Annotated in this window: 56 protein-coding genes (1 of these 56 running past the window's edge); 43 read left to right on the forward strand and 13 right to left on the reverse strand. The window is 44.2% G+C overall.

Annotated elements, in window-relative coordinates; translation table 11 throughout:
* Positions 1-61: 61 nt before the first annotated feature.
* On the reverse strand, positions 62-532 hold the full coding sequence (locus K6Y31_RS14385; RefSeq protein WP_233053656.1) for a CBS domain-containing protein: 471 nt from the start codon (positions 530-532) through the stop codon (positions 62-64).
* A gap of 371 nt (positions 533-903) precedes the next feature.
* Here K6Y31_RS14385 and K6Y31_RS14390 point away from each other — a divergent pair, with 371 nt between their 5' ends.
* The 10 genes from K6Y31_RS14390 (at position 904) to K6Y31_RS14435 (ending at position 8,557) form a co-directional block, all read left to right on the forward strand.
* The gene (locus tag K6Y31_RS14390) at positions 904-1,254 is read left to right on the forward strand and encodes a DUF4870 domain-containing protein (RefSeq protein ID WP_233053657.1); all 351 of its coding nucleotides are present in this window, start codon (positions 904-906) and stop codon (positions 1,252-1,254) included.
* A gap of 64 nt (positions 1,255-1,318) precedes the next feature.
* Positions 1,319-1,678 carry a VOC family protein gene (locus K6Y31_RS14395; protein ID WP_233053658.1) on the forward strand — a complete coding sequence of 120 codons (360 nt, stop codon included), beginning with the start codon at positions 1,319-1,321 and terminating at the stop codon, positions 1,676-1,678.
* Between the two features lie 108 nt (positions 1,679-1,786).
* Positions 1,787-2,824, forward strand: a complete 1,038-nt coding sequence (locus K6Y31_RS14400) for an NADP-dependent oxidoreductase (RefSeq protein ID WP_233053659.1) — start codon at positions 1,787-1,789, stop codon at positions 2,822-2,824.
* Between the two features lie 193 nt (positions 2,825-3,017).
* Complete coding sequence (locus tag K6Y31_RS14405; RefSeq protein ID WP_233053660.1) at positions 3,018-4,478, forward strand: HDOD domain-containing protein; 1,461 nt, start codon at positions 3,018-3,020, stop codon at positions 4,476-4,478.
* A 46-nt stretch (positions 4,479-4,524) separates the two neighbouring features.
* Entirely contained in the window at positions 4,525-5,097 is a 573-nt protein-coding gene (locus K6Y31_RS14410; protein WP_233053661.1) for a sugar O-acetyltransferase, read from the forward strand.
* A 6-nt stretch (positions 5,098-5,103) separates the two neighbouring features.
* Positions 5,104-5,661 carry a YceB family lipoprotein gene (locus tag K6Y31_RS14415; protein ID WP_233053662.1) on the forward strand — a complete coding sequence of 186 codons (558 nt, stop codon included), beginning with the start codon at positions 5,104-5,106 and terminating at the stop codon, positions 5,659-5,661.
* Between the two features lie 248 nt (positions 5,662-5,909).
* Positions 5,910-6,296: a metalloregulator ArsR/SmtB family transcription factor gene (locus K6Y31_RS14420; RefSeq protein WP_233053663.1), complete on the forward strand. Its 387-nt coding sequence runs from the start codon at positions 5,910-5,912 to the stop codon at positions 6,294-6,296.
* A 1-nt stretch (position 6,297) separates the two neighbouring features.
* Positions 6,298-7,320 (forward strand): ACR3 family arsenite efflux transporter, encoded by a 1,023-nt coding sequence (gene arsB / locus K6Y31_RS14425; protein WP_233053664.1) that lies wholly within the window; start codon positions 6,298-6,300, stop codon positions 7,318-7,320.
* The gene (locus tag K6Y31_RS14430; protein ID WP_233053665.1) at positions 7,320-8,315 is read left to right on the forward strand and encodes a permease; all 996 of its coding nucleotides are present in this window, start codon (positions 7,320-7,322) and stop codon (positions 8,313-8,315) included. Before arsB ends, K6Y31_RS14430 begins: the two co-directional genes overlap by 1 nt.
* Positions 8,316-8,323: 8 nt before the next feature.
* Positions 8,324-8,557, forward strand: a complete 234-nt coding sequence (locus K6Y31_RS14435) for a thioredoxin family protein (RefSeq protein ID WP_233053666.1) — start codon at positions 8,324-8,326, stop codon at positions 8,555-8,557.
* Positions 8,558-8,617: 60 nt separating this feature from the next.
* Here the strand turns inward: K6Y31_RS14435 and K6Y31_RS14440 are convergent, their stop codons facing one another.
* Positions 8,618-9,499 carry a coiled-coil domain-containing protein gene (locus tag K6Y31_RS14440; protein ID WP_233053667.1) on the reverse strand — a complete coding sequence of 294 codons (882 nt, stop codon included), beginning with the start codon at positions 9,497-9,499 and terminating at the stop codon, positions 8,618-8,620.
* Positions 9,500-9,602: 103 nt separating this feature from the next.
* On the opposite strand from K6Y31_RS14440, the gene K6Y31_RS14445 reads away from it, so the two are divergent.
* The 3 genes from K6Y31_RS14445 to K6Y31_RS14455 all read left to right on the forward strand — a co-directional run bounded on the left by K6Y31_RS14445 (position 9,603) and on the right by K6Y31_RS14455 (position 11,545).
* Entirely contained in the window at positions 9,603-10,079 is a 477-nt protein-coding gene (locus K6Y31_RS14445) for a chemotaxis protein CheX (protein WP_233053668.1), read from the forward strand.
* Positions 10,076-10,990 (forward strand): response regulator, encoded by a 915-nt coding sequence (locus K6Y31_RS14450; protein ID WP_233053669.1) that lies wholly within the window; start codon positions 10,076-10,078, stop codon positions 10,988-10,990. Before K6Y31_RS14445 ends, K6Y31_RS14450 begins: the two co-directional genes overlap by 4 nt.
* A gap of 318 nt (positions 10,991-11,308) precedes the next feature.
* Positions 11,309-11,545, forward strand: a complete 237-nt coding sequence (locus K6Y31_RS14455) for a (2Fe-2S)-binding protein (protein WP_232799989.1) — start codon at positions 11,309-11,311, stop codon at positions 11,543-11,545.
* A gap of 66 nt (positions 11,546-11,611) precedes the next feature.
* Here the strand turns inward: K6Y31_RS14455 and K6Y31_RS14460 are convergent, their stop codons facing one another.
* From K6Y31_RS14460 to K6Y31_RS14480, 5 genes are all read right to left on the reverse strand, one after another.
* Positions 11,612-13,276: a carbohydrate-binding protein gene (locus tag K6Y31_RS14460; RefSeq protein WP_233053670.1), complete on the reverse strand. Its 1,665-nt coding sequence runs from the start codon at positions 13,274-13,276 to the stop codon at positions 11,612-11,614.
* Between the two features lie 516 nt (positions 13,277-13,792).
* Positions 13,793-13,969, reverse strand: coding sequence for a hypothetical protein (locus K6Y31_RS14465; RefSeq protein ID WP_233053671.1), 177 nt, complete (start codon positions 13,967-13,969; stop codon positions 13,793-13,795).
* Positions 13,970-14,043: 74 nt separating this feature from the next.
* Positions 14,044-14,733, reverse strand: a complete 690-nt coding sequence (locus K6Y31_RS14470; RefSeq protein ID WP_233053672.1) for a flagellin — start codon at positions 14,731-14,733, stop codon at positions 14,044-14,046.
* A gap of 113 nt (positions 14,734-14,846) precedes the next feature.
* The gene (locus K6Y31_RS14475; RefSeq protein WP_233053673.1) at positions 14,847-16,379 is read right to left on the reverse strand and encodes a hypothetical protein; all 1,533 of its coding nucleotides are present in this window, start codon (positions 16,377-16,379) and stop codon (positions 14,847-14,849) included.
* Positions 16,380-16,570: 191 nt separating this feature from the next.
* Positions 16,571-17,575, reverse strand: coding sequence for an alpha/beta fold hydrolase (locus K6Y31_RS14480; RefSeq protein ID WP_233053674.1), 1,005 nt, complete (start codon positions 17,573-17,575; stop codon positions 16,571-16,573).
* Between the two features lie 136 nt (positions 17,576-17,711).
* On the opposite strand from K6Y31_RS14480, the gene K6Y31_RS14485 reads away from it, so the two are divergent.
* The 6 genes from K6Y31_RS14485 (at position 17,712) to K6Y31_RS14510 (ending at position 24,277) form a co-directional block, all read left to right on the forward strand.
* Entirely contained in the window at positions 17,712-18,596 is an 885-nt protein-coding gene (locus K6Y31_RS14485) for a DMT family transporter (RefSeq protein ID WP_233053675.1), read from the forward strand.
* Positions 18,597-18,663: 67 nt separating this feature from the next.
* Positions 18,664-19,287, forward strand: a complete 624-nt coding sequence (gene rhtB / locus K6Y31_RS14490) for a homoserine/homoserine lactone efflux protein (protein ID WP_233053676.1) — start codon at positions 18,664-18,666, stop codon at positions 19,285-19,287.
* Between the two features lie 89 nt (positions 19,288-19,376).
* A complete protein-coding gene (locus K6Y31_RS14495) occupies positions 19,377-20,282 on the forward strand; it encodes an AAA family ATPase (protein ID WP_233053677.1) in 906 nt (301 codons plus the stop codon).
* Between the two features lie 10 nt (positions 20,283-20,292).
* A complete protein-coding gene (locus K6Y31_RS14500) occupies positions 20,293-21,258 on the forward strand; it encodes a DUF58 domain-containing protein (protein ID WP_233053678.1) in 966 nt (321 codons plus the stop codon).
* Positions 21,258-23,237, forward strand: coding sequence for a transglutaminase TgpA family protein (locus K6Y31_RS14505; RefSeq protein WP_233053679.1), 1,980 nt, complete (start codon positions 21,258-21,260; stop codon positions 23,235-23,237). Before K6Y31_RS14500 ends, K6Y31_RS14505 begins: the two co-directional genes overlap by 1 nt.
* 77 nt (positions 23,238-23,314) lie before the next feature.
* The gene (locus K6Y31_RS14510; RefSeq protein WP_233053680.1) at positions 23,315-24,277 is read left to right on the forward strand and encodes a KpsF/GutQ family sugar-phosphate isomerase; all 963 of its coding nucleotides are present in this window, start codon (positions 23,315-23,317) and stop codon (positions 24,275-24,277) included.
* A gap of 4 nt (positions 24,278-24,281) precedes the next feature.
* On the opposite strand, the gene K6Y31_RS14515 is transcribed toward K6Y31_RS14510, so the two are convergent.
* Together K6Y31_RS14515 and K6Y31_RS14520 are read right to left on the reverse strand one after the other, a co-directional pair.
* Positions 24,282-26,117: a methyl-accepting chemotaxis protein gene (locus tag K6Y31_RS14515; RefSeq protein ID WP_233053681.1), complete on the reverse strand. Its 1,836-nt coding sequence runs from the start codon at positions 26,115-26,117 to the stop codon at positions 24,282-24,284.
* Between the two features lie 105 nt (positions 26,118-26,222).
* The gene (locus K6Y31_RS14520) at positions 26,223-28,058 is read right to left on the reverse strand and encodes a methyl-accepting chemotaxis protein (protein ID WP_233053682.1); all 1,836 of its coding nucleotides are present in this window, start codon (positions 28,056-28,058) and stop codon (positions 26,223-26,225) included.
* Between the two features lie 265 nt (positions 28,059-28,323).
* On the opposite strand from K6Y31_RS14520, the gene K6Y31_RS22340 reads away from it, so the two are divergent.
* Positions 28,324-28,455, forward strand: a complete 132-nt coding sequence (locus K6Y31_RS22340; RefSeq protein WP_282560185.1) for a hypothetical protein — start codon at positions 28,324-28,326, stop codon at positions 28,453-28,455.
* Positions 28,456-28,488: 33 nt separating this feature from the next.
* Here the strand turns inward: K6Y31_RS22340 and K6Y31_RS14525 are convergent, their stop codons facing one another.
* Together K6Y31_RS14525 and K6Y31_RS14530 are read right to left on the reverse strand one after the other, a co-directional pair.
* Positions 28,489-29,577, reverse strand: a complete 1,089-nt coding sequence (locus tag K6Y31_RS14525; protein WP_233053683.1) for a rhomboid family intramembrane serine protease — start codon at positions 29,575-29,577, stop codon at positions 28,489-28,491.
* 11 nt (positions 29,578-29,588) lie between these two features.
* Positions 29,589-30,182, reverse strand: a complete 594-nt coding sequence (locus K6Y31_RS14530) for a hypothetical protein (RefSeq protein WP_233053684.1) — start codon at positions 30,180-30,182, stop codon at positions 29,589-29,591.
* 170 nt (positions 30,183-30,352) lie between these two features.
* Here K6Y31_RS14530 and K6Y31_RS14535 point away from each other — a divergent pair, with 170 nt between their 5' ends.
* From K6Y31_RS14535 to K6Y31_RS14550, 4 genes are all read left to right on the forward strand, one after another.
* Positions 30,353-32,263 carry an intermembrane phospholipid transport protein YdbH family protein gene (locus K6Y31_RS14535; RefSeq protein WP_233053685.1) on the forward strand — a complete coding sequence of 637 codons (1,911 nt, stop codon included), beginning with the start codon at positions 30,353-30,355 and terminating at the stop codon, positions 32,261-32,263.
* The gene (locus K6Y31_RS14540) at positions 32,260-32,445 is read left to right on the forward strand and encodes a YnbE family lipoprotein (RefSeq protein ID WP_233053686.1); all 186 of its coding nucleotides are present in this window, start codon (positions 32,260-32,262) and stop codon (positions 32,443-32,445) included. Before K6Y31_RS14535 ends, K6Y31_RS14540 begins: the two co-directional genes overlap by 4 nt.
* 10 nt (positions 32,446-32,455) lie before the next feature.
* Entirely contained in the window at positions 32,456-32,770 is a 315-nt protein-coding gene (locus K6Y31_RS14545; RefSeq protein WP_233053687.1) for a YdbL family probable chaperone protein, read from the forward strand.
* A 93-nt stretch (positions 32,771-32,863) separates the two neighbouring features.
* Positions 32,864-34,939 (forward strand): S9 family peptidase, encoded by a 2,076-nt coding sequence (locus tag K6Y31_RS14550; protein WP_233053688.1) that lies wholly within the window; start codon positions 32,864-32,866, stop codon positions 34,937-34,939.
* On the opposite strand, the gene K6Y31_RS14555 is transcribed toward K6Y31_RS14550, so the two are convergent.
* Entirely contained in the window at positions 34,936-35,253 is a 318-nt protein-coding gene (locus K6Y31_RS14555) for a hypothetical protein (RefSeq protein WP_233053689.1), read from the reverse strand. The genes K6Y31_RS14550 and K6Y31_RS14555 overlap by 4 nt on opposite strands.
* A 67-nt stretch (positions 35,254-35,320) precedes the next feature.
* Complete coding sequence (locus tag K6Y31_RS14560; RefSeq protein ID WP_233053690.1) at positions 35,321-35,509, reverse strand: hypothetical protein; 189 nt, start codon at positions 35,507-35,509, stop codon at positions 35,321-35,323.
* A gap of 1,009 nt (positions 35,510-36,518) precedes the next feature.
* On the opposite strand from K6Y31_RS14560, the gene K6Y31_RS14565 reads away from it, so the two are divergent.
* The 19 genes from K6Y31_RS14565 to K6Y31_RS14655 form a co-directional block, all read left to right on the forward strand.
* On the forward strand, positions 36,519-38,426 hold the full coding sequence (locus K6Y31_RS14565) for an EAL domain-containing protein (protein WP_233053691.1): 1,908 nt from the start codon (positions 36,519-36,521) through the stop codon (positions 38,424-38,426).
* Positions 38,427-38,648: 222 nt separating this feature from the next.
* A complete protein-coding gene (locus K6Y31_RS14570) occupies positions 38,649-39,554 on the forward strand; it encodes a type IV pilus biogenesis protein PilM (RefSeq protein ID WP_233053692.1) in 906 nt (301 codons plus the stop codon).
* Positions 39,551-40,153, forward strand: coding sequence for a PilN domain-containing protein (locus K6Y31_RS14575; RefSeq protein WP_233053693.1), 603 nt, complete (start codon positions 39,551-39,553; stop codon positions 40,151-40,153). The genes K6Y31_RS14570 and K6Y31_RS14575 overlap by 4 nt, the downstream gene beginning before the upstream one ends.
* Positions 40,150-40,809, forward strand: coding sequence for a hypothetical protein (locus tag K6Y31_RS14580; RefSeq protein ID WP_233053694.1), 660 nt, complete (start codon positions 40,150-40,152; stop codon positions 40,807-40,809). The genes K6Y31_RS14575 and K6Y31_RS14580 overlap by 4 nt, the downstream gene beginning before the upstream one ends.
* On the forward strand, positions 40,802-41,134 hold the full coding sequence (locus K6Y31_RS14585; protein WP_233053695.1) for an MSHA biogenesis protein MshK: 333 nt from the start codon (positions 40,802-40,804) through the stop codon (positions 41,132-41,134). The genes K6Y31_RS14580 and K6Y31_RS14585 overlap by 8 nt, the downstream gene beginning before the upstream one ends.
* Positions 41,135-41,165: 31 nt before the next feature.
* Positions 41,166-42,830, forward strand: coding sequence for a pilus (MSHA type) biogenesis protein MshL (mshL, locus tag K6Y31_RS14590; protein ID WP_233053696.1), 1,665 nt, complete (start codon positions 41,166-41,168; stop codon positions 42,828-42,830).
* A 1-nt stretch (position 42,831) separates the two neighbouring features.
* The gene (locus tag K6Y31_RS14595) at positions 42,832-43,737 is read left to right on the forward strand and encodes an ExeA family protein (protein WP_233053697.1); all 906 of its coding nucleotides are present in this window, start codon (positions 42,832-42,834) and stop codon (positions 43,735-43,737) included.
* Between the two features lie 144 nt (positions 43,738-43,881).
* On the forward strand, positions 43,882-45,357 hold the full coding sequence (locus K6Y31_RS14600; RefSeq protein WP_233053698.1) for a tetratricopeptide repeat protein: 1,476 nt from the start codon (positions 43,882-43,884) through the stop codon (positions 45,355-45,357).
* A 35-nt stretch (positions 45,358-45,392) separates the two neighbouring features.
* The gene (locus K6Y31_RS14605; RefSeq protein WP_233053699.1) at positions 45,393-47,123 is read left to right on the forward strand and encodes a GspE/PulE family protein; all 1,731 of its coding nucleotides are present in this window, start codon (positions 45,393-45,395) and stop codon (positions 47,121-47,123) included.
* A gap of 112 nt (positions 47,124-47,235) precedes the next feature.
* The gene (locus K6Y31_RS14610) at positions 47,236-48,453 is read left to right on the forward strand and encodes a type II secretion system F family protein (RefSeq protein WP_233053700.1); all 1,218 of its coding nucleotides are present in this window, start codon (positions 47,236-47,238) and stop codon (positions 48,451-48,453) included.
* Between the two features lie 75 nt (positions 48,454-48,528).
* Complete coding sequence (locus tag K6Y31_RS14615) at positions 48,529-49,020, forward strand: hypothetical protein (RefSeq protein ID WP_233053701.1); 492 nt, start codon at positions 48,529-48,531, stop codon at positions 49,018-49,020.
* Between the two features lie 56 nt (positions 49,021-49,076).
* Entirely contained in the window at positions 49,077-49,694 is a 618-nt protein-coding gene (locus tag K6Y31_RS14620) for a prepilin-type N-terminal cleavage/methylation domain-containing protein (protein WP_233053702.1), read from the forward strand.
* Positions 49,695-49,721: 27 nt separating this feature from the next.
* Positions 49,722-50,201 carry a pilus assembly FimT family protein gene (locus K6Y31_RS22345; RefSeq protein WP_282560186.1) on the forward strand — a complete coding sequence of 160 codons (480 nt, stop codon included), beginning with the start codon at positions 49,722-49,724 and terminating at the stop codon, positions 50,199-50,201.
* Between the two features lie 11 nt (positions 50,202-50,212).
* The gene (locus K6Y31_RS22350; RefSeq protein ID WP_282560187.1) at positions 50,213-50,764 is read left to right on the forward strand and encodes a type IV pilin protein; all 552 of its coding nucleotides are present in this window, start codon (positions 50,213-50,215) and stop codon (positions 50,762-50,764) included.
* Positions 50,754-51,401, forward strand: coding sequence for a type IV pilus modification PilV family protein (locus tag K6Y31_RS14635; protein ID WP_233053703.1), 648 nt, complete (start codon positions 50,754-50,756; stop codon positions 51,399-51,401). The genes K6Y31_RS22350 and K6Y31_RS14635 overlap by 11 nt, the downstream gene beginning before the upstream one ends.
* Entirely contained in the window at positions 51,401-52,237 is an 837-nt protein-coding gene (locus K6Y31_RS14640; RefSeq protein WP_233053704.1) for a PilW family protein, read from the forward strand. Before K6Y31_RS14635 ends, K6Y31_RS14640 begins: the two co-directional genes overlap by 1 nt.
* A complete protein-coding gene (locus tag K6Y31_RS14645) occupies positions 52,209-52,661 on the forward strand; it encodes a hypothetical protein (protein WP_233053705.1) in 453 nt (150 codons plus the stop codon). The genes K6Y31_RS14640 and K6Y31_RS14645 overlap by 29 nt, the downstream gene beginning before the upstream one ends.
* Positions 52,662-57,314, forward strand: a complete 4,653-nt coding sequence (locus tag K6Y31_RS14650; protein ID WP_233053706.1) for an H-type lectin domain-containing protein — start codon at positions 52,662-52,664, stop codon at positions 57,312-57,314.
* Between the two features lie 214 nt (positions 57,315-57,528).
* Positions 57,529-57,671 carry the beginning of a rod shape-determining protein gene (locus tag K6Y31_RS14655; protein ID WP_232799954.1) on the forward strand. Its footprint extends 904 nt past the window's final position, so the window shows 143 of its 1,047 coding nt (coding positions 1-143); its start codon is at positions 57,529-57,531; its stop codon lies beyond the right edge, outside the window.

Here is a 57,671-nt window from a genome sequence, read left to right on the forward strand (position 1 = left end):
CTAGAGGTTATGAGGCGGCCTGATTACGAGGTCAGTACGCAAGAACTACTAGCTGCGGGCATTATTTTTGCCCAACAGCTGAGAAAATATGGCTGTGCGCTGGGGGATTTATGAGGGGATCCTTCAGGGTGTAGCAGCTGCTTAGATGTTGATCGACCGCGTTAAGAATATCACGGCGCGCAATGATGCCAATGAGTTTGCCGTCTTCTACCACTGGGTAGGTCTTCGGTTTTTGCCCGAGCATTTTATTGGCTAAATCTAACACGTTATCTTGCGGAGACACGCTCAGTACTTGATCGTTTTTAATGTCGCCAACTAGTGCCGTTTCGTCACAGTGATAACTGGACTTGAGCATTTTGTCTAAGCAGTCTTGTTCTGAGATCCAACCTATCACTTGTTTATGTTCATTGATGACAGGGGCGCCAATTTGATGCGACTGCAGTAAGCTATGCACGGCCACTGCAATCGACGTTTCATTGGTAAAACTGACTACTTTTTTGTTCATGAAATCTTTTACTAAGAGTGCAGGCATATAGCCTCCTGATATCACTTGTTGATCGAATTGATTAAGTTAACCCGAACCTTGGATAAGCGAAATAGTATGCTTTCCTGAAAAAACGCTGTGAATATTTCCCTATACGCTTTGCGTTTTCATCCCTGAAAACGAAATTTTGCCGTAAAACATACTTTATCTTTCTGCGATAGGCTTAAACACAGCCGAGGTTAAGTTAACTTGAGTGTACGCTTTACGTTGATTAGGTAAATTGGGTTGTGTCTACTGGTTTAATAGGTTTAGGCTATTGAAATGAGCGCTGCTTTTAAATCCAGTATCACAGAAGTTATGGTGCGCTTCATGTATGATTTTGCTACTTTATTTATATAAATCATTTAAGGAAAAAATTAATGAGTAACGAAGTGACTCAAGGCATGACTGAAATTAGTCAAGACTCAAAAAATATGGCATTGATTGGCTGGATAGCGACGATCTTTTTCGGTTTTATTCCTTGTTTAATATTGTATTTGGTAAAAACCGATGATGCTTACATTAAAGATCAATCTAAAGAGGCGTTAAATTGGTCTATTACGGTGGCTCTTGCTTATGTAGTGGCATTTATTTTAAGTATTATTGTTATTGGTGCTTTATTGATTCCTGTGATTGCTATTTGTAACCTTATTTTTTGTATTATGGGGGCGGTTGCCGCCTCAAAAGGCGAGCAATTTCGAGTGCCATTTACGTTACGTTTTTTAAAGTAATAAGCGCTAATCAAACTGAGTGTATTGGCGTGAATTTCACGCCATTTTTATTGGGAGAGCGATAATGAACAAACATGAAAAGTTGAACTATGTTGAATTCCCAGCCAAAGATTTAGCTTTGACTAAAGCCTTTTTTAGTCAGGTGTTTGGTTGGGAATTTACGGATTTTGGCCCTGAATATACGGCTTTCTCTGGTCAAGGGCTAGATGGTGGGTTTTATCAAGCTGAGTTGGCTGGCCATTCTGAACACGGTGGCGCGTTATTGGTTTTTTACAGTGATGATATTAATGAAACGTTAGCAAAAGTTGAGCTGGCGGGCGGGGTGGTTAATCGGCCTATTTTTGGTTTTCCCGGTGGCTATCGTTTTCATTTTACTGAGCCAAGTGGCAATGAATTTGCGGTTTGGTCTGAGTCGCAAGACTGATCGTCCAAGGTTTTCATAACGTAGACACCGCGTTGTTAGCATGCGATATTGCATCTCCACAGTGTCACTTGCAATGGCAGGTTGTTTTTATTGATTAAGGAAAATCATATGAGCCAAGCACATTCTTATAATCGTCAGATTTTATTGAACTCTCGTCCTGTTGGCGCGCCAACGCCAGACAACTTTATTGTTAATGAAACGCAAATCCCTGAGCCGAAAGCCGGTGAAATTCTACTGCGTACTATCTACCTTTCCCTTGACCCTTACATGCGCGGACGTATGAATGACACCGAATCTTATGCGCCGCCAGTGGGCTTAAAAGAAGTGATGGTGGGCGCGACCATGTCGCAAGTGGTTCGCACTAACAATGATAAATTCGAGTTAGGCGACTGGGTGTTATCTTACAGTGGTTGGCAGGACTATGCGGTGTCCAATGGTGAAGGTTTGTTTAATTTGGGCAAAAATCCTGCTCACCCATCTTATGCGCTGGGCATTTTAGGTATGCCTGGTTTTACGGCTTATATGGGCTTGATGGACATAGGTAAACCCAAAGCTGGTGATACCTTAGTGGTGGCGGCTGCAACTGGGCCTGTAGGTGCAACCGTTGGTCAGATTGCTAAGTTGCAAGGCTGTAAAGTGGTTGGTATTGCTGGCGGCGCTGAAAAATGTGCTCACGCTAAAGATGAATTAGGTTTTGATGCGTGTATTGATCACAACGCGGAAAATTTTGCTGACCAGCTCAATAAAGCGTGTGATAAAGGTATCGATATTTATTTTGAGAATGTCGGCGGTAAGGTGTTTGATGCTGTGTTGCCGTTACTGAATACGGGCGCTCGCGTGCCTGTGTGTGGTTTAGTTTCACAATATAACGCTACTGAGTTACCTGCTGGTCCTGATCGCTTATCTCAGCTAATGGGCACGATTCTAGTCAAACGACTAACTGTCAAAGGTTTCATTATTTTTGATGATTACGGTCACTGCTACGATGGTTTTGTACCCGTAATGGATCAATGGTTGAAGTCAGGGCAGGTGAAATATAAAGAGCACCTTCATGAAGGATTAGAGTCTGTGGTACCTGCTTTTATTGGCATGCTGCAAGGTGATAATTTTGGTAAGGTCGTGGTGCAGTTAAACTCGGCGGTATAATCCTATCGCTCAACAGGAAAGGTTTAATCACTTGCCTGATGTTGAAATTGTATGAATGTCACATAAGCCTCAAAAAAGAGGCTTTTTTTTCGCTTTATTTCACAGCTCATCTTCCTTATTCCCCATTCATCGCAAACTTTTCCTACACTTTGACTTATTACTAAATCGTACCTGTATGGACTGACATTTAAACATGAGTTGTAAAGGATTATTCGGACAAGAAGCTTGGATTCGCTATATTAGCGAAAATGAAATGCCAGTATTGCGAGATACGGTGGCTAAATTAGAGCAAATCGCCAAGGACGACACCGCTTCATTATCACAGCTCGGGCAAGCTATTTTACACGATCATGGTTTAACCGCTCGGATCTTAAGGATCGCAAATAGCGCGTGTTATAACCGTGGCCGTCAGCAGGTTACTACTGTGAGTCGTGCGGTGGTGATGTTGGGCTTTAAAGCTATTAAGCAAATTTGTATTACGGCGCAAATGCTCGATACATTACTGGCTGATCAACGTATGGATCCAAACGTCTACCAGCGTTTGGTGTTACTTATCGCCCGCTCTTTATTGGCAGGGATGCTAGTGAAAAAGCTACTGCATAAGAGTGATGCTGATACACAAGAAGAGTATTTTTTAGCGGCATTAATGCGACGTTTAGGCGAAGCGGCATTTTGGCGCAGTAACAGTGATGTGGCCATTTTTTTAGATGAGAAGTTACGCTTTGCCGAACAACATCATAAATCAACTGAGTATCAACACAGTCTCATTCGAGATTTATTAGGAACCTCCTTTGAGCGCATGAGCCAAGGGTTGGCTGCGAGTTGGCACCTTGGCTCTACCGTTGAAGCATCTCTCGCTGATGACCCTGAAAATAACTATTTGATGCGGGCGCTGCTATTGGCCGATGGCTTGAGTGCTGAGTTAATATCCATGCATCCCAATGGCAAAAAAAAACAGCAATATGAAGCCAAAATAGGCCAGCTGTTAGGTGTTGGCCCCCAGACGGTGGAGAAGGAAATACAATCCTGTCAGCAAGGCACGATTGAACTGATGCATGCCTACGGGGCGGGACGTTTAGTCAAATACCTTAATGTGAAAGATGTGGTGTTGCCTGCTGAAGCTGATAGTTCGGTAAGCAATGAAGCGCTGCAATTAAAAATTTTGCATGAGTTAACCAATATGGCGGTAGAGAAGGTTGATATCAACATGGTGATGCATTCAGCCCTTGAAGGTATCTATCGCGGTATCGGCATGGATACCGTATTGATATTTATGCTGACACGCGATCGACGCGGCCTGAAACCTCGCTTCGTATCAGGCAAAGATTCTGTGCATCTTAAAGATGATTTTGAGGTAGCTATAGGGCGAGAGCAGAATCTGTTTACCCACTGTCTGCAATCTTTTGAGCCTATTTGGTGCCGTTCGCACCACGATAAGTGGCAGCGTTTTATTAGTGCTAAGCTGCTTAAGCTAACCCCCGAGAGCGGTTTTTTCATTGCTCCTTTGGCGGTGGAAAAACGCAGTATTGGCTTAGTATATGCGGATAGAAAGCTGGGTCACATTGAACTAGAAGAAACTTCGTTTGTGGCTTTTCAACATTTTGTTCAGCAAACTAATTTATGCTTAACCAAAATGATGCACCCAAATGGATAAGTTTCAGTTATGATTTGCCAACTTATTGGTGGTGCTAAGGTGAGAAATGACCGAACTAGAAAAAATGCAGCTGGGTGTAGAATTCGATCCAGATGCCAACGAGATTCAAGTGTTACGCCATCAAACGTTTACATTAATACAGCAGTTTAATCGCACCTTTGCCCCGAAAGGGCGCGCCTTAGCTAAGAAAATTTTTGCCAAGGTTGGTTCTCAAACTATTATTACCCCGCCTTTTTTATGCGAGTTTGGCAAGACGATTAGCATCGGCGACCGTTGTTTTATCAATATGGGCGTGACCATGTTAGATAATGCACCAATCACCATAGGTAATAATGTATTAATCGGCCCTTCAAGCCAGCTCTATACTGCATCTCATCCTCTTGATTTTAAAAAACGTAGGCAATGGGAATGTTGTAATTTACCGATAGTGGTTGAGGATGATGTTTGGATTGGCGGTAATGTGGTTATTTGCCAGGGGGTTACAATCGGGGCGCGCTCAGTTGTTGCCGCCGGCGCGGTAGTCACCAAAGATGTTGCGCCAGACACCTTAGTGGCAGGAGTGCCTGCAAAGATGATTAAGCATATTGAATCAGAACATGACAATAATATTGGAGAATAAACATTAATGGCTTGGATTAACGTGAAAAAAGGCATGGTTGTAGGCCTAGCTCTATTAGCCAGTGCGTGCAGTCAAACTTATTCGGTGTCAGAGCAAGAGGTGGCAAGCTATATTAATGAACAGGTTAGCTTTAAACATGAAGACGGTATTCCCGGTATTCTTTATGTTAAAGCTGAATTGGGCAAGGTTGCCGTTAAATTCGGCCGAGAGCAGGCCGATGCACTGCAAGTGTCAGGCACTTCTAGCTTAGAGCTACAAAATCCGCTACGCCCCTTTAAAGGCTCAGTGACCGTCGACTTTAGTGCTAAGCCTTGGTACAACAAAAAAGAAGGTGCGGTGTATTTAAAGGATGTGAAGTTAACCAATGTTTCATCTGATCCAGCTGATTTGGGGAACGAGGTGGCGAAGTTAGTCCCTCGGGTCTCTCAAGCGTTACAACTATTTTTACAGACTCAGCCTATTTATGTTTTAGATGAACAAGACATGAATCAAGCCATGATTAAGAAAGTGGGCAAAGAGATAGTGATTAAGCCCGGTAAAATTGAATTTGTAATGGGGTTATAGTTGTTTGCCTTAGCCCAACGGTTTTGTTGGGCTCATTTCCTTGATGTTTCTTGCCTACATTGCTGAAAAAGCTGCTACTGATATTAAACCAAACTAAAAAGTTATCTCTACCGACAAATTTTTGCCCCATGCTGATTTTTTATTTCAAAATATATACGTTATTTCATATATATTTTTTTTCATATGTACTAAATTAATTAGTGAGCGTGTGCGTATTTTTTACCCGTTGAATAAGAGTTGAGAGTGTTATGTCACCCATTCGGTTTTATAAATGCCTTGCTGACGAAACAAGGTTGAGATGTTTGTTGCTTATCCAGTCGGAGCAAGAGTTGTGTGTGTGTGAGCTGATGGAGGCGCTAAATGAAAGTCAGCCGAAGATCTCGCGCCACCTTGCCCAGTTACGAAATGCCGGTTTGCTGGCAGACCGTCGCCAAGGGCAATGGGTTTTTTATCGTATTAATCAGACGCTACCACTATGGATGCAGCAGGTGTTGTATGAAACGTTAAATAACAATCAGGCATACATTTTTGAGCATCAACAGCGATTGCAACAGATGGGGGGCCGACCCGAGCGGGCAAAGTCATGTTGTGAAAAGTGGTCAAGCCCTATTTCAGCATTAACCAAGGAGTATTAAGATGGGCGCTTTTGAGCGATATCTATCCGTTTGGGTTGGCTTTTGCATTGTTACTGGCGTGACGCTGGGTAACCTATTCCCAAGCTTGTTTCAGTTAGTGGCTGGGCTTGAGTATGCTCATGTGAACCTTGTTGTCGCAGTACTGATTTGGGTGATGATCTACCCCATGATGGTGCAAATTGATTTTTCTGCCATTAAAGACGTGGGGAAAAAGCCAAAGGGATTAGTACTGACATTGGTGATTAATTGGCTAATAAAGCCTTTTACCATGGCCTTTTTAGGCTGGCTATTTTTTAAAGTCTTCTTTGCCTCTATAGTTGCCCCAGAGAGTGCTAACGAATACATTGCCGGGATGATCTTACTTGGCGTGGCACCTTGCACCGCCATGGTATTTGTTTGGAGCCAGTTAACCAAAGGCGACCCCAACTATACCCTTGTTCAAGTTTCGGTAAACGATATCATCATGGTGTTTGCCTTTGCTCCATTGGCGGCATTGTTATTGGGGATAAGCGACATCGTTGTCCCTTGGCAAACCTTATTATTGTCTGTTGTGCTTTATGTCTTACTGCCACTTATTGCTGGCGTGCTCACGCGGCGTTATCTACATAAACATCATAGTGATGCCAGAGTTGATGCGTTTTTAGTGCAAGCTAAACCTTGGTCTATTGTCGGCCTACTCAGTACCGTCATTTTATTATTTGGTTTTCAAGCGCAAACCATTTTGGCTCAGCCACAAACAATCGTGCTAATCGCTATTCCGCTGCTAATTCAAACCTATGGCATTTTTGCAATTGCTTATGGCGCAGCGAAGTTTATCAAACTGCCCCACAATATCGCCGCACCAGCTTGTATGATCGGTACCTCTAACTTTTTTGAGCTGGCGGTAGCCGTTGCTATTTCGCTATTTGGTCTTCACTCTGGAGCCGCCTTAGCCACCGTGGTTGGGGTGCTTGTTGAAGTGCCTGTGATGCTGAGTTTAGTGTGGTTTGCCAATCGTACTCGTCATTGGTTTGGAGCAGTCTGATGTTTGAGGTCTTCACGCTACTGGCTGATTGGCTGACTTACTCGATATTTCAGATAGCACCAGATGCTAAGCTCGGTGATGCGGTGCACTTCTTTATTGAGGACGTCAGTAAAATTTACGTGTTATTGGCGGTGATGATTTACGCTATCGCGCTAGTGCGAGCTTCGTTAAATGTTGAGCGAGTTAGAGATTTTCTTGCCGGAAAACGCCGCGGCGTAGGTTATGTGCTTGGGGCTGGATTTGGTGCCATTACCCCTTTCTGCTCATGTTCAAGTATCCCTATTTTTCTCGGATTTACTTCAGCAGGGATCCCTGTGGGGATGACGATGGCCTTTCTATTAACATCTCCTTTGATTAACGAAGTTGCAGTGCTATTGCTAATGAGCTTACTCGGCTGGAAGTTTACGTTGATATACGTGGTGATAGGGATGACAGTGGGCATCCTTGGCGGTCTGTTTCTTGATGCAATAAAAGCAGAGCGTTGGTTGCAATCGTTTGCCGCCAAGGCTTTAGATAATGGTCGTAAGCAAGGTGGTGAGGTGGTCGCTGAGAGCGAGTCAGTGGTGATGACTTTTTCTGATCGGCACCGCTTTGCAAAGTCAGAAACCATCGACATTTTTAGCCGCGTCTGGAAGTGGGTAATTATTGGTGTTGGCTTAGGTGCCGCCTTACATGGCTTTGTGCCTGATGGTTGGATTGAACTACATTTGGGGGATGGCCAATGGTGGTCAGTACCTGCTGCCGTACTGCTCGGGATCCCTCTCTATTCAAATGCGACTGGCGTTATTCCGATAATGGAAAGCTTGATTATAAATGGGCTCCCCATCGGTACCACTTTGGCGTTTTGCATGAGTACAGTTGCGGTGAGTTTTCCTGAGTTTATTTTACTCAAACAGGTTATGCAGTGGCGTTTGCTGGTTACGGTATTCTTGATGCTGCTAGTGTCATTTACCTTGGTTGGATGGTTGTTTAATTGTCTTTCTTCTTTTATATGAGGTCATTTATGAAACAAATTAAAGTGTTAGGTAGTGGTTGTACTAAATGTGTAAAAACGGCTGAGTTGATTGAACAGGTGGCAAATGAACAGGGGGTGGCGGTGTCAGTCATTAAAGAAACAGATCCACAAACGATGCTGGCTTATGGCGTGATGAGTACTCCCGCTGTAGTGATTGACGAAAAGTTGGTTCATGCTGGCTCGATGCCGCAAGCGGTGCAGATTAAAGAGTGGCTAAAATAGCTGGTTATATATCTTGTCTGAACTAGTACAACTAATACACATGGTTAAATAGTTACGCGCTTAATTAGGGTCGTTTCGTTGTGATTCAGCCTCGATAAATTTTTGCTCTAGCAGGGCGTATTCATTTTTCGCTCGGGTGAGCTCTGCGGCTAAATCGGTGGAGTCTTCAGCGCTATCAAGTAGCTCTAAAAATTGCTTTTCAATAAAATCTTTTTCTCGTACGATGCGACTTAGCTCTGCCTGCCCTTCGGCGAGTTGTTTTTTCAGGGTTGTTGTTTCATCTTTTTGGCTACTTTGCTGAAGTCTCGCTAACTCTTGCTCTAGTGAGTCGACACTCATTTTGTATTGGGTGATATCTTGCTCGGCCGCGCTTAGTTTTTCGGTGAGTTGTTGGCATTCAATGCCGACGGCTTCGGCGTGAGCTTCCATTTGCGCTTGCTCTTCGGCGCTGGTAGTGGATTTGTTGACCGCTTCATCTAATAATTTTTTTAATTTATCTTCTTGTTCATTTGCTTCTTTACTGAAGTTATCAAACTTTAAGTAACTCTCGTTTAGTGCCGCTGTCATTTCATCGATTATTTCACCTGATTCCGTGGCTTGTTGTTTCAAGAGGGTGATGTGCTCAGTGATATTTTGGTAGGTACCTTTCGTTTCAGCAGGCAGCTCTGAAATGTCGGCGATTTGCTTTATTAGCTTTATTTGCGCTTGGTAAATTTGATTGAGCTTGTCGATTTTTAATTGGCTTTGTTTTAACGCATTCAATAATTCTTGTGATTCCGGGGCATTGCTTTTTTCTTTTAGCGCTTGAGAGAGCTTGGCGATAGTTAGTTGGGCCTGCGCTAGCTGTTCTTGTAATAGCTTTTTACCTTGCTTTTGCCAATAGAATAGCCCTCCTAACACAATGAGAAAAAACAGCGCCATTTCAATTACAAAAATGGTCATAAAGTGGTCATCATGCATTGTGCTACTCTTGAATAATGAGAAATATTTACCTTACTTAGCATAATGCAAAAATCGAACTTTGGCCGATTTGGAGCGTTTCAATATGCAACAAGCTGATTTTGATCAGACAGTAAGCGCTCTTTGGCAGCATTTCTGTCCGGTCGTGTTGGCTCGTTTTGAGCTCGCTAAGCATCAAAAATATTTAAATCATTTTGATCAGTTTGTCAGTGTCACGTTCCAGCCTAGTCAGCAAGCTGTGCTCTTAGCGGCTGGTCAGCAAGCGACACAGTCCTTAGCAGACGCGATGTTTGATTTGGCTGGTGAGCCTGCCAGTCAAGTTCAGCTTGATGACGCCTTAGGTGAGATGGTTAATATTATCGCTGGGCATCTGAAAACAGCACTGGCGCTAAATGATGAAATGACGTTGCCAAATAAAATATGGCCACCAATGAATGTTGCTGAACTGATTATGCAAAGGGGCTCACTTGGCTGTTTGTTATTCATTGGTAATACGCCCGTTTATGTGATGCTAGTAAAGGACGCTAGAGCGCTTCGCTCAGCTGCAGGAGATATTGAATGAAAATACTGATTGTAGATGACAGTAAGGCAATGCAAGCCATTGTTAAGCGCTCATTGAAGGCTTGCGGTTACGGCGGTTGTGATACTCAGTTAGCGTCAGATGGTGCTGAGGCGTTAACAATTATTAAGCAGTGGCAACCTGATATTGTGTTATCTGATTGGTATATGCCAAAAATGACGGGACTTGAGCTGCTTCAGGCCGTGAAAGAGCAGGGAATTAAGGTCAAAATAGGCTTTGTTACTTCTGAAACTGCTAAGGTGAAATTAAAGCAAGCCCTTGCCGCTGGTGCGGAGTTTGTTTTAAGCAAACCGTTTGAAGATGAAGCCTTGCATCAAGCCATGTTACCGCTGCTGGATGAAAATGATGACGGCGATACAGAGGTGGTTAAAGCTAGCGCTTCGGCTTGTTTATCTCAAGAAATTCAAGATCGGATCCTATTACCGAGAGTGAACGCTATCGACACTGTTTTTAATGCTTTTTCGGTGAAAGAGTTGTTATTAGAGGCGGTGCCGGGCAGTGCATTTCACGGGCGCTGGTTACCCTGTTTTTTGGCTATGTTTGTTGATGGCGCAAAAAAGGTGCGCGCCGTAGCGGTCATTGACTTTGCGGGTTTAGTGATTCTTGGTGCCGGTATGGATGGTTTAGAGGATGCTCAAACCCACGAAATTATAAAGAAAAAATCGGTGCCTAAAGCCATGATGGCTAATGTAAACCAAGTCTTTAAGGTGTTAGGTGCGAGTATGGTTGAGCAAAAAACAGGATGCTGCCTGACCTTACAAAGTGTTAATTTTGCCGCGAAATCTATGCCTAAATTGGAAAAAATGTTCAATAAACCCAACTCGGAACGGGTGGATGTGGAGCTAGCCGTACTTGGCTATGGGCAAGGTTATTTAACCTTGGTTTGTTCTTAGATGTGGTAATACTTAACCTCAGTTTTGCTTATCCAAAGCTCGGGTTACTTAACTGCAAAAACGATCCCGCCATTGATAAAAAGGAGGAGTATTCTGGCCATGGCGCCTTAGAAATTGCGACAGGTGAAAATCTTAAAGGTCAATTTAAAGTCAATTCACCTTTTTATAAGTTCACTTTTTTTAATAAGTTATACCGTTTTCTACTTCTATGTATGGTCAAATTTATTGTGTTAATATACATTGTTATTGTTAATCATTCTTATTTTGATTTATAATTTGTTTAATTTCTCAGCAAGTTTGATAAGTAGGGCTCTCATCGTGTATATCTGCATTTGTAAAGGGATCACAGATAAAACCATTCGCGAGGCGGTTGCCACGGGAAAGAGCTTTAGCGCTCTCAAACGCGAGCTAGGTTTATCTGCACAATGTGGCGTTTGCGTGGCGGATGCCATTTCTTTGATTAAAAAAGAACAATTGCAATATCAAGGTCAGGCTTATGCTGCTAATGTTCGCGCTGCCCACGATCAAAGTATTGCGATTAAGCAGGTAGCATAAAAACGAGCGCAAGGCTCGTTTTTAAGATGCATTCATCGCAGTATTACTGATTCACTTTACGACCTCTTAATAGACGCCCGAAGAACAAAATGCGATGAACTCCCAATCACCCCAAGCGCCTGACTTTATTGGATCTGAGGCTTGTGTCCACCATTTTGCGCGGTATTTCCCCGCTTGTGAGATAACAATATCGCCACGTTTATATACCTTCTCAACATCCCAAACAGCTGCCCCGGCACAGTTTCCTGATGCATCCGATGATGATGAAAGCCAACTTGTGGTCATTTCTGGCCAATTCCCTAGCGATGCGACACTTTCATGGGGTGGCAGAACATTATCTTTTTCTTGCTCTGTCCAGTGTCTAGACTGTGCTTGATGGCAAGCTTGGCAAGTAATCGTGTCAGGTCCCCATTTATGCTCTTTCGATAAGAAGTTTACTGGGTCATCATCTGGGTTTGCGTTGGAATAAAGCTCAGACATTTCATTCATATTGCTCATTCGGTAGTCCCAAGCTTCCTGCCCCAAATCCCAAAAGTCGTAACTTAAGAAAGGGGCATACTTCCAAGCAAGAAACATATTGGCAGTATCAAAGTCACCTAGTTTAATGAGGTAATCAACAGCCCCTAAAGTAAACCCTATTTGGTTGAAAGATATTCTGGGCCGATCAGGGCAAGAGCGCAAGCCTGCCACTTCTTGGCAATGAGTGAAACCCGAGAACCAAGCTTGCCAGCCCTCTAATAAATGTTCCGGCTCATCAAAGAACATCAAGCCAACACTAAGGCTGTGGAAAGCGGCATTATGCTCCAACCATAGATCGTGTTCTTCATCGAGGGTCGCAATGGCTTGTTCATCACCATGTAATTTCGCTATCCAGCGCCGTGCAGGAATTGACCAGCCGCCTAAAATGGAAGCCAACCGTAGTCGCTCATTATTGTCTGGATCTATTTCCCAACGCTGCTCTAAGTCTTCAGCCATTAACAGCGATAGACTTGCAAAGTAACTACTAAAAACAAAGCCTTGAAGAATCACAGGATCATCATAATTGGCTTCGCCGCCAATCCAAATATTTGCCGCGGTTAAATAAGCTACCGTCATTGCATTATTGGGTGATTCGATAAAGTCAGCAAAGAGAGCATCAATGGCTTGATAGCGATTTGATTCGACGTAGTTAAAGCTGTTGATGAAGTCATCGTGAGAGGGTGATGATTCGGTTGTAATATCACCAGACTCAATTATTAGGTGGTGTAATTTCTCTGCGATGATTGAACGCGCTTTTTCTGCCCAGAGCACTTTCTGATCGGATAATTCAATCACACGAGATAGATAATATTGAGCTAATATATTTCGTTTCACTGCCTCAACAGTCAAACCCTGTTGTTTAAGGTAGATTGACAAATGATACATTGATAAATAACGCGCTAACTCCAGACTGTTTACATTGTCGAGATAAGCTGCGGTGAGAGAGGCCTCAAAATCCGAAAGGCCAGAGTCCGCTTCATTGGGAAACTGGGGATCCCACGGGCCAGGAATATAGCTTGATGGTGCTTGTGTTATGCCAAGGTTCAATGATTCCACGTATTTAATTGTCGAGGAAAAATCACCATAGGGTATGGTTAATTGACCATTGAAATGAAAATCATCATAACTATTTTCTTTTAACGGAACACTGGCGAAAGCAGCTGATACTGACAGTGATAATACACTGGCAGCCATTGCCATTTTTATACTCATATTTATCATCCTTGATTGTTATTTTATTGTGAATAAACCCATTTTCTACAGGCTTTTAGGAACTATGGTTCCATATCATTTTTAGCTGAATTTAACGAAGTAAAGCTCTCCTCATTAACGAATAAAATGTTTGGGAGTGTGATTCACCTACTAGATCTGCTGTTAGGATGGTGTAGCGATGATTTGCAACACCAAGCCGTATCGTCTCGCTCGCTACCTTTGGGTGTAGCAAGCTGTGCACCATTGAAGAAGATCAAAGTTATGCCACTAAGCGTTTGGGGTTTATAACGGTGAACGACCTTACCTTGCTGACGATGGTAAGCCACTATTAATATGTAAAGCAAATGTTTGTAAAAAATTAATCATTTGCTTGGTTTGTGTTAATAAATTTATTTTTATTTGTTGCTTATATAGCTATTGGCAGAGGTGGATTACCGATTACAGGCTGTATTTATCTGCATTGGTAATGGGAGTGTTGATAAGCGATTCGTGAAGTTGTGCTCTCGGGGGGGGGGATCATTGGTTATTTTTCCAAGCTAGGCGCATCGTAGTGTGGTGTATGATGATGTCACGGCTTTGATTAAGTAATAGCAGTTGTAGCATTAAGTAAGCATCGTTCACTCTACCGCAGTGGTGAGTTAATTCATTGCCATTAAACAAAGTGATATAAAAACGGGCCCAAAGTGAGCCCATTTATAGTGTCTATCGGTTAGAGTTGAGTGTTTATGACGCAGCAGAAATTTGGCTAAACCATAAGTAAGTGCCTGCTAACCCAGTAAGTTAGTTACTGCATTTTTCTCATTCTCTTCTTTTTCTTTCTGCGCCCTCACGCTCGCCTCTAGTAGCGTTTCAGCCTTACTTTGATCTGAGCTTACTTGTGCGTAATCAGCGTCTTCTATGCGCGAACGTGCCGCACTCTGATTCTCAAATGCACTGCTGAGTTGTCGTTGGTAAGAATCAGATGCATTGATTTGTGCGCCTAAGTCACTTTGTGATGATAACAACTGTTCTTGCGCAGCTTGCCCTGTTGCTAAATTTGCATCAACGCTTTGTGTAGTGACATTGATAGTGTCTAAGCCAAGGCTACTCGCATTATCTATTCCACTCACAAGTTCATTTATTTCAGACTGAATGGCACCTAGCTCATTTGCACCGTTAATACCATTACCACTGGCAACAACCAGCTCGTTGATCCTTTGTACAGAAGCAGATGAGTTTTGTAAGCCACTGCTTTCGGTACTGGCGAGAGATTGGTTGTAAGTTTCATTAGCATTGAGCTGGGCGGACTGATTAATTTGCGAGGTAAGCCGCTGACCAATAGAAAAGCCGGCAGCATCATCTGCGGCTGAATTTATTCGTTTACCGCTGGCGAGTTTTTCATTTTCTTCTTCTTCCTTTTTCTTTTGTTGTGAAATGAGATTAGAAGATTGAAATGATGACGTTGAACCTATTTGCATATCGCCCCCAAGAAAACACTATTATGCTTAAATTATAATCGTTTTTTGCGGAGATTGCTGAAGAAAATTGCTTCCTGCCACAGTTGTAGCAGGAAGGGGAATTGATTCAAAGACTAACGAGGAATACGATGCCAAGCGTGTGGTTTTCCAGATGAAAACAGTACCACGCCTGTGCTGTTATCAACATTGCTACTGGCTAGCCCTTTGGTATTACCTGGATAGCTGACACCATTGTAATATAAACTGCGCCAGCTGCCTGATACTTGGCTGTATAGGGTTAACCAATCATATTGCGCTGTTTTACCAACTACGATGGGCGATGCAACATTTTCGGTTCGACTCAGGAATTGATAGCCTTTAGCCGTTCCTTGAAATACTAATAGAACACATCCCTGTTTACTGCACCAATTAAGCTGCACGATGGCATCATCGATACCATCACCATTTAAGTCGTACTTAACAGAGCTGAACTTAGTGTTACCCGGATTGGTACGATGATAACGGAAGTATTCTGCTACTGCTTGTTGCACTGAGCTATCTAGCCCCGTTGGGTTGATGTTGGCTGCGTTAAACTGGCGTTGCTTAGGTTGCGCTTGTGGCATTAATGCTAAGGTTTGGCCACCAGACATCTTATCTAGTTGAAAAGCATTATTTTGATAGTAAGTCACCGTGCCAGAGTTATTGGTTTGGTTGGCGATTAATGCTAAACCATCACGGCTAAAGATAATTTCTTTGGCGATGGGTTTGCCTGACGACTGGGTTAAAAATAAAGACACTTCGGCCGGGTTATTTGATTTCCAAAAGCCCGATTCGGTTTTTTTTCCTTGCTGAGTTTGGGTGATAAGAGTTGCGGAATAGTCATCATTTAGCGCTAAGTCTAAAATGGTTTGTCCGTAATGTAATTTGTTGCCCATGTAGTTACCAATGATGGTTTCATCTACTTCAGGCCAAGCTGGCTCGGCGCATCCCTGGTACTTGTCCCATGCGGCAGTGGCTTTCGCTTGGTAGCCCCAATATACGCGACCATTGTTACTGTAACAGTGGCCAGGGTTTATATTGAGCTGTAATAAAAAGCCATTTTTACCTACTGCGGTGATGTTATTACGCTGCGTGGTTTCAAACTTAGAGAGATTGATATCGTACTTTTGACTACTCGATTGAGTGGTAAAGGTTAAACTTTGTCCTGCGACTAATGCATTCCAATAGGGCGCATCACCTTGAGCTTTAAAATGAAATCCTGTCACCGCTTTCGTGCATTGGGGAGATGTTTTACTCAGCGCCATGTGGTGAACACGATCAACTCTAATCGAAGCATCGGTTTGGTTTGCAGAAGGGACGATTTCTCCGGCAAATTCTATATAAGTGGGCTCAAAGGCTTTCGGTGAGATCTTGTTATAGATCATCTTTAGTTCTTCGCCGTAGGTGAGTGGAAAAGAATCTTTAAAACCGCAAGGGGTAAACCATGCCTCTCCTTCACCTAAAGCAAGTTGGCCTCTGAAATTGGTTTCCAATACTTGGCTGAAAGGGACGCGTTCAGGCATCGCCGTTTCAACGGTGACGGGAGCCGGAGGTGTTGACTTTGGCGTCTGCGCACATGACCAAAGCATAGGTAGAGAGATCAAACTGATCAATGAGATAGCTTTCATTGTGGGTCCCTTTAGCCAATCCATTTGTTGTTAGTATAATGTGTAGATTGTAGCAAAGTCATGCTCAGGCTAATTTCATAATTTGCGCCATTTTTGTGCGCTAGAGCAAAGACTGAAAATTTTGCTGTATATAACGCGATATTAGTTGCTGCTAAATGGCTGATGTAAGCCAAGTTCCGTTTTAGCAGCGTTCAGTTGAGTAAGAAAAAATCCAATACCCAGTTAACTGATGGCACGCGATATTTGTCTCTTTCAATTAAGAGTTCATGTTTTGCATGACCGATAATAATGGGCTCTTCATCAACGCAAGGGCGACCGGCTTTTAATAAGTTGGCACAAAACTGGTTTTGTCCTTGGGGATTGACGACCTTGTCATCCGAGGCTTGCAGTACGAGCAGAGGAGTGATTATTTTATCGGCATTTTCAATGATATATCCCGTCGATAAAATAGCCTGATTAAGCCACTGATGGGTAACGCCGCCTAAACGTATTTCTGGGTGGGCTTGGTATATTTGCCGGAAGTAATGATAGCGAGCAGGGCTTTGCGTTAGGTCGTTTTCCTCGAAAGGCACCGGGTGGTAACCCCCTTGACCGGGCGCAAACTGGGCTGGTCGACGCATCATGGTATTGGATTTTATCGCGGCATTAGTGATTGATAGCGCCATTTTGGGGCTAAAGGGGCCTAAGTTAATGTCAAACATAGGGCTACAGAAAGCCGCTTTATCGAAGCGTTGGTGATGATCCATTAAATACAAAGCACTGATAGCGCAGCCCATTGAATGTGCGATGAGAAAACTGTTGCTATAGCGTGTTAAGTCGAGCTCTTGGTCAACCCAATAGGCAAAGTCGGTAACGTAATCGGAAAACTGTAACACATGGCCTTGTTCGCTATTGGGGGTCATGCGTCCCGATAGTCCTTGGCCACGATGGTCGATAATGTAAATATCAAAACCAAGCTGTGATAAATCATAGCTAAGTTCCTGATACTTTAAATAGCTTTCAATCCGACCCGGCGCGATGATAATGGCTTGCTGATGCTCAGGTTTAACCACTTGTACATAACGAATAATAACGCCATCAACGCCGATAAACTCATTAGCATGACTATATTTTTGCCAAAATGGGCCAATATGACTGGCATATTTGTCAGGGAGCTCCGATTCTAAGGTGAGGCTGTATTTATTGTTAAAGGCCAAGGTAATTCTTCAGCTGTAATCATGACTTATAGGTGATAAGTTTACGTCAGTTTTAGTTTATTCCCAAGCCACCTCAATATGTTAAATAAGCATCTTGAAGTTGTACCAATCATAAAATCTAAGTTAGGGGTTCTTTTTGCCACAGTCAGCTTACTTTTTACCTGCATTGTCAGCCCTGTTTTGGTCGGGCAATTTCGTGTTTGCGCGCTATGTCTCCAGTGACATTCCCCCCATTGCACTGGCTTATTGGCGCTGGACCCTGGCAATGTGCCTGATACTGCCTTTTGCCATTAAGCCCATTTGGCAGCAGCGGGCTATTTTTAAAGCCCACTTTTGGCCTTTATTTTTACTGTCGACGGTGGGCGTTGCGGGGTTTAATACTTGTGTTTATTTAGGCCTGCAAACCACGACGGCGACTAATGGCTTGTTAATTAACTCCATGATCCCGATTTTAATTATTCTATGTTCGCTATTACTGGGAATGAAGATTCAGCTTAAGCAAGGTTTAGGTGTGTTGATCTCTTTAATGGGGGTGATCTTTTTAGTGTGCCATGGCGAGCTAAGCCGTTTGCTTAACCTAACGGTGAATACTGGCGATCTTTGGGTGCTTTTGGCGACGTTACTATGGGCGATTTATTCTATTGGCTTAAAGGTGAAACCGGCAGAGCTGTCGGCGGTCGCTTTTTTAGGCTTTAGTATTACCGTGGGCAGTGCTGTGCTTAGCCCTTTGTATTGGTTCAACTTAACATCCGAAGCAAATTGGCATTTTAGTTTGGAAAATGGCGTGGCAATAGGGTATACCGCTATTTTTGCGTCATTAGTGGCTTACTTTTGTTGGAATCAAGGCGTAAAATTGATCGGTGCAAGTACCGCTGGGCAATTTATCCACTTAATGCCGGTATTTGGTAGTGCCCTTGCTGTGTTGTTTATAGGTGAACAACTGGCGTGGTTTCAGTTAATCGGTGCGCTAGCGATTGGCTCTGGGATCTTGTTGTCCTTGAAGAGCAAGGCGCGTAGTTAAATTTAATTGGTTGGGCTTATTGGCCGTATTACAAATCAGTTAGCTTCGATAAAAAAGAGAGCAATAAATGACATTAGAAGTATGGTTGGCCTATTTAATTGCAGGCATTATTTTGAGTGTTTCGCCCGGCGCCGGTGCGGTGAATACCATGTCTAACGGTATGAATTATGGCTTTAAGCGCGCATTGGTGTCGATTGTTGGCTTGCAGGTTGGGCTTATTTTATTGTTCGTATTGGTGGCCATAGGGCTAGGGGCGTTAGTTGCGCAATCAGCGCTGGCGTTTAATATTATTAAGTGGGTTGGTGTGGGTTACTTAATTTATTTAGGCGTCATGAAATTTAGAGAGCAAGGTGCGATGGACGTGGCGCAAGTGAGCACTAAGCCAATGCCGTTATCTAAATTATTTAGTCATGCTTTATTGGTGAATGTGACTAATCCGAAAAGCATCGTATTTTTAGTGGCGCTATTGCCGCAATTTATCGATCCTAATGCGGCACAAGCGCCACAGTTTTTGATTCTTGGCACCACCTCAGTGCTGGTGGATATGGTGGTAATGGTTGGTTATGCCTTGTTAGCAACGCGCCTTGCCTTTTTTATCCGTAGTGAGCGACATATGCGCTTACAGAATCGGATTTTTGGTGGCATGTTTATTGGGGCAGGTTCGCTTTTAGCGGTGGCAAGTCACAAATAGTGTTTTTTATCAATTGAAGCGGGAAGCCAAGGCTTCCCTTTTTTGTGTTTGTTGCTATCGTTTCTGTTCTATTTTTAGGAATGAATGCAATGAGAAAGAATGTTTCCCCCATTTTAGCCCAGCTTAATCAAGTGATTTTAGGCAAAGAAGCGCAAGTTGAGTTGGCGTTGGTTTGTCTCCTTGCGGGTGGGCACTTATTAATAGAAGACTTACCCGGCATGGGTAAAACGACCTTGGCTCAAGGCTTGGCGACGACCTTAGGGCTAAGTTATCACCGGGTGCAATTTACCAGTGACATGCTGCCGGCGGATATTTTGGGGGTGTCAATTTTTGATCCGCAAAAGCAAGCGTTCCATTTCCATAAAGGCCCTATCTTTAACCAAGTATTACTTGCCGATGAAATAAACCGTGCTAGCCCGAAAACCCAAAGTGCTTTACTAGAAGCGATGGCGGAGCATCAAATCAGCATCGACAGTGAGACATACTCATTACCGAAGCCATTTTTTGTCATTGCGACGCAAAACCCACTTGATCAAGCTGGCACCTTTCCTTTACCCGAGTCGCAACTAGATCGCTTTATGATGCGTATTGAATTGGGCTTTCCTAACATGGAAGCTGAGTTAGCGATGCTGCAAGGAAAGCAGTTTAATCAAGTATCACAGGTAATCGATACTGCAGAGCTCATATCGATGCAAGCACAGGTGCGAGAGGTTTCTGCCAGTGCGTCAGTACTTAATTATTTGTTACGCTTAGTGGCAGAGAGTCGCTATAACGCTACTTACCCTAATCCATTATCGCCACGTTGCAGCAAAACCTTGTTGCAAGCCGCGAAAGCCAAGGCGTGGGTGGCAGGGCGTGATTATGTGTTACCTGATGATGTACAAGCGGTGTTTCCAGCGGTAACTGACCATCGCTTAGGTGTGCTTGGCGGCGCGCAAAGTAGCGGTGCGGCGTTGAGTGAAACCTTATTGCATGCCGTTGATCCACTGGCTTAAGGTGATTTAATTGACAATTCGCAAGTGGTTTAAACAGCGCTTTGATAAGTGGTTAAAAAAAAATATACCGCCTAACGGTAAGATCACCCTGACTCGAAATAATCTATTTATTTTGCCGACTTGGTTTGGTGCTGCGTATTTAGTGACGTGTTTTACGCTGTTTTTATTGGGCACTAACTATCAGAATAACCTGATATTGTTCTTGTCTTTTTTACTGTCGAGCATTTTTGTTAGTTGTTTGTTAGCCAGTCACAAGAATATGTCGGGATTAACCCTCAATGCTGCCAGCCCAGAGCCACAGTTTGCTGAGCAATACATCGCCTTTCCATTAAAGATTGAACACCGCCCAGAGCAAGGGCAGTTTATTTTCGCTTTTCAACAAGATGGTGACGGACTAGATGCACTGATTAAAGACCAGCAGGTGTTGATTTATCGTCAGGCGTTACGTCGCGGTTACTTTAATCCAGGACGGTTGACGATTTCTAGTGTGTTTCCCCTCGGACTGTTTCGTGTGTGGACTCATGTTGATCTGAATTGGCAAGGCTTGGTTTATCCCAAGCCCATTGAAAGCGCGGTCGTGCTAGACAGTGATGGCGCGGATAAGCAAACAGATTTAGGTCGCAGTCGCACTCAAGCTGGATTTGATGAGTTTGCCGGGTTAAAAACCTATCAAATCGGGGAGTCGTTAAAGTCGGTCGCTTGGAAGCAGTTAGCCCAAGGCCGAGGCTGGCACAGTAAAGCGTTTGAACAAGCCCAGGGCAGTGCGGTTTGGCTAAACCTTAATGCCCAAACCGGGCGCGATTTAGAAACTAAACTCGGCCAACTTACCGCTCAGGTTTTAACTTTGGACGAACAAAATGCACTATATGGCCTGCGCTTGGGGACTCAGGAGATAGCACCGGCACAGGGGGCGCAGCAGCGCCTGACTTGTCTCGCTGCATTAGCGACTTATGGCATCAATAGGGCGGTGGTGTAATGGAGTTGTTTTTTAAGCGGCATCACCTGCTGCTAATTTTACTTTGTTATTTGGCCACGACTTTATCGTTATCAAGCCAAATTCATTGGCTGGTTTTTGTCTTGGCGGTGGCCTGTATTGGTTGGCGCGTGGGGATTTATTTTGGCCGTTTAGCCGCGCCATCGGTGATGGTTAATCGCGTTGCTGCCTTACTTGGTGCGGGTGTGTTGATGAGCGTGGTGTTCAGCCAAGGCTTGTTTAGTGCCATGATGCATTTGATTGTGTTGGGCTACACCTTGAAGTTTTTGGAGTTGAGCGCACGGCGGGATATTAATGTCTTTGTTTGTACAGGCATGGTGCTAATAGCGGTATTCTTTGTTTTTGAAACATCTGTAATGATGGCGCTATGGGGTGTGTTGCTCTCTGTTTTGCATTTAGGGTTAGCACTCAGTTTGTATGCAGAGCACCTCACGGCCAAAGCGCAAACCCGTTATTTAACTAAGCTGGTATTGATTAGTTTACCCTTGGCGCTAATGCTGTTTGTGCTACTGCCGCGTTTACCGCCGATGTGGAAATTGCCATTACAAAATCAAGCCACTACTGGGCTTTCTGAAACGGTAAACCCGGGCGATATTGCTGAGTTAAGTCGCTCTAGTGCTCTTGCTTTTCGCGCTAGCTTTGCGCAAGGCGTACCACCTGCCAATGAGCGTTATTGGCGGGTGATGACCATGGATCAGTATGTGCAGGGCCAATGGTCGCAAAGTGAGTCGATAAAAAGTGCGGTGCGATTGGCAGAGAGAGGCAGTCGTTTTAATGTTGAAGTCGCAGGCGCGGCGCAATCTTATGAACTGATCCTTGAGCCGAGTTTTCAAACTTGGTTACCTAGCCTAGCGGTGAGTAATGGCCAAAATAATCGCGCTAACCTGCTATTTAATTATACCTTACGCAATGAAATTCCGATTACGCAACGCAGCATGCTGCGTTTTAGCTATTTTCCCGATACGCCAATACGTTATTTAGATCTGACCATGCGGCAGCAAAATTTGCTATTACCAGAATCGGGTAATGAGCAAACGCGGGCTTGGGCTGCGCAGTTAAAACAAGAGAACCTTTCGCCACAACAGCAAATAAGCCGAGTTTTACAACGTTATGCCGGTGAAAACTTCCGTTACACCTTACGGCCACCGCCATTAGGACAAGAGCAAATTGATGGTTTTCTATTTGGCTCGCAAGCGGGATTTTGCGTGCACTATGCCAGTAGTTTTGTTTACATCATGCGTTTACTTGAGTTACCTGCACGAATGGTAACAGGTTACCAAGGCGGGGAGTGGGACGAAGACGGTGGCTTTTTGACCGTGCGCCAATATGACGCTCATGCTTGGGCGGAAGTTTACCTGGATGGCCAATGGCAGCGTTTTGATCCCACTGCTTTTGTGGCACCCGATCGAGTTGAACGAGGCCTTGAATCAGCACTGCCTGATGAATTTTTAGCGGGCGATTTAAGTTTGATGAAGTTTAGAAACAATGCATTAGTTAACCAGCTTTATTTGACCATGGCGAAATTTGATTATGTGTGGGCAGTTTGGGTACTTAATTATGATAATCAAAAGCAGTTTGATCTGATCAACCGTTGGTTTGGCGACGTTGATTTTTTTGGGCAAATTTGGCTGTTTGTTGGCTTTTTTATCTCCATTATTGTCTTGATGATACTGTGGAGTTTAAAACCATGGCAACGGCCTATTTTAGCCCGTGAAGACAAGCTGTTTTTGATGCTTCACCAAATATTTCAAAAGCAAGGTTTGGAGCGTTTACCGGGCGAGACGGTGACAGATTTTTGTCATCGTATGGCCTTGGTTGTGCCAGCAAGTGAAGCTTATGTGATTAACTTTTCACGGGTTTACAATCGAGTAAAGTATGCCGAACAAGCTAATAGTCAGAATGAAAAAGATTACCTGAAATTATCTTTGCTGCTAAAGCAGCTTCGTCGCCATGGAAAGTAGTGTATCGCGGATTTGTTTTGTACTAAATCCGCCATTTTCAGTAGAATGCAGCACATTTGTTGCAATAGGCCAAGCCAATGTCTGAACCGTTATATTTGTCTAATGATGCGTTAATGCATGCCGTTCGAGAAGTTTTTCAAGTTGAATCTGATGCGCTGAGACGGCTGGCTGACACTGCTGATCAGCGTTATATTGAGGCTATTCGCTTAGTCAAACACTGCCAAGGGCGAATTGTTGTTTGTGGTATGGGTAAATCTGGCTTGATAGGCAAGAAAATTGCCGCTAGTTTTGCCTCTTTAGGCAAACCGGCTTTTTTTATGCATCCTGGTGAAGCCTTTCATGGTGACTTAGGCATGGTGCAGCCTGGTGATGTGTTGCTGCTGCTATCATATAGCGGTGAGACTGATGAGGTATTAAAAATAATCCCTTCATTGAAGCACTTCGGTAATAAGATCATTGCTATTACTGGTGGTTTAGAATCTAGCTTAGCCAAGAATGCGGATTTGGTATTAGACGCCAGTATTGAAAAAGAAGCCTGTCCGAATAATTTAGCGCCCACTACGTCAACGACGGTCGCATTAGCAATCGGTGATGCATTAGCCGCAACCTTAGCGTTGGAAACCCAATTTAGCCCGATGGACTTTGCTAAGTATCATCCCGGTGGTAGTTTGGGACGGCGTTTACTGACTCGAGTGAAAGACGTAATGCGCAGCGAACAACTGCCAACGGTTGGTGCCGACACGCCGATTACTGATGCGTTAATGGTGATGACGCAAACGCGCACTGGACTGGCTTTAGTGATGCAAGATGATGCCCTATTAGGGGTGATTACAGATGGTGATGTGCGTCGTTACTTATTGGCCGGGCATCAAGTAACATCGGGTGTTGCTCAAGATATGATGACGCGCTCGCCAAGAACCGTTGATGAGACATGTATGTTGGCAGAGGCGGAAGAGTTAATGCGCGAAAAACACATTAAATGGTTGGTGGTCACCAATGCCCAACAACGTGTGTCGGGCATTTTGGAGTGGAGTCAATAAGCGCTTAAAGTTTAAATCGGCGAACTGACTGAGTGAGTACGTTCGCTTGATTAAGTATTTCCTCACTGGCTTGTGAGGTGTGCGATGCAGCTTGATTCGAGGTTTCTGCAATATCACGAATATTGACAATATTGCGGTTGACCTCAGCAGCAACGGTACTTTGCTCCTCGATTGCAGCGGCAATTTGTGTGCTTGTGTCAGAAATGTTAGTTACGTCGCGCGTAATTTGCTCGAGTAACTCACCCGCTAATTCTGCTTGTTCGGTACTTTCTTGGCCTTGACCATGACAGTTTTTAATCAGGTCGACAATGCTGCTTGTTTTGCCTTGCAATGAAGAAATGATATTACTGATTTCTTGAGTCGAATTTTGAGTACGTTGCGCTAAGCTGCGCACTTCATCTGCCACTACCGCAAAGCCGCGCCCTTGCTCTCCGGCGCGTGCCGCTTCAATTGCCGCATTCAATGCCAGTAGGTTGGTTTGTTCGGCAATGCCGCGTATTACTTCTAATACTTGGCCGATAGTTTGACTCTCTTGTTCTAGCTCCTCTACTGCTTTTGATGAAAGAGTGAGGCTGTTTGCCAAGTTGTTTATTTTCTCTATGGTTTGGCCCACACTTTGGCGTCCCTTAATAGCATTATTATTCGTATCGCCGGCGCGATGAGCTGCGGCTTCTGTATTCCTTGCTATATCGTCAATGGTGCTACCCATTTCGGTAACCGCAGTAGCAACCATGTCTGTTTCATGTAGTTGGTTGGCTATGCCTTGGCGAGTTTCTGATGCATTGAGGGAAAGCTCTTCAGCGGCACTGGATAAAGTATCCACGGCGTGGTTAACATCTTGAATTAGGTCCTGAAAAGTGGCGAGCATTTCATCGAAATTTTTCCCGACATTGGCTATTTCATCACTGCCTATAATATGCGCTCTTTTGCTTAAATCTTTGTTGTGGTTGATGTCGCTCATGGTGTCTGATAGACGGGTTAGGGGGGCCAGTATGCTGCGCGAAAGTATGATGCTAAAGGCAATAATGGCGAGAATAATTACGGCAAAAATTAATATGGCTTGATTTTTGGTCGCGGCAATGGATTTAGTGATTATACTATTGATTTGTTTTTCTACTGTATCGAGGGCATCTTCCGTTTGGTGGATGGTTGCTCTTAACTCACCTAGCAATCCCTCGTTAGCATTAAGACCTATTGCCTGCTCTTGCTTAACATAATCATTAAACCTTGCGTGATAGTCGATCAGGCTTTGCTTCGCTTCCCCCTGATTGGCCTCAATCATAGTCGCGATTAGCTTGTTAAAGCGATCTAGGTATTTTAGGTCGAGGCGTAACATGAAATCTTTTTCAAAGCGTCTTAGCATTAGGTAGTTGGCTAGAGACTCAAAATCACTGACGTTCTTATAAAACTGCTCGGCGGCATGGGCACTGTCGCGAAGGGCGCCATTTAAGCCTGATTCATGGTCTAAACCTGCACTCACTTGTAAGGTAACAAGTTGGTTAAACAACACCTGATATTGTTCCATGGCATCTATGGTGGTGTTGATCTCGGCGCTGGGCAAGTTGTTTTCTTGATAGAACGTGCGCATAGCGGCTAAGTTTTTGCTGGTTTTTGTAAAGTCATCATTAAATTTTTGTTGGTACTTAAGGTCATTGCGCGATAAGAAGTCTTTTTCGTGGCGGCGTAACATTAACATGTCGGTTTTAATCGATTCGGCGACTAAAGCCGTGTCGGAAAGTTTTTCTAGCTCGCTGGTTTTAATAATCAACAAGGAGAATAGCAAAAGTAAACCAATCGTGATCACTATGCTATTGGCGATGAATTTATGTTTAATTAACATGCAAATCCCATTGCGTTGTTAGGCCTGTTACAATTGTAGCCGTGTTTTTAAAAGGGGAAAGAATCAAGATGGTAAAATTACTTTGATACTTAATTAACCGTTTTGTCACAAATTGAATTGCTTCACCGCGTTGTGTAACACGGTTGCTTGCTCCAGCACTTTATCACTGGCGTGAACGCTGCTGAGAGCTGAGGCGCTATTGTGCTCGGCACTGTCTTTAATATTGATGATATTCCGATTAACTTCTGCTGATACTAAGCTTTGCTCTTCAATCGCGGCGGCTACTTGGATACTCATATCTGAAATGTGGCTGACATCTTTGGTTATTTGAGTCAGTAATTCGCCGGCTTGTTTCGCTTGCTCGGCACTGTCTTTACCTTGTTGATGACAAGAGTTGATCAGATCGACAATACTTTGCGTGCGTTGTTGCAATGAATCAATAATCTGACTTATTTCAAGGGTTGAATTGTGGGTGCGCATGGCTAAACTGCGTACTTCATCTGCGACAACGGCAAAGCCACGTCCTTGCTCTCCTGCTCTTGCTGCTTCAATTGCCGCGTTAAGCGCGAGCAGGTTCGTTTGTTCGGCGATGCTTTTAATTACATCTAGCACTTGGTCGATGGTCTGGCTTTCTTCTGCGAGTACTGAAACCGCCTGTGAAGAGTTATTAAGCGCTGCGGATAACTGCTCTATCTTATTTATTGTTTCTTCAACACTTTGCATACCCTGTAAGGCATTGTGATTGGTTTGCTCTGCTACTTGTGCGGCCATTTCGGTATTCTGGGCAATCTCTTCTATGGTTGAGCCCATTTCGGTAACGGCTGTAGCGACTTGATCGGTTTCTTCAAGCTGCTTACTTATTTCGGCTTTATTGTTATTGGCATTAACTGATAGCTGCTCCGAAGAGTCAGACAGCTCGCTGACGGCAAGGTTGACATCTTTAATAATAGTTTGAAAATTACTCAGCATCAGGTTAACGCTTTGGCCGAGTTGGCTTAATTCATCTTTGCCAGATTGCTCCACTCTTAGGCTTAAATTGTTGCTTTGTTGAATTTTTTTAATAACGTTAACTAAGCTATCGATAGGGGTACGCACGGATCGACTGATATAAGTACTGATGCCAATCACTAGCACCATAATAGCGATGAACAACAGCAATGCTTGTTGAGTAATTTCATCAACGCGTTGTGTCAGTATTTGATTTAAGTTGAGCTCTACCGCAACCAGTACATCTTCAGTTTGCTGGATGGTTTGGCGCATTTGCCCTAATAATCCTTGACTGTGATCTAAGCCAAGTTGATTCAAGGTGGTTACGTATTGATTAAATTGCGATTGAAAGCGTGCTAATACCGCTGCATCATCGGGCATTAGCTGGGAATTAAGTGCTTGTACTTGTTGATTAAGTGCATCAGCATATTTCATATCATGGCGCTGGATAAAGTCTTTTTCACTGCGGCGTATCATTAAATATGCAGCTAGCAGCTTGTCATTATTCAGCTCGATAATGTGTTTTTCTAACTCATGGGCGGAGTCTCTTAATTTGCCATGAAGACCGCTTTTGTGGTCAAGACCTAACGTTTTATTGAGCATCACAAGTTGGTCAAAGTCTTGTTGGTATAGCTTTACTTGTTCGCTGAGCTGGTCTAATTGTGCGCTGTTTTGGTTGATGCTTTGATAGAAGCTTTGTAGCTGTTCTAAGTTGTTAATTGTTTGATGTACTTCTTGATCAAACTTATCCTGATACGTTAAATCTTGGCGCGCTAAAAAGTCTTTTTCGTGTTTGCGTAAACTTAATATATGGCTGGTTAATTGTTCGGCTTGACTAACGCGAAGGCTTAAATCTTTTAAGATTGCAGATTCTTGTAACAATAGGAGCAGTAACGCTAATAGCCCTAACCCGGTGATGAGTGTATTGGAAAGCATTTTTTGTTTGATATTCATAAGCCGAAACCTTCTAACTACATGGCATACTCAATCAACCTGGAGATGCTTGATTTCAGCAAGGGTTTACACGCGTTTAGGCAAGGCATTGATTGCAGGTAATGGTATTCCCCTTATCAAAATCAATAACGCGGCATAAACGCCTGTAAAACTTGCCTTTTGGGAGCGCCACCGTGTTTCCACTACGTTGTTACGCTAATTTAAAAGGTGCCTACATTCCTGCATTAGCGTGCCTAGTATTGAAAACACGGTGGCGCTCTGAAACATGCATCTTCAAGTTGATTGGGTATATATCTTTGCTCTGGTATTGTTAGAGCAAACTAAGGGCGTGAATATATTAGAACAGCCTGCTAAAAAACAGGCTGCTGGTGGTTTTTTAGTGAAACTTGTTAACTAAGGCTAATTAGCGGTAATTACTGTTTTTAATAGGTTATTTATCACCCACTAAATTGATTTCGTTGTCATTTATAAAGGCTATAACTGGATTATTCTGCATTACTTTTGAATAATAAATTTTTCCTGCAATTAAACCTGCGATAAAGCCGCCAATATGGGCAGACCAAGCAACGCCCTCTGAGCTGGCGACAAAGCCATAAACATTAATGCCAAGCCAAATTAAAAAATAAGCCCAAGCCGGTAATCGCGCTTGATATACGATAAACATAAAGCTTAATTTGGCTTTTTTAAACAGCATCAGATAAGCACCAAACAGGCCAGCAATTGCACCACTGGCACCGACCATTGGCGCCATTTCACCTAAATGGATAGCATAATAAGCGAGCCCTCCGACCATGCCGAAGAATAGATACAGTAGCAGGTATGTAGTTTTACCCAGTGCGTCTTCTAAGTTGTCACCGATAACATAGAGGAAGTACATATTGCCGAGGATGTGTAGCCAGCTACCATGAAGAAATTGATAACTGATAAGCGTCCACGGCGCATCAGCAAAGTATACCGGGTCCATGACTAAAGACTGAGCAAGCATGTCTTCGTCAATTACGCCTGAGAGAGTAACGAGAAAAATGAAAAAGTTCAGCACAATAAGAGATACGGTGACAATGGGAAAACGCCGCGGTTTGATGTTGTACTCTACTGGCATTTGGGTAATAAACTGGAAAATATAACTGGCAAAGTTGTTGGTTTTATTCAAATCGATCATGGCGCTTCTTAAGCGAGGTGTGCGCTCTACCTCTTTGATCTCATCTTTATCAATCCATACGCCGTTACATTGGGTACACAAATCAATCTCAACATCAAAGTTGTCTATGATTTTGAAGGTCTCTAAAGGGTGTTGGCAATCAGGGCATGAGCGGTCACTGCAGCCAACATAACCTCCAATATTACCTTTCAAGCTATGTTGCTGTTGTTGATCGGCGTAAGAGGCCTCTAATTCACCGCCTTCAAACCATAACCCCCCACACTCAGTACAAACATCCACCTCTTGATGTTGATATTGTGTTTGCTTTAATGGCTGGTTATCGCAGCATGGGCACAGCTTGTAAAAAGTTGAATTAGGCATAGTGAACCTTGTTATTTAGCTTGGTAAGAGAGCACTTGATCAACATCAACGTCGTAGCTCAGTAGCACTTGTTTGATATTTATTAAGTCTGCTTCTAGGTAAGTGAGTGTTTCTTCTCTTGCTTGTTTGGACACGGCTTCGAGTCGCTCTGTTATCAAGGAGCGGCCGAGGTATTTTTTGTCTAAACGCATCAGCAGGTCATCTACTTCGCTGTGGAAGCGCCTAACGCCTGTTAGGATTGGTGCGGGTGTTTCCATGGTACGAGGTGAAAAGCGCATCGCTTGCCATACGTACGTATCAAATTTGGGTTGATCTTTTTCGGCAAAATAAGTGTGCCCTTGGCGTAGAAAGGCAATGGTTTCATCTAGCTTATTTATGTTGTCGCTAAATTCATCTCTGAGGGAGCGGCGCAAATGATAGTTGTCTTGCAAAGTGTTAATGTCATTAAAGGTCATGGCCTGCGACATCCCCTCTTGCGAGGCTAAATAAACCCCTAGCATGGTGGCTATTAGCATAAACACTTGGCCTACCCAAAAACCGGTTTTAATTAAATCTGAGTTATCGAGCTTTTTGACCGCAGCTTTAATTGGCAGTGTTTTAGGCATATTGTTAATTCCATCGTGCTTGCTGCTTAAGGCCGGCGATTTTACAAAATAATTAGTTTTTTGTCAGCGTTAATATTGCTACTAAGGCCAAGGATTTTTTATTTATTTGATATTCATTGAAACAATGTGCTTTGATCTAGTTTATTTCCCCTATCATGCTGCTTGAGATAATGAATAGAGTAATTAAGTCACTGCTGCTGACATGCTGTACTTGGGTTATGCTGCCATCTCTTGGTTGGGGGATAGATCTGAATTGGTTATCCTATTCTAGCGTTCAGTTAGCGCGGGTGAGCCTAGATAAAAATTGTCCAAAAAATACATTACAAGGGGTTGAGCTTGAACGTAATGATGCAGGATTGGCAACATTAAAAGTCGAGTTACTGAGTTGGGACCTTGATTGTCCTGGCCAGCCTAGCGTCAGTAATAAGCAAACACCTGAGCAGACGCTAGTTGCGCTCAATCACACCCTCGCGCAGTTGAATTTGGCTGAGTGGGTAGCGCGGTTACCTTTACTCAAGGTTGATATAAAATCCTTCGCGCTATATCAAGGCGGTAAGCCGTTGGCCGCTCCTTGGCAAGTTACCGGGCAAGTAACGGAGGCGGGAGTCAGTGTTAAGCTGCTAAATAAACAAGAGCAGATCGCGCTAAATATCAACAAGCGTAACCAAGAGTTTGTTATTAATGGACTGATTTCACCCGCTTGGCTGCAATCGCCTGTGGTTAATCTTCCCGCTAATATTGCACTCGCACCTAAACTCACTTTAAACGGTAAACTGGATAATTTAACGCAGTTTTCAATTGAGTTTACTTCTTCTCTTGCCGTTACTCCGCAACTTTCAAAAGGTTTAGTGACCGCTAAAGGTCAATTAGATCTCGCTCGCCAGCAGTTAACCATTGCCGCGCTAAGTGTTAAAGCGGCCATCAAACAAGATGATTTTAGCGCCAGTGATGTCGAGTGGGTATTAACTAAGCCGGCTAACCTGTCTCTTAAAATGGCCGATTTAGCCTTTGAAATAGCGGTCAAAAAAGCACGCTGGCGCAAGCAAAAATTACCGGATTTTAGGTTAGCCAGTGAGCTCCGTTACATTCCGTTGACTAATCACTTACAGGCTAAGTTTGATTTTTCAACTTTGCAGCAAATCATCAGCGCGCAAGTAACTTTGGCTAATCAGCGCCTAAAGTGGCAAATCCTACCGAGTCAATTGACCTTAGTTGAGGCCAATAAGGCTGGCCAAGGATTAAAATATTTAGATAAAACGCAGCTTACATCGGGCACGATAGAGCTTGAAGGAGCAGGAGATTACCACCTTGGCCAGCAGGGTGGTCAGTTAGCTCTGTCCTTAACTGCATCAAATGTATCAGGTTTAGTGCAAGATTATGTGTTGCAAAACGCCTCTCTCAGCGTAGAGCAAGGCTATAAAATTGAACGAAATCAGTTTTTATCGGTCAAAGATAATAACCACTTGAGTATTGATTTACTGGATATTGGTGTCCCGCTCAGTGCGATCAACTTAGATTTTAAAGCGGATATCAATCAGCCGGAGATACGAGATTTACATGCATTTGTACTTGGTGGCGAGTTAAGCGTGCAACGTTTTAAGCCGCTCGCCTTGGGCCGCACCGATGTGAAGGTAAAAGGGGTGCAGCTATCAGGATTATTGGCTTACGGGCAATTACCCGGCGCCAGTGCAACAGGGTTGATAGATGCGAATATTCCGTTGCAAAAAGAAGCGGATGGTTTTCATATTTATAACGGTGAAATTTTTGCCCGCGCACCAGGCGGGCAAATAACCATACCTGATTCGGATGTAGTGCAAAATCTCGCGACCACCAATATCGGGGTGGAGTTTATATTTAAGGTTTTACAGGATTTACGTTATTCTGATTTAGCGGGTAAGCTTAATTATCAACCCAATGGCGAAATGGGTATTGAAGTGTTGATTAAAGGGCTTAGTCCACAGGTGAGTAAAACGCGGCCAATTGAGTTTAATTATTCGCACCAAGAAAACCTGATACAATTGTTGCGCAGTTTGCGTTTTTCCAATGAATTGGAAAGAAAAATTGAGGATAAATATTTATGATAAGGATACTGGCACCCTTGTGTTTCAGTGTGGTTTTGCTTGCGTGTACTCCTCGAGTAGAAGTCGCGGTACCAGATAAGCCGATCACGGTGAATTTGAATGTTAAAATAGATCATGAAATCCGAGTCAAGGTGGACAAAGATCTAGAACAAATCTTCAGTGATGATAGCGGACTGTTCTAAGGAGTTAATGATGAAAAAGTGGATACTACTTTTGTTTACCGCGCTAAGCTTTAATGTGATGGCGTTAGATTTACAAGAAGCTAAAGATCAAGGTCTAATCGGTGAGCGCCCTGATGGCATGATTGGTGCTGTGCAAGCATCTCCAGAAGTGAATAAGATAGTTACTAGTATTAACGCCCAGCGCGTTGATGCTTATAAAAAAATCGCGGCTAAAAATGGTATGACTACGGACCAAGTAGCGATATTGGCGGGTGAAAAAGCGCTACAAAAGACGCCATCAGGCCAGTATATTTTAAATGGCTCTGGACAATGGGTTAAAAAATAAACATTTCTTTTGCGGTTTAGCCATTTTGCAGTCATAAAACCGACTAGGGTAACCTAGTCGGTTTTTTATTTTTTGAACCATACCTAATGAAGGATGAGAACTGTGCAGCCACCTAAAGCGACGAAAAAGCCATTTTCTATTAAGCATCATCAAGATGTGCGTCAGGATGATTTTTATTGGCTACGTGACGAGCAGCGCAGTGACCCTGAAGTACTGGCGTACCTCACCGCTGAAAATCAGTATTGCGAACATCAACTTGCTCCGACAGCCGCGTTGCAGCAAACCCTTTACCAAGAAATGACCGCGAGGTTAAACCCTAGTGATCAAAGTGTGCCTTATTTTAAGCATGGCTATTGGTACCAGCAGCGGTTTGAGCCTGACTGCGAGTTCCCGTTGTTAGTGCGTAATAAACAACACTTAAGTGCGCCAGAAGAGTGCTTACTCGACTTAAATGAACAAGCCAAAGGTTTTGAATATTATGATTTGGCGGAGGCAAGGGTCAGTCCCAATCAACAATTGTTGGCGTTTTCTGAAGATACCTTAGGTCGCCGTTTGTATCAGATTAAGGTGAAGGACTTAGGCACAGGTAGGGTTGCCGATGATAGTGTTGACGGTACGTCTGGCGAAGTGGTTTGGGGAAATGATAGCCGCTATTTTTATTATGTAAAAAAGCACCCGGCTACCTTGGTTCCCTATCAGGTGTACCGTCACCAGCTAGGCGAGCCAAGTTCTCAAGATCAACTGGTTTATGAAGAAGCTGACGATAGCTTTTATATTGGCTTGCATAAAACGCGTTCGGAAAAGATGATTGTCATTGGTGTGTATGCTAGTACGACCAGTGAAGCCCTCTATTTGGATGCTAATGACGGCAATGCCCAGCCGCTATTATTTAGCGCGCGCCAGAAAAATATCGAATATGAGTTAGATCACTTTGCCGGACAATTTTTTGTTAAAACGAATGCGCTGGGCAATAATTTTGCGTTAATAGCCACTCCTGAGCAACTCGACCATTTAGTGCCATTACCTTTTGATCAGTGGCCCGTTATTGTTGGGCATCATGCCGATGTGTTATTGCAAGATTATGAGCTATTTAATGATTTTCTAGTGGTTGAAGAGCGTTGCAATGGTTTGGTGAGGCTACGCTATCGCCACTGGCAGCACCAGCAATACCAGTGTATTGAATTTAATGACCCTACCTATACCGCTTGGCTAGGGATGAATCCCGAGTCCAATAGCACTCAACTTAGGTTCTGCTATTCCAGCTTAACCACGCCAGCAAGTACCCTAGAGATTGACTTGGTCAGCGGTCAGCAAAAAACCTTGAAACAGCAGCAAGTGATGGGCGGCTTTAACGCAGAGGACTACCAAAGTGAGCGTGTTTGGGTGGACTCACGAGATGGCGTAAAAGTGCCCGTTTCCCTTGTTTATAAACGTAACTTATTTAAGCGCCATGGTAACAATCCGTTATTAGTATATGGCTACGGGGCTTATGGCTTATCAGAAGATGCGATGTTTAATGGCGATCTACTGTCGCTACTCGATCGGGGATTTGTTTATGCTATTGCCCATGTTCGCGGCGGCGAGGAACTTGGCCGACATTGGTATGAGTCAGGTAAACTAGACAATAAGCACAACAGTTTTTATGACTTTATTGATGTCACAGAGGCGTTAATTGAACAAGGTTTCGGTGAGTCAAATCGAGTTTATGCTATGGGGGGAAGTGCTGGCGGCTTATTGATGGGCGGGATTATGAACTTAGCGCCTACGCTTTATCATGGTGTGGTTGCGCAAGTACCGTTTGTTGATGTGCTGACAACGATGCTCGATGAGTCGCTACCTTTAACGACGGGTGAGTACGATGAGTGGGGCAATCCAAATCTGCATCAGGATTATCAGCGTATTAAATCTTATAGCCCATATGATCAGGTAAAAGCCCAAATTTATCCGCATTTATTGGTTATGACTGGCTTACATGATTCACAAGTTCAATATTGGGAGCCGGCTAAGTGGGTGGCTAAGCTTAGAGAGTATAAGCAAGGTGATAACTTGTTACTGCTGCATACCGATTTAGATGCAGGACATGGCGGGAAGTCGGGTCGTTTTAAGCAATATCATGATACCGCCAAGGAATACGCTTTTTTGATTTGGTTGGCTGCGCAACAGCCCTAGGCTAAATAGGCGTTTATTTCTTCATTGAGTCGCAATTGTAATGACTCAATATCGGACCAAGTTTGCTCGTTTTGTTGCTGTTTAAACGCGCTTAAGGCGCGCTCTAATGGTTTCGCGCAAACGAGACTGGCCGTGCCTTGCAGGATCATTAACTGCTGTTTTATTGCAGTGATGTTTTGGCTGCGATAAGCACCAGCAAGGGCTTCTAAATCAGCCGCAGCATGGCATAAATAGTCTTGTAGCAATTGTTGGCGCAAGGCTTGATTGCTCAGTTTAAATTCTAACACTGCAACATCTAACACGATAAAGCTCATGCTAACCCTTAACTTGATAATTCAAGTGTGTCAGGGTAGCGATTTTTTACTTAAGATGAAAGTGCCCTTAGTGGTCTGAGTAGATGAGCACTTCCACCGGCTCGAGCAATTGATGAGCATGAATATCAAAGTAGTTGACTGCTTGCTCATCGGGCTCGATATTAGAAATAATATTGGCGTGGCATTGGCCTGTTAGCATCGCGTTTAATGGCGGTCTTTGGCCTTCTAATGATTTTGAACTCTGCTCATATCTCATAGCTTCCCCTGCTATAAATTTCTCTAGGCATGGTAAGTATGCGCACCACAGATGACAGCTTTATGACGTTAAATAATCTGAACGATGGATAAGCGAAATAGTGTTTTTCCCGAAAAATCTCGGTGAATATATACCTATACGATCTGCATTTTCACCCCTGAAAACGAAATTTTGCCGTAAAAATATACGTTATTCAGCTATAACAGGCCTCAGCGGGCTGAGGTAAAGATAAAAATGGGTTGTTGTAATCCAAACTAAACTAGCGGATCTTTTGCGGTTGATTTATGCACGATTAACGGAAGTTGAACCTAGGAATATAATCGTCAAAGGTCACAATGGACGTCAATAGTTAACCGAATTATTCATGAATTGAACGGTATAGCACTGGCTTTTATCTTGTTTGGTTGTGAGATATTGGCTATTTATTATGTAGTCCAAGTGCTTTTTTTATTGATTCTTTACACACTTTAACAGCGGGCAGTCTGCTATTGGTGGGATCGTTTACAATTGTAAGCGAGATGTAAGTTAGCAGGCATGGCTTAATTGCATGGGTTATATTTTTTTGATTTTTGTTCCAGTGTATAGTTAAGTCGTTATCATGATATTTCGGGTTTAAAGTAATGTGAATGGCTAATGCGAATAGCTGATGCAGTTCTCGAGGTGGGAAACTACTTTCGATTGGAGTCTCGGAATGATTAACACCAGTTGCCTTAGGGATAAGGGTAAGGGTCAAGGAATGGCATGGAGCAGGAGTTATCACGGATGATGCGCTGTGACCCATTAGACAAAGGGCGATGTGACAGCATCGCCCTTTTTCTTTGTCTGCTGAACCCTTTATATCCTACCAAGCGTTATCTTGTCGCGTCACTAAGTTGCGCTTAAATGAAATGACTCACGGTGTCGCATTTTTATATAAAACTGAATAGTTCGCACTCGCCTGCGTGTTACATTAGCTTTGGGATTTTTAGCTATTTAAAGCGCTTTGAGTTGGCGCGATATTCAGGGATGTATGAAGTTTACCAACCGCTATATCATCTTTATTTGTCTATGCATTATCGCTTCAGCTGCGAGCGTTGTTGTGGGCGGTGCTTTTACCTTTCGTCAAATGGTGTATAAGCAGCAAGAAATTCAAATTGGCGCGGTCATTGAAGTCATCGACAAGCAGTTGGCGTCTCGCCAAGGCAGCCCAGAATTTGCCTCTTGGCTACCCAATCTGCTTCGCGCTCATGGCATTGCCAAGGTGGAAGTCGCTAATGATGATGGCATTGTCTATCGATTTAAAAGTGTGAGCGACGTTTCTGAAGATGAATTCGTGTTCTATAAATATTACCTGCAGGCACACCCTCGTTTCTATGTTGCTATTTGGGTGCAGCAGCCGTTTCGTTTACTAGATTATGGTTACAAGTCTTACTTAGGGTTGTTAATTGCATTTTTTACCGTATTCATCGGTATTATCGTGTGTATTCGTTGGCTCAAACAGCAGTTTTCTGGTGCAGAAAAGCTAGAAAAAAGAGCACGCTTAATCGCGTTAGGGCAAGTGAAAAAAAATGCTCATCGAGATTTAGAAGAGTGGCCAAGTAGTGCTGCCAAAGTGATTGATAACTTATTAGTGCAATTAAATGATGCTAAGCAAGAGCGCAGTCGCTTTGATACTTATATTCGTGCCAATGCTTTTGTGGATGATAAAACAGGGCTGGCCAATCGTTTAGCATTTGAAAATCGGCTCGATGCTGCATTGCGCGATGATAGTTCAGCGGCAGGGGCGGTGATGTTAGTTGAATTAGCGGGCTTAGGCGAGGTTAATCATGCTATTGGTGCGCTGCAAGGTGACGATATATTAATTGAAGTGGCAGGCGTGATAAAAACGTTTGGCTTACGCTTTAATGGCGCTTTTTATGCCCGTTATGCGGGGGCGCAATTTGCTTTATTGTTTCCTCAAGTATCCCTAAAAGAAACACAAGATATTGCCAATCAGCTTTGTAAAATGCTTAATAAAGTTCATTTGCCTAGTATTATTGCAGCAAATGATTTTTATTATGTTGGGGTGAGTAATTATTTTATTGGTAATAAATCCGCCCTCGTGATGGACGACGTTGATAAAGCTGTTCGTGCTGCGCGCCTAGAAGGTGCCAGTGGTTGGTATATGTTTGAGCCATCACAAGCTGCTCCCGATATGGCTAAAGGCAGTATCCGCTGGCGCTCTATTTTGCGCAATACCTTAGACAATCGTAGTATGCTATTGTTTTTACAGCCTATCTACAGTGCGGTAGATGGTCGAGAGTCAGGCCATGAAGTGATGGCGCGGCTGCGTGATGAAAAAGGCAAAATTGTTAATGCGGGTGAATTTCTACCGATGGCAGCCAAAGTTGGTATGACCATTGAGATAGACCGGGCAATGACAGAGAAAACCTTAGGTTTGTTGCGTCAGCGCGGCGAGCTTAGCTCGCCTTTAAGCTTAAATCTGTGTGCCAATACCGTTACTGAGACGAATTTTCGGCAGTGGCTACGTTATGAGTTAATGCAATTGCCAAAGCAGTTGTTAAATAAATTGATCATAGAGTTACCCGAAGAAGATATTGCCAAGCATCAAGCGCGCTTAATGCCGCCTTTGCGTGCGTTAAAAGGGTTAGGCTGTCAGTTGGCGGTGGATCATGCCGGACAGGATGTGATTAGCATGCAATATATTAAGGATTGCGACATCGATATTCTTAAGTTACATCCAAGTTTAGTGCGAGATATTCATATTCGTCCGATGAATCAAGTTGCCATTAGAAGCCTCATTGGTGGCTGTGCTGATAGCCAAGTTGAAGTGATCGCTGTCGGTGTTGAAAACGCCGCGGAATGGGACTTTTTAAAGCGTATTGGCGTTAATGCTGGGCAAGGATACTATTTTGCACCACCTAAGCAGGTGATTTAACAGCGCTATTATCGTGGTGTCTGGCTAGACTCATGGTTTTCACCTGATAAATAAGGCAAAGTTTAATCGTTAATGGTGGCGTTTTGTAGTAACAGATAATGATCCCTAGCCTGAATGGAATTAGTATCACATTTTTTAAGTGCGCCAATGACTTTTTAATTTCATTCATAGGGCTTTCATCTAGCATATAGATAACCTTTTATTACAGGTAGTTAGTTATAAATGTTTACAAAGCTGTGGCAAACTAAAGCAAGTCATTCGATCGGGGTCTATTTTCGTCCCGATATGATTGCCGTGGTAGTGATGAATAAATCTGGCCTGCAACAGCTTCATACTAAGCCAATCACCTCTTCTGAACTCTGGCCTCAGGCCTTGGCAGAAATAGTCTCGAAAAATCAACTTAAAAAAGGCCGAGTTTATGGGGTGCTGTCGCAGCATTTTTATCAACAACTGCAAATAGAGCGTCCTAATGTCGCCGATGATGAACTGACCCAGTCATTACCCTTCGCCATTAAAGAGTTGGTCTCAGAGCCGCTTCATGAATTAGTGCTGGATTATTATCAAGTGCCTGCTGTGCCTATGATGGCTGAGCGCTTAAACGTGATTTATAGCCAAAAATCGGTGATCAAACGTGTGGTAAAAAGCGTCGCTGAGGCAGGGCTGACCTTAGAGCATATTGGCATTGAAGAGTTAGCGTTGGCAAACCTGTTAACCGCGCAAGCAGAAACACAAATGTTGATCTATCAACACAGTGCCGACGATGTGCGCATTTCTGTGGTACGGGATAATGCGTTATATTTTTCTCGGCATTTACGTGGCTTTCAGTCGCTATGTCAACAAGCGCAACAAATGGATACCTTTTTATTGGAAGGCTTAGGTCTTGAGTTGCAGCGCTCGTTGGATTATGTGGTAGCACAATTAAAAATTGCCGATGTAAATCGCATCAAATTATCGCTGCCTAGCCCTTATGCTAATGAGATTGCCGAGCAAATTGGTGAAACCTTAGGCCGAAAAGTGATCGCTATACCCATGCCCGATACGCCAGAGCAAGGGGATGCTTTACCTGCGATGGCGGCTATTCCCTTTATCGGGCAGATAAATTTAGTTGCTGATGAGGTGGCTGAATGAAGACTCGGATTAACCTTTATACACAAGAGTTTGTGCCGCAACGAGTGTGGCTATCTTTGCCGCAGATGGTCTCAGTATGGGCGCTCATTTTGCTAGCCATTTTATTAACTTCTATGTGGCTAAACCATCGCCAGCAAGAGATGCAAATGCTGGCGCGGCAAAGCTCAGCCGAACTGGCCCAGCAGCAGTCCCAGTTAAGTGCCTTACAAGCTCAGTTAGCGCGGCATAAGTCATCACCTAAACTGCAAAAGCTATTACAACAACAGCAAGCCGAGCTGAGTGTGAAGCAAAAGTTATTGGCGGCGGTGGGAAGAAATGAAACCTTTAAAAATGCAGGTTTTGCCGGCGTACTGACCGATTTAGCAAAGGTTAATGACCAAGATATTCGTGTCACCGACATTAAGGTAGAGGACGGGCAAATTAGCTTAGGCGGTATTACCTATAGTAATAGTGCCGTACCACGCTGGGTGGGGAGCTTTAAAGGCACGCAAACCTTAGCGGGGCAAGAGTTTGCTTTATTGAAGGTGGTTCGCAATGAACAACAAGAAATGATTTTTGAGCTGGTTGCTGCGGCGAAAAAACCTGAGGTATCACCATGAGCTTTGGCACGCAATGGGCGCAACTTAAAGATAAAGTCCTTGGTTTGTCGATGCGTGAGCGGCTAATGATTTTTATCGCGGGTATCGTTATCTTAGTCTTTCCTTGCTACACCTATTGGTTGGATCCTATCTATCAATCCAGCTCTTCTAATGAAAAGTTACATCAGCAAAATCAACAACAAATCGGTCTAGTTCGTGGTGAAGTTGAGGTCGCCAATATCTTGCTAGCGCGTGATCCAGATGGGCCGGCAAAAAAAGAGCTTCAGATACTAAAACAGGCCGTGGCCGAGCTGGACAAACAGTTGACTGCCGGCACATTAGACCTTATTTCCGCGCAAAAAATGGCACAACTGTTAGAGCAACTATTAAGTAGTAGTCAAAAGTTAACTTTAGTAAAAGCGGAATCCGTTGCTCCAGTGCCCTTATTGCCAACGGATGGTGAGTTTAGCCAAGAAATCAATTTGTTTCGCCATGGCTTAACTTTAACCTTTGATGGTGGCTTTTTTGCGATTAAAGATTTCCTCACGGCGCTGGAGCAATTGCCGGATAAATTTTATTGGCAATCATTACATTATCAGGTTGAACAGCATCCTAATGCGCAAGTGATACTGAAAATTTATACCTTAAGTACCAATAAGGATTTTATACGTGGTTAAAGGTTGTTATTTCTTTTTATTGGCTGGTTTGTGCTTCTTATTATCTTGGGCGGTGTCCGCCGATAATCTCGTTGACCCAACTGCGCCAAAACAAACTCACACTCAGCCGCCAACATCGGTGCAAGTGGAGCAGGAGCTGCCTCAGCTGCAAAGTATCTTATTACAAGAAAAATTTAGGTCTGCGGTGATTAACAACCAAACTTATCTCGTTGGCGAAGTGGTGGCAGGTTATCGGGTTGCCAGCATTCAAGCTAATTATGTGTTATTGCTGCGTAATGGCAAAACGACCAAGTTATCAATGTTTAACGCTGATTTTTTAAAGTAGCAAGATAAGTGCTATTTCAGGGATATAAATAATGAAAAATGCCGCTTTAATGATATTTATCTTAGCCTTAGCGGGTTGCAAGACAACGGAAACCTTAGATGCAAAAGAGCAGAAAGAGGCTTTAAACCAATCCATTGATAATAATCAGCAGCAGCCAGTGGTGGCCGCACCCATTACGGTACCGGATACGGTATTAAATGAACTTTTGCCAGAAACAGATCTAACGGCAAGTCAGCAACGGGTGTATGAGAAACGCTTTCAAGTGTCGGCCAATAATGTTGAAGCGAATCAATTTTTTGGCTCCTTGGTGCAAGATACCCCTTTCAGTATGGCGATCCATCCCGGTGTTGACGGTTATATTACCCTGAACTTAAAAGACGTCACCTTAGATGAAGTGCTTTCCGTCGCTAAGGATATGTATGGTTATGATATTCAACGTAAAGGCCGCATCTATCATATTTATCCTTCAGGCATGCGAGTGGAAACTTTTCCGATGAATTACTTGTTAATGGATCGTGATGGTGCAACTAAAACCACGGTCGCCACCGGACATCTTGCCGATCAAAATAGTAGCAATGGCAACAGCACTGACTCAGGCAGTAATACCAATGGAGACACCGGTGCCAGCGCGAACGACTCAAATGGTGGCAATACTAACGGCACTCAGATTACTACGCGCACTAAGACTGCTTATTGGCAATCCCTTGAAAATGCCTTAGTTGGATTAGTGGGCAGCGATGCCGGTCGTAAAGTGGTTATCAACCCCATGGCGGGCTTGGTGACAGTGCGAGCTTATCCCGATGAGTTAAAAATGGTCGGTGACTTTTTAAAGCAAGCTGAACAGCGGCTACAGCGCCAAGTGATTCTAGAAACACAGATTATCGAAGTAGTACTTGATGATAATTTTCAACAAGGCATTACTTGGAATACCGCTAATGATGTCAGAACCAGTGATTATGCTTTTAGTAGCATCCACAAGATTGCCGATAATGTGATTCGCAATACCATTGGCGGCGGCGGGGCGCTAACGATCACTAATGGCGACTTTAGTGCGGTTATATCATTATTGGAAACCCAAGGGGATGTTAATGTCCTTTCAAAACCCAGGATCACCGCAACGAATAATCAAAAGGCGGTTATCAAGGTTGGTAATGATGAATACTTTGTCACGAATATTTCCACTACGACCGTTACGGGTAATGCTACAACCTCAACACCCAATGTTGAGCTTACTCCTTTTTTCTCCGGCATATCGTTAGACGTGACACCGCAAATAGATGGCCAAGGCGGGGTATTGCTACACGTACACCCATCGATAATTGATATTGAAGAGCAGCAAAAGAAAATCAGTTTTCGGTCTTCATCGAGTAGTGCTGCAATTGGCTCTGATGATGACTTAATTATCCCTGTGGCGAAAAGTGAGGTGCGTGAGTCTGACACCATAGTAAAAGCACAATCTAATGATGTGATTGTGATTGGCGGGTTAATGAAAACCCTAACCAAAGATTTAATATCTAAAACACCATTGCTAGGCGATATCCCTTGGTTTGGTGAACTGTTTACTAATCGCAGTAAACAAACCTTTAAAACCGAGCTGGTGATTCTACTTAAGCCGACGGTGGTGGTTGACGGAACATGGCAGCAAGAATTAGAGCGCTCTTCTACCTTGTTAGAGAAATGGTATCCAGCGGAATAATATGTATTTAGAGCATTTTGGATTGACGTCATTACCCTTTACTTTGACGCCAGACACCCATTACTTTTATGAGTTAACGCCTCATGCTGAAGCGCTCGAGGTGCTTAATGCTGCGCTGGATGGCGGCGAGGGGATCATCAAAGTGGTAGGCGAAGTCGGTACCGGTAAAACCTTACTCTGTCGTAAGGTGATGAATCAATTAGCGTCTCACTACACCGGCTTATTTCTACCTAATCCCTACCTGAGTGCTTATGAAATACGGCAAGCCATTGCGACTTGCTTAAAGCTTAAAATGGGTAATGAAGCGAATCAGGCTAACTTAACCCAAGCTATTGAGCGACGTTTAGCCTTGTTACATCAACACGGCAAAAAGCTGGTGTTGTTCATTGATGAAGCCCAAGCATTACCCGATGAAACCTTAGAAGCCATTCGCCTTTTTACCAATATAGAAACAGAAAAAAACAAACTGATCCAAGTGGTGTTGTTTGGTCAGCCAGAATTAGATCAGCGATTAAAGCAAAGCAAGCTACGTCAACTGCAACAGCGCGTGGTGTTTAGCTACGCTTTGCGCCCGTTAACCTTAGCTGAAACTAAGTTGTATATTCAACATCGGTTAAAAGTATCGGGTTATCAAGGCGAGCCCTTGTTTAATGCCAACACGGTGAAGCTAATTTGGCAAGCTAGTCGTGGTATTCCACGGTTGCTTAATATCTTATGCCATAAAGCGTTGATTGTGAGTTATGGCAAAGGTGAGCATTTTATCCCTAATACCAGTGTGCAAAGTGCCATCGAGGATACCGAAAATGTCAGGCGATATCCGCTGTGGCCTAAGTGGCTATATCTGTTAGTGCCTTTGGTTATTTTTGAATGTTATGTGGTCTTTGCTTGGCTGAGAGGCGCGGCATGAGTTTGATAAATCAAATGATTGTTTGGTTTGGGCTTAACGTTAAGCTTTGGTTTCAGCTTTGGTACTCGTTATGAGTGTAATTAATCAAATGGTTGCTTGGTTTGAGCTTAACGTTAAGCTTTGGTTTCCGCTTTGGTACTCGTTATGAGTGTAATTAATCAAATGAATCGCGACTTGGCTAAGCGTCAGCAAACAGCGGATGGCACTGATAAAGTGAGCCCGGTATTAACCACAGGCCCTTGGCTCAATACTGAGCGTATTATCAAAGGTCTGGTTATCTTAGTGATTGCAGGCCTGACCTTGTTATCGATTTATGCGTGGTTTGACGCACCTAAAGAGACTCTCCCTGTTAAGGTAGCGGCAATAGACGAAGTGGAAACAACGCCACAAACCTTGCCAACGACTGCAATGGCACCAGCAGTTGATACATTACAACCAACCTTGCCTGTCAACAATAATCAAGTTAAGGCAGCGCCAATAGACGTTAACATTGAGCAAAAGCCAAGTCTTACGCGAACGACGTTGGCTGAGCCGATAAACGTGCAAAGTAGTGATGCCAGAATCAAAGTGCTGGATACTCAAGTGGTGTTTTTATCCGAGTTGGCAATCCCTGAAACCGAGCTCGTTGAGCAAGTCGCTCAGCCCGTCATGACGACAGAGCCAGTGCTAGCAGACAGTGCCGCCGTTGCAGCAACGGCTGATATCGCAGTTATAAAATCAACACAAGTAAAAGCAACAACAGATCCGCAACAGCAAAGTGTCACTACCAGCAATGAAGTCGTTGTCGATAAAGCCACTGTCGGTATAGCGAAAGATAGCGCGCAAAATAGTACAAAAGTTGTCGTAGCAACAGCAAAGCCAGCCACCGAAATTGTTGAGACGATGCCTGTTGTCGCCCCAGTGGTTGAACACGTAATTGAAAAAACAGCTAAGCAAGTGGCAGAACCAATCGCGATTGATCAAGCAGTTGAACAAGTGGCAGAACCAATCGCCGTTAAACCCACCCCTATGGGGCCTAGTTCTTTAACCATAACTCAATCTAATTTAAGTGATGCTGAGTTGATCGCTTTGTATCAAAAGCAAGCCAAAGCGGCTAAGAGTAAGGGTGATTTAGCGAGTGCTCAATCGCGGTTAGAAAAAGCTCTCGCCATCGATCTCCGTCATCTAGAGGTGCGTAAAGAACTGGCTGCGGTGGTGTATGGCCGCGGCGATCGCACTCAGGCTATCAACTTGTTAGAGCAAGGCATTCAGCTACACCCTAGCAATGCCGATTTTAGGTTAATGCAGTCGCGAATTTATTTAGCCAATCAACAGCGAAACCAAGCCTTTCAAGTGTTAGACCAGTTACAGCCTAATGTTAGGCAAAACCAAGACTTTTACGCGACTAAAGCAGCATTAGCACAACAGCTTAATCAAGATGACAAAGCGATTATTGCTTACTTAGCCTTAGCCAAGCTTCAGCCCAAGCAGGCTAAGTGGTGGTTGGGATTAGGCATTAGCCAAGAGAAGCTGGGTCAGCAAAGGGATGCGCTGCGCAGTTATCAGCAAGCGGATTTACTTGGCGGGCTTTCGATGGCATCAATGGATTATGTGCGAGCGCGTATTGCGTTACTTCAGTAACTCAGCATAGCCAAACTTAAGGAGTTGTTTTAGATATGGCACAGCCCAAATTAAAAAAGCGTTTAGGCGACTTGCTGGTTGAAGATGGCATCATCACCGAAGAGCAATTAATGCAAGCCTTGGCCGAGCAACGTAAAAATGGCCGCAAGTTAGGGGCGACGCTGCAAAGCTTGGGTTTTATTAGTGAAGATGACATGCTGGAGTTCTTATCGCGCCAGCTGGGTATTCCGCTGATTGATATAAACCAACTGCGAATTGATAGTCAGGTGGTGGCCTTATTGCCTGAAGTACATGCGCGCCGTTTACGTGCTTTAGTGGTACATGATGATGGTAAAAGTGTCACGGTGGCGATGTCTGATCCAGCAGATTTACGCGCCCTTGACACAATTATGGGCTTGCTTTCAAACCGAGATGTGAAGCTGGCAGTTGCCCCTGAATCACAACTGATCGAATCGTTTGACCGTTTATATCGCCGCACCAAAGAAATCGCCTCCTTTGCCGAAAAACTCCAAGAAGAGCATGGCGAAGATAAGCTTGAGCTCGATATTGGCTTGTCGGGGCTAGATGGCGATGGCTCTGAAGCCACCGTGGTTAAGTTACTGCAATCTTTGTTTGAAGATGCGGTACAAGTCGGTGCATCGGACGTGCACATAGAGCCGGAAGAAAAACTGCTGCGTATCCGTCAACGGGTAGACGGCGTGCTACAAGAAAGCGTCTTAAACGAGGTGAGTATTGTTAGCGCCTTAGTGCTGCGGCTAAAACTGATGGCGGGCATGGATATCTCCGAAAAGCGTTTACCGCAAGATGGTCGCTTTAATATGTCAATTCGCGGCCACAGCATCGATGTGCGGGTATCCACCATGCCAGTGCAGTTTGGTGAATCGGTGGTGATGCGTTTACTGGACCAAAGTGCAGGTATCTTATCCCTAGAGGAAACCGGGATGCCGGCTGAATTATTGCCGCGGTTTCGTCGTCAATTACAACGCCCTCATGGCATGATTTTAGTTACTGGGCCAACGGGTAGCGGTAAAACGACCACCTTGTATGGCGCTTTGTCTGAGCTTAATGAGCCGGGTAAAAAGATCATCACGGTCGAAGATCCAGTGGAATATCGTTTACCACGGATCAACCAAGTTCAAGTTAATTCTAAGATTGGTTTAGACTTTTCCAACGTGTTGCGCACTACCTTACGACAAGATCCTGACATTCTGTTGGTGGGGGAGATGCGCGACCATGAAACGGTGGAAATAGGGTTGCGGGGCGCATTAACCGGTCACTTAGTGTTATCTACTTTACATACCAATGATGCCATTACCAGTGCGCTACGTTTAATTGATATGGGCGCGCCGGGCTATTTGGTGGCAAGCTCACTGCGCGCCATCGTGGCGCAGCGATTGATTAGAAAATTGTGCCTCAACTGTAAAAAGCCTCATGACACAGAAACCCGTGAGCGGGTTTGGTTAGAAAATCTTTCCCAGCAGTCGTTAGCAGAAGTGCAGTTATATCAAGGAACAGGTTGCCAGAACTGTAACTACACGGGCTACAAAGGGCGTTTAGGGGTGTTCGAAATGCTCGAACTAGATGAGCCGATGATGGAAGCATTAAGGCGTGATGATCCGGAAGCGTTTTCTCAAGCCGCTAAGCAAAGTGCGCATTATCGCCCCTTGGCTTTTTCGGCTTTAGATTATGCTATTCAAGGTATTACGTCGTTAGATGAGGTGCTGCGTTTAGTGGAACAAGTGGATCTCTGGCAGGACAGTGAATGATGAAAATGGGTAAATAGCCATGGCCACTTTTGAATGCTTTTGAATATAAAGGACGTGATGCCCAAGGTAGTACTAGCACTGTGAATATATTGATGAGAGTGGGTAAATAGCCATGGCTACATTTGAATATAAAGGACGTGATGCCCAAGGCAGTCCGATCACCGGGCGACTTGAAGCCAGCGATGAAGCCACGGCTGCCGATATATTATTACGTCGCGGCGTGATGCCGCTGACTATAAAGGCGGCAAAAGCAGAATCAGACTTTGATTTAAGCTTATGGCTTGAGCGTTCGATCCCGATGGATCAAATGGTGATTTTTACCCGGCAAATGTACTCGCTAACCAAGGCTGGCATTCCAATTATTCGCGCTATTAATGGTTTGGCGGACTCTACCCACAGTAAGCTGTTGCGGCGCACGTTACAGGATGTGTCTGAGCAAATGCGTAATGGTCGGCCGATGTCGGTGGCCATGCAAGCCCATCCCAAGGTGTTTAACTCGTTGTTTCTCTCTATTGTCAATGTGGGCGAAAACACCGGTCAATTAGATAAGGCTTTTTTGCAATTATCGCAATATATGGAATTGGAACAAGAGACGCAAAAACGCGTCAAAGCGGCAATGCGCTATCCCAGTTTTGTGCTGATGGCACTGGCAGCTGCCATGGTTATTTTGAATATTTTTGTGATCCCGACCTTTGCTGGCATGTTTGGTAAATTTGGTGTGGAGTTGCCTTGGTCCACTCGGGTATTAATGGGGACCTCGGCATTTTTCGTTAATTATTGGCACTATATGTTAGTGGCGACTATTGCGGCTTATTTTGCCATTAAAGCTTGGTATAACACTACTAAAGGACGCTTAGTGTGGGACCGCTATAAGCTACGTTTACCCATTGTTGGCGACATTATTAACCGAACCCTATTGGCACGTTACGCGCGCAGCTTTTCCATGATGCTAACTGCCGGGGTGCCCCTTAACTCCGCGCTTAGTTATGTGGCTAAAGCAACCGATAATGCTTATATGGAACAGCAGGTGCTGGGCATGCGGGCAGGTATTGAGCGCGGTGAAAGTCTGCTGCGCACCTCAAACGCCAGTGGGTTGTTTACTCCGTTAGTGCTGCAAATGATTTCGGTTGGCGAAGAAACGGGCCAAGTGGATGAGCTGTTACAAGAGGCGGCAGAGTTTTATGAGCGCGAAGTGGATTATGATTTAAAAAGCCTAACTGCCAAGATTGAGCCGATTCTTATCGCTATTGTTGCGGGTATGGTGTTGGTTCTGGCTTTGGGCATCTTCACTCCTATGTGGGATATGATGCGCGCATTTAAAGGCGGGTAAACTTTGTTAGTCGCTTTATTTACAGGTGTTAATCCTTCTAAAGGTGGCGGATTAGCGATGTTGTGAGGAGCTATAGTGAAGAATAAAGAAGTGCTCGACCAGTTGTTACGTGGTTTTGGTTTTAAGGAAGTGATGATAGTTATTGTTATGTTGTTGGTTGGCTATTTTTTATATTTATATCAACAGCAGCAAGTTGTCATCAATGAAACCAGCTTAGCTTTGAGTGCGAATCAGTTTGCCCAGTCCAGTGGTGAAATTCACTTGCAATGGCTTCGAGAAGGTAAGCCCAAGCAACTGAAATGGCGAAATAAAAGCGTCATGTTAAACCTTTATGGTTGGCCGGAATCTGTCACAGCTAACAAAAATGGCCTAAATTGTGCTTTACTATGGCAAGGGTTATTAGATACAGATATGCTGATTAATAACGAACCAATACAGGTAAAAGTATTAGGCGATAATCAAGGCGTTGATAGTGGATGCTTGTATTATTTGCCTGAGCAAAGTGGTTTTGAATACTGGGCTAAGACAGGTTTGATTAAGCAAAGATTAATTGATAGCACGTTATAATGCTGTGATTATATTTGTGCTAGGTCTTTTAAGATTTTTCTGGCAATGGGGTTTGAATGACTAAACACTCGGGGTTCTCACTTATCGAGCTAGTGATTGTGGTTGTTGTGTTAGGCATTTTAGCCGTCACTGCCTTGCCTCGCTTTTTAGATGTAACCGAAGAAGCGAAAAATGCCAGTGTTGAAGGGGTTGCTGGTGGTTTTGCTACGGGGGTATCGTTAACGCGTGCGCAGTGGGAAGCTGTTGGTCGCTCGAAAGAGGCAGCTAAGAATGTGGTGATTTATGATGGCACTAAGTTGTATTTAACCACTCCGACCAATACGGAGATGACAGCAGGTACGGTTTCACCGGGTTATCCGATGACCAATCAAAATGAAGATGTCACACCTGCTTCACTAACACCTGCTAAATGTGAATCGATTTGGAACTCCATTTTACAAAACCCGCCACGTATCGCCAGTAGCTTTAGCGATGTTAGCGGGCAAGGTGATTTTTACAAATTCTATGTCACTACAACCAATGGTGGTACGGATACCAGCTGTTTATTCTATTTAGTAAATAGCTTGGATAAAGGCTCGGATGGCCTATATACGGATCCCGGCTCGGATACCGGAAAATTTAAAAACTTTACCTACAAACCGGCAACGGGTCAGGTAGCGGCAAATATTAATTAAAAAATAATTTTGAAATAAGGGGTTACTATGAAAAAGAACTTAACCAAGCAGTCTGGTTTTACGCTGATTGAATTAGTTATTGTGATTATTGTATTAGGTATTTTGGCAGCGACCGCTGCACCTAAGTTTATTGATTTGCAGTCGGATGCTAAAAAATCAGCATTAAATGGCTTGAAAGCGGCCTTTGAAGGCGGTGCGACCTTGACTTATAGTAAGGCTGCCATAGCTGGTAAGGAAAAAGTTGGTGATACTACTGTTAGTATAAATGGTGTTGATGTTGGGATTGCATATGGTTATCCGAAAGCTAATGAAACAGAGCTGAAAAAGGCTGTTGATTTAAGTACTGGCGATTGGGCTTTCGGTACAGCATCTGGCTCACCAGCCTCTATTGAAATTTATGCTGTTGATACCCCAAGTGCATCTGTTGCTACCTGTAGCGTTAAATATACGCAAGCAGCAGCCTCAAATGCTCGCCCAACAATTGCTGCGACCAGCACTGGCTGCTAATTAGCCATGCCATGGCCAGCCAAGGGCGATTTATTTTAACCTCTAAAACCACTGGCTTTACTTTGGTAGAGCTGGTGATAGTGATTATTTTAATTGGCGCTTTGGCGGCCTTTGCTTTACCTAAACTGCTGTCCTCTGGCAGTTTTGAAGATTATACCGTGCGCGACCAACTTGTCTCTCGTTTACGTATTTCCCAATTACAAAATATGAATGCCGATCCCAGTCCTAACGCGGCGGTTAATGCCTGTTACTGGACCGTGGTGCAAGTGTCTGCTGCGGGGCGCTGTATTTATTCCCTCGAAACGGCGCGTAGCGGTGCGAGTTGTACAGCCCCTGCTGCAAGTATTTCATGTGATGCTAGTGCGCCTGAGCATCAAGGCGATCCTTACGATTTGGTGGGTTTTTCTAGCAAGGTGACTATTAGCCCAGCCAATTACCTATTCGATTATCACGGCATTGAGCAAGTGGGTTGTGGCAATAGCTTTCCTTGTGATATCAACATTAGCTCAGGTAATAACTTAAGTATTCGCATTGAACAGCAGGGATATATTCATGTGCCCTAAGCCAGCATTAATTCGATCAATCACTCAACTGGGCTTTACCTTGGTCGAGCTGGTGGTTGGCATTGTGGTGATGGCAGTGGCTTTCACAATTCTTACTACTCTGTTGGTAACGCAATCGAGAGAGAGTATCGATCCCTTGCATCAAATGCGCGCGGCGGAGTTAGGGCAAAGTATTTTAAATGAAATTGTATCACGATCTTATGACCAGTATTCAGATCATAACGGTGGCTTATATCGCTGCGGTGAAATTTGGTGGCAAGGCGATGCCAATGTCAGTGGCAGCAGCTGGTTTGATCAAGCGAATCAAGGTTGGGTGGCGTGGGACGCCGATCCAAATGCACAAATCGTATTATGTTCAACAAGTTTGGGGCCTGAAACTGGTGAAGTGAGGGGCGGCGGTGAAAACACCTTTAATGACGTGGATGATTATATAACCCCTTATGTTAATGCCGTTAGTTTTGGTGATGCCTTAGGTCAGCCACTTAATGGCGTTTACCAAAATTTTCAGCTGAAAATTGATGTTGTGCGCGATCCCAGTTTTGGCGGGGGAGCCGATACGGCAAAGCGGATTGATTTAACTATTTTAACCCCCAGTGGCAACGAACAGTTATTTAGTGCTTATCGGGGGAATTACTAATGAGGAGTCAATGGCAACGAGCCCTTCATGGCACTCAGCGTGGTTTTACCTTGGTTGAGTTGGTGATTGTTATGATCATTCTTGCCGCCTTGGGTATTGCGGTCACTAATTACCTTGGCTTTGGCACTGAACTGTATCGCGATGTCGCAGAGCGAGAGAAAATCCTTAATAGCGCTCGATTTGCTATGGAGCGATTAAACCGAGAGATCCGAGGCTCTTTGCCTAACAGTCAGCAAATTAGCAACAATGGCAACTGCTTACGTTTTGTTCCGGTCGTGGCCAGCAGCAGTTACCTTGATCTGCCTGTTAGCCCTGATGCGCCAGCGGCGGTGGTCAAGGTGTTTGCATTTGACCAATATTCTTTTAGTGCTGAGCACAAGGCTGCTGTTTATGCCTTAAGTAGTGATGATATCTACAGCGCCAGCTCAAGCACGGTATTGCCCGTGACGGGTTATACTCGCGCTGCATCGGGCAGTGATGTAGATGAGTTAGCACTTGCTGCGGCGTCACTTTGGCCTTTACCGTCACCCTCGCAACGCATTTATATTGTTACTCGCCCAGTGCGTTATTGTGTGCTCAGTAATGGTGATTTACAGCGTGAAGAAATGCGCTGGGCCAGTGAAACGCCGCCCGAGCAAGTCATCAGCTCCAGTTTAATGGCGCAGGGCATAAGGTTATTACCGGTTACTGCTGCGGATTATCAGCCGCCGTTTGCTGTTACCGAGGCCACTTTAAGCCGTAATAGTGTGGTTAAGTTGTTTTTGAATTTTAGCCGCGACAATGGCGCAGAATCTTTGGTGTTTCATCATGCTATTCATATCCAAAATGTGCCTTAGTGCGCAAGCATCGCGCCAGCAAGGCAGCACGATAGTGATCGCGGTGTTTATTATTGTGGTGATGTCGTTATTAGCTGCCGCCTTAACCCGCATGTTGCAAGATTCACAACAAGGTATTGGCTATGAAGTGTATGGCACCCGTGCCTATTTAGCGGCCAACGCTGGGATAGAGCAAGCGTTTATTCGTTTATTTCCGTTAGGCGGCGGGGTGGGCAGCTTTTGTGCGGATCCTGATGATCCTCCCGTTATTACCTTACTGGATCTATCCAGCCAAACTGCTTTTCATGGTTGCGTAGTGACTTATGAGTGCCAAACATTAGCAGATAGCACGCGTAAGCTATATCAAATTGACAGCGTGGCCGAATGTGATGCCGGTGAGTTTGTCACTCGACGTAAAATCCAAGCGCAAGCAAAGGAGATTTAGATGCGGAGTTGGCTCAGATGCTTGGTTTATTTTTCTTTTTTGCTGATACAGTCTCAGGTTTGGGCCGATACTACGCTTTATGGCGGCATGACAGTTGGTGATGGCAACGATGCTATCGCCCCTAATGTGGCTGTGTCGCAGAGCAATGGCGGTATTTCACCTACTTATCAGGCCCATTACCCCATTCACTTTAAAATAACTGCTGCCTCGCCTATTTCCCAAGTGAAGTTATTAAATGCCAGTGCAACCATTGAGCCGGCGGTATTGGTGATATGGGATGCATCGGGTAACCAGCTGTATCGAGGTATTGCTAACTTAGGCAATCACACATTTAATATTTCTGGCTTAATCTTAGCGCCGGGAGATTATCAGCTGTTTGCTTGGGGCCAATGTTTGCAGGGTCAAGGTCGCGAATTCAGTAATAATTGTAACGATTGGGATGAGCTGTCTTACCGCAATATTGAACTTGTGGGCGCGCTGTCGGATGATATTGCGCTAATTCAGCGTCAGCATATTGGACCGACCAATAATAACGATGGCTATACCGGCAACTCCTTATTTCCTAATGCTGGCTCAGCTAATCCATTGGATGTTAGCTTTGCATTAACCACAGTGTCTAACTTCACCAGTATCACCTTATACAATTTACGTAACCCTGATAATACGCAAGCAGAACTGTTGTTGATTGAGCCAAATGGCACTTCTCACCAAATTGGTTATATCTCTGGTAGTGGTGATGTGGTGGCAACAAACCCAGTATTAAGTAGTTTAGATTTTGCTCCCGGCCAATATGTGTTGCGCATCAATGCGCTTAATGGATTTGATATTTCTTGGGATGACATTGTCATCGATTTTACTAGCCGAATTTCGACCTTACCTTTATGTGAAGATGTGTTTAATGGCGCCGTTAATGCCACCAGTTCAGATGTGCTTTATATCCCACCAAATAATGGCGCTGATGGTGACTTTGATCGCCTGACTAGTGCCGCCGATGAAACATTGGCAGCTCGGGACTATTTCTATGGCCGTGGTTTTGTCCAATTTGCTAATGATAGTTACCAGCTAGCAAACAACAGCGCGACCACGCGGATGTTGTTTACGAGTAACTTCTCTACCTTTGCCTCCAATGGCACCATTGTTTTAAACAATAGCAACTTGGCAGAAAATCTATTAATAGCGACTAAGGCTAACGTTGAAATCGGCGCTGATACCACGGTAAATGGTTTTATATTTGCGGAAGGAACCATCAGTATTGCGCCGGGCGCGGTAGTTAATGGTGCCATTGCCGCTGCTGGCCAAATAAGTAATAACGGCACGGTGAACTATCGCCCTGATGCGATTGCTAACACGGACTTTAATGGTATGTGTCGCAATGCGCCACCAGCAGTTCAGCAAGAAATTCAGTATGGGCAAGTGGCGCTGGGGTCGGTGACTTTTGATGTACCATTTAGTGCTAAACCTTTAGTGTTTGTGATGCCTAACTTGGATACGTCAGATCCTGATAACGATGGCCCTGCGACGTTACAAGTGACCAATGTCACTGCAACGGGCTTTACTGTCGCACAAGTTAGCCCGCCAACGCGACATGGCGGGGTGGCTAAGCCGATGAGTCGAGTCGATTATGTTGCTGTGTTGCCTGGTGTGACACTTTTGCCTGATGGTAATCAAATATTAGCTGGAATAGAGCAAGTCAATGCGGTGCAACGAGGTCAGCAAGGAGGCAGCTGGAAAACCATTGATTTAAGCGTGGGGGCATTTATGCAAGCGCCGGCCGTATTGCTACAAAGGCATAGCTTTAATAATAATTGTTGGTTAACGGCTACAGGGCAAGTGCCCAGTATCAACGCATTAAGTGCATTTGATGTGGCGCTTGAAGCATCGGGCGTATTTGATGCCTCGGGCGGTGGAACTTGTGTGCCAGCAGGTGTTCCGTTATCCAGTTTGCAAGCCGAAGAAGTGCAATGGCTAGCGGGTACTGGGGTAGGTAGCTTTATCCAAAATGGCGATGAGGTGCGCTACGAATTTGGTTTTGCCGATAACCATAACTCGGGCTCAAACGGTCTTGATCTTAGTGATCAGTGCGTCAACTTAAATAACTTGCAGCAAGATTACTTCACTCCTCCTTTGCTTATTGCCAATAAGCGTACTCGTAATGGTGGTAATGGCGGCTGGGCAAGGCGATGTGAGATCAGCCGCTTGCAGTTTGGTATGGCAGTGGATGCTGATTTATACACAGATATAGAGCGTAAGCATCAGCAAGAGAGCTTTTCTTACTTTGCCATTACTAATAATGGCCCAGCGTTAACGGAAAGTTTAGAAATGATTACCGAGGTGGACGCGTTAACTTGTGAAGCGCATAGTATTAAAGTTCGCGCGTTAAAAGATGGCCGACTAAATACCCTTTATACGGGGTTGGTACAATTAAGTACTAGCAGTAATTTAGGTCGTTGGCAGCTGGTCGATGGTGCGGGGACTTTGTTACCCAATCCGACCTTAGATAACGGCTTAGCCAGTTATCAGTTTGTCACGGGTGATAGTGGCGAGGTGGAATTAAGTCTTTTCCATCAACAAGGTGGCAGCGTTACAGTCACCGCTGAGAATATCAGTAATGGCACCCTAGCCAGTGCTAATGTTGACTTTAGGCCTTATGGCTATCAAATTGATGCTGTTGACAGATCTGGGCCCGGTGCGGGCCAATATCATTACAGTAATAAACCTTTTCAAGTGACCTTAACTGCCGTGGGGAAAGACCCTAATACTGGCAGTTGTGGGGTGATTGCAGAGTACACTGGCGACCAGCAGGTTAAGCTTTGGTCTAGTTACGATGCGCCTGCCCAAGTGGCCGGCACCAGTGTCGAAATTAACCGCCAAACCATTGCTAAAGATGCGCTAAATGCGGTTGAACAAACCATTAATTTTACCTCTGGGGTAAGTGCGCCTATTACGGTCAATTATCCTGATGCTGGGCGAATATTACTGTCGGCTCGAGATGATGTGGGGTTGGGCGCGCCGACCATTGGTGTTGATGATGAAATTATTCAAGGTGGTCAGCTGTTCACCTTTAGCCCAAGGCTGCTTAGGGTTAAAACTGACTCGGTCATTGGTTATTTACGTGATGGTAGTAATGAAACCAGCGTGGCCAATGGTGTAGCAACGGATGATGGCTTTATTCGCGCGGCTTTGCCACCAGACGGAATAGATTTTACTACTCAACGTAGTTATGACACTTTTGAACTGAAAGTGGATGCGTTAATTGATTGCAGTGATGATCCAAATAATCATTGTGCTACTCAGCCGATTGCACGCAGCTTTTATCATGAGTTACAACTCTCTCATGACGTCATTCTCCCGACCTCGCCATTGCTTGGCGACGTGACACTCAGTGGGCGTAATATCAGCTCTGAACGTTATCCTATGCAGCCTGCAGAGTTAGGCTCGGCGCATATTCAGCACCTTGCTTGGAGTGAAGTCGGTAACTTGTCATTGCAGGTTGATGCGAGAGACTATTTAAACGATTCTTTAGCGCAATTAGCTACTCCTATTACAGCTGCAACACAGCAAATTGGGCGCTTTTTCCCCGCTTTTTTATTAGCTGATAGTATGTTGGCACTACCTGCCTGCCAAGCTGGCGGATTTAGCTACCTTGATCAACAAGCCATCGCCCTTAGCCTCACTTTAAGTGCTTATAACCAAGGTGTAAGCCCGAATGTGGTCAGTAATTATGACACGGCTAAAGGTTATCCGACTGCGAGCGATACCAATCAAAACTGGGATTGGTCGGTTGCCAATAATGCCAGCGTGTTGGTTCAAGCTGATTCAAGCTCACGTTTAATGATCAACTCACATCCGTTTGAGTGGCTGTCCGGTCAGTTCAGACTATCCGCTGAGCCGATTGGCTTGGCTAAGCTGAATCCTCATGGCGTTGACGGGCCGTTTGTTAGCGAAGCGCCTTTTTCGCAGGCGGCGTTGCAGTTGGCGGTGATGGGTAAAGACGGTGAGCAGCTGCAACAAGATGCTAATACCCTTTGCAATAATGGCGGCGCAGCAGGCGTTTGTGAATTAGGCAATTTAGGTAGTATTTATTATGGCCGTCTTGCGGCCCAGTCGCGCCATGGCAGTGAATTGGCTGATTTACGGGTGCCTTTGGTGCTTGAGCGGTACAACGGCAGTCAATTTGAGCCCAATACCCTAGACAGTTGTACTGCGTTAACTTATCAGCCAGCCGCTTCCATTCCGGTGGCTGAGTTCAATTGGGCGGTTGATAGTAATGATGATGGTTCATTAAATCAGGGCGGCAATGAAACCCCGATCCCCATCGCGAACAAAAGCAGCGCAATAAAGATGCTAAATGCCCAGGGGGTCAATGGCGAAATGAATATGTTATTTGGCGCGCCGTTGGCGCGTGGACAATTCTCTTATGCCATAGATCTTAACCCTGCGTCTGGCAATACTTTGTGCTGGTTGAGATTCGATTGGAGTGGCTCTGGTGAAATAACCAACAGCTGTGGCACTGGGAATAGCAATAGCTGTTCTGACGAGATGATCAGTGGTGTTACCTCTGCGCGATCTAATGATTGTGCAAGGGGTGAAGTGACCTTTGGTTTGTATCGTGGGAACGATCGCATTATTTATCGCTTAGAAGTGAATAATTAACCTTTTGAAGCTTTATGAAGAATAATTAACAAAAAGCATTAAAAAGCCATATTTTCTATCTTTTACACCGTCTTAATGGGGGTTTTGTTAATTCGAAATCAACTTAATGGGTAATTACTCACACTATCGCCAAAGATAGACGATACGGCGCTTGCTGAATAATTAATGGGTTGGTAAAGTTAGCGCAATTCCGCCATTTTTTTGCAGGATCTCCATGTTTAAGAAACTTAGAGGCCTTTTCTCCAACGATCTGTCTATCGATTTGGGAACGGCTAATACATTAATTTATGTCAAAGATCAGGGCATCGTACTGAACGAGCCTTCCGTTGTTGCTATTCGTCAAGAAAGAAATGGCAG

This window comes from Motilimonas cestriensis (assembly GCF_021295315.1).
GTDB classification, from domain to species: Bacteria; Pseudomonadota; Gammaproteobacteria; order Enterobacterales; family CBDFNC01; genus Motilimonas; species Motilimonas cestriensis.

Excerpts from the sequence above, each read along its gene's own strand:
- K6Y31_RS14610 (WP_233053700.1), top strand. The coding sequence starts at position 47,236 with ATGGCTACATTTGAATATAAAGGACGTGATGCCCAAGGCAGTCCGATC.
- arsB (WP_233053664.1), top strand. The coding sequence starts at position 6,298 with ATGGGCGCTTTTGAGCGATATCTATCCGTTTGGGTTGGCTTTTGCATT.
- K6Y31_RS14420 (WP_233053663.1), top strand. The coding sequence starts at position 5,910 with ATGTCACCCATTCGGTTTTATAAATGCCTTGCTGACGAAACAAGGTTG.
- K6Y31_RS14450 (WP_233053669.1), top strand. The coding sequence starts at position 10,076 with ATGAAAATACTGATTGTAGATGACAGTAAGGCAATGCAAGCCATTGTT.
- K6Y31_RS14600 (WP_233053698.1), top strand. The coding sequence starts at position 43,882 with ATGAGTGTAATTAATCAAATGAATCGCGACTTGGCTAAGCGTCAGCAA.
- K6Y31_RS14520 (WP_233053682.1), bottom strand. The coding sequence starts at position 28,058 with ATGAATATCAAACAAAAAATGCTTTCCAATACACTCATCACCGGGTTA.
- K6Y31_RS14545 (WP_233053687.1), top strand. The coding sequence starts at position 32,456 with ATGAAAAAGTGGATACTACTTTTGTTTACCGCGCTAAGCTTTAATGTG.
- K6Y31_RS14570 (WP_233053692.1), top strand. The coding sequence starts at position 38,649 with ATGTTTACAAAGCTGTGGCAAACTAAAGCAAGTCATTCGATCGGGGTC.
- mshL (WP_233053696.1), top strand. The coding sequence starts at position 41,166 with ATGAAAAATGCCGCTTTAATGATATTTATCTTAGCCTTAGCGGGTTGC.
- K6Y31_RS14530 (WP_233053684.1), bottom strand. The coding sequence starts at position 30,182 with ATGCCTAAAACACTGCCAATTAAAGCTGCGGTCAAAAAGCTCGATAAC.
- K6Y31_RS14410 (WP_233053661.1), top strand. The coding sequence starts at position 4,525 with ATGACCGAACTAGAAAAAATGCAGCTGGGTGTAGAATTCGATCCAGAT.
- K6Y31_RS14475 (WP_233053673.1), bottom strand. The coding sequence starts at position 16,379 with ATGAAAGCTATCTCATTGATCAGTTTGATCTCTCTACCTATGCTTTGG.
- K6Y31_RS14650 (WP_233053706.1), top strand. The coding sequence starts at position 52,662 with ATGCGGAGTTGGCTCAGATGCTTGGTTTATTTTTCTTTTTTGCTGATA.
- K6Y31_RS14505 (WP_233053679.1), top strand. The coding sequence starts at position 21,258 with ATGGAGTTGTTTTTTAAGCGGCATCACCTGCTGCTAATTTTACTTTGT.
- rhtB (WP_233053676.1), top strand. The coding sequence starts at position 18,664 with ATGACATTAGAAGTATGGTTGGCCTATTTAATTGCAGGCATTATTTTG.
- K6Y31_RS14405 (WP_233053660.1), top strand. The coding sequence starts at position 3,018 with ATGAGTTGTAAAGGATTATTCGGACAAGAAGCTTGGATTCGCTATATT.
- K6Y31_RS14445 (WP_233053668.1), top strand. The coding sequence starts at position 9,603 with ATGCAACAAGCTGATTTTGATCAGACAGTAAGCGCTCTTTGGCAGCAT.
- K6Y31_RS14435 (WP_233053666.1), top strand. The coding sequence starts at position 8,324 with ATGAAACAAATTAAAGTGTTAGGTAGTGGTTGTACTAAATGTGTAAAA.
- K6Y31_RS14440 (WP_233053667.1), bottom strand. The coding sequence starts at position 9,499 with ATGACCATTTTTGTAATTGAAATGGCGCTGTTTTTTCTCATTGTGTTA.
- K6Y31_RS14460 (WP_233053670.1), bottom strand. The coding sequence starts at position 13,276 with ATGAGTATAAAAATGGCAATGGCTGCCAGTGTATTATCACTGTCAGTA.
- K6Y31_RS14540 (WP_233053686.1), top strand. The coding sequence starts at position 32,260 with ATGATAAGGATACTGGCACCCTTGTGTTTCAGTGTGGTTTTGCTTGCG.
- K6Y31_RS14385 (WP_233053656.1), bottom strand. The coding sequence starts at position 532 with ATGCCTGCACTCTTAGTAAAAGATTTCATGAACAAAAAAGTAGTCAGT.
- K6Y31_RS14395 (WP_233053658.1), top strand. The coding sequence starts at position 1,319 with ATGAACAAACATGAAAAGTTGAACTATGTTGAATTCCCAGCCAAAGAT.
- K6Y31_RS14620 (WP_233053702.1), top strand. The coding sequence starts at position 49,077 with ATGACTAAACACTCGGGGTTCTCACTTATCGAGCTAGTGATTGTGGTT.
- K6Y31_RS14515 (WP_233053681.1), bottom strand. The coding sequence starts at position 26,117 with ATGTTAATTAAACATAAATTCATCGCCAATAGCATAGTGATCACGATT.
- K6Y31_RS14470 (WP_233053672.1), bottom strand. The coding sequence starts at position 14,733 with ATGCAAATAGGTTCAACGTCATCATTTCAATCTTCTAATCTCATTTCA.
- K6Y31_RS14535 (WP_233053685.1), top strand. The coding sequence starts at position 30,353 with ATGAATAGAGTAATTAAGTCACTGCTGCTGACATGCTGTACTTGGGTT.
- K6Y31_RS14560 (WP_233053690.1), bottom strand. The coding sequence starts at position 35,509 with ATGAGATATGAGCAGAGTTCAAAATCATTAGAAGGCCAAAGACCGCCA.
- K6Y31_RS14580 (WP_233053694.1), top strand. The coding sequence starts at position 40,150 with ATGAGCTTTGGCACGCAATGGGCGCAACTTAAAGATAAAGTCCTTGGT.
- K6Y31_RS14550 (WP_233053688.1), top strand. The coding sequence starts at position 32,864 with ATGAGAACTGTGCAGCCACCTAAAGCGACGAAAAAGCCATTTTCTATT.
- K6Y31_RS14390 (WP_233053657.1), top strand. The coding sequence starts at position 904 with ATGAGTAACGAAGTGACTCAAGGCATGACTGAAATTAGTCAAGACTCA.
- K6Y31_RS14400 (WP_233053659.1), top strand. The coding sequence starts at position 1,787 with ATGAGCCAAGCACATTCTTATAATCGTCAGATTTTATTGAACTCTCGT.
- K6Y31_RS14525 (WP_233053683.1), bottom strand. The coding sequence starts at position 29,577 with ATGCCTAATTCAACTTTTTACAAGCTGTGCCCATGCTGCGATAACCAG.
- K6Y31_RS14595 (WP_233053697.1), top strand. The coding sequence starts at position 42,832 with ATGTATTTAGAGCATTTTGGATTGACGTCATTACCCTTTACTTTGACG.
- K6Y31_RS22350 (WP_282560187.1), top strand. The coding sequence starts at position 50,213 with ATGGCCAGCCAAGGGCGATTTATTTTAACCTCTAAAACCACTGGCTTT.
- K6Y31_RS22340 (WP_282560185.1), top strand. The coding sequence starts at position 28,324 with ATGCATCTTCAAGTTGATTGGGTATATATCTTTGCTCTGGTATTGTTA.
- K6Y31_RS14645 (WP_233053705.1), top strand. The coding sequence starts at position 52,209 with ATGCTATTCATATCCAAAATGTGCCTTAGTGCGCAAGCATCGCGCCAG.
- K6Y31_RS22345 (WP_282560186.1), top strand. The coding sequence starts at position 49,722 with ATGAAAAAGAACTTAACCAAGCAGTCTGGTTTTACGCTGATTGAATTA.
- K6Y31_RS14415 (WP_233053662.1), top strand. The coding sequence starts at position 5,104 with ATGGCTTGGATTAACGTGAAAAAAGGCATGGTTGTAGGCCTAGCTCTA.
- K6Y31_RS14465 (WP_233053671.1), bottom strand. The coding sequence starts at position 13,969 with ATGGGCTCACTTTGGGCCCGTTTTTATATCACTTTGTTTAATGGCAAT.
- K6Y31_RS14605 (WP_233053699.1), top strand. The coding sequence starts at position 45,393 with ATGGCACAGCCCAAATTAAAAAAGCGTTTAGGCGACTTGCTGGTTGAA.
- K6Y31_RS14575 (WP_233053693.1), top strand. The coding sequence starts at position 39,551 with ATGAAGACTCGGATTAACCTTTATACACAAGAGTTTGTGCCGCAACGA.
- K6Y31_RS14640 (WP_233053704.1), top strand. The coding sequence starts at position 51,401 with ATGAGGAGTCAATGGCAACGAGCCCTTCATGGCACTCAGCGTGGTTTT.
- K6Y31_RS14555 (WP_233053689.1), bottom strand. The coding sequence starts at position 35,253 with ATGAGCTTTATCGTGTTAGATGTTGCAGTGTTAGAATTTAAACTGAGC.
- K6Y31_RS14565 (WP_233053691.1), top strand. The coding sequence starts at position 36,519 with ATGAAGTTTACCAACCGCTATATCATCTTTATTTGTCTATGCATTATC.
- K6Y31_RS14635 (WP_233053703.1), top strand. The coding sequence starts at position 50,754 with ATGTGCCCTAAGCCAGCATTAATTCGATCAATCACTCAACTGGGCTTT.
- K6Y31_RS14430 (WP_233053665.1), top strand. The coding sequence starts at position 7,320 with ATGTTTGAGGTCTTCACGCTACTGGCTGATTGGCTGACTTACTCGATA.
- K6Y31_RS14510 (WP_233053680.1), top strand. The coding sequence starts at position 23,315 with ATGTCTGAACCGTTATATTTGTCTAATGATGCGTTAATGCATGCCGTT.
- K6Y31_RS14495 (WP_233053677.1), top strand. The coding sequence starts at position 19,377 with ATGAGAAAGAATGTTTCCCCCATTTTAGCCCAGCTTAATCAAGTGATT.